Annotated in this window: 45 protein-coding genes, 4 tRNA genes and 1 pseudogene (1 of these 50 running past the window's edge); 42 read left to right on the forward strand and 8 right to left on the reverse strand. The window is 34.6% G+C overall.

What is annotated here, in order from left to right; genetic code table 11:
* Nucleotides 1–539 precede the first annotated feature (539 nt).
* From gyrA to dnaA, 6 genes are all read right to left on the reverse strand, one after another.
* A complete protein-coding gene (gene gyrA, locus COI44_RS20220; protein ID WP_179887205.1) occupies nucleotides 540–3,050 on the reverse strand; it encodes a DNA gyrase subunit A in 2,511 nt (836 codons plus the stop codon).
* Between the two features lie 66 nt (nucleotides 3,051–3,116).
* The gene (gyrB, locus tag COI44_RS20225; RefSeq protein ID WP_098429596.1) at nucleotides 3,117–5,036 is read right to left on the reverse strand and encodes a DNA topoisomerase (ATP-hydrolyzing) subunit B; all 1,920 of its coding nucleotides are present in this window, start codon (nucleotides 5,034–5,036) and stop codon (nucleotides 3,117–3,119) included.
* 98 nt (nucleotides 5,037–5,134) lie between these two features.
* Nucleotides 5,135–6,256: a DNA replication/repair protein RecF gene (gene recF, locus COI44_RS20230; RefSeq protein ID WP_098429556.1), complete on the reverse strand. Its 1,122-nt coding sequence runs from the start codon at nucleotides 6,254–6,256 to the stop codon at nucleotides 5,135–5,137.
* A 17-nt stretch (nucleotides 6,257–6,273) separates the two neighbouring features.
* On the reverse strand, nucleotides 6,274–6,492 hold the full coding sequence (yaaA, locus tag COI44_RS20235) for a S4 domain-containing protein YaaA (RefSeq protein WP_098429557.1): 219 nt from the start codon (nucleotides 6,490–6,492) through the stop codon (nucleotides 6,274–6,276).
* Nucleotides 6,493–6,710: 218 nt separating this feature from the next.
* Nucleotides 6,711–7,856 carry a DNA polymerase III subunit beta gene (gene dnaN, locus COI44_RS20240; protein WP_098429558.1) on the reverse strand — a complete coding sequence of 382 codons (1,146 nt, stop codon included), beginning with the start codon at nucleotides 7,854–7,856 and terminating at the stop codon, nucleotides 6,711–6,713.
* A 156-nt stretch (nucleotides 7,857–8,012) separates the two neighbouring features.
* The gene (gene dnaA, locus COI44_RS20245; RefSeq protein WP_098429559.1) at nucleotides 8,013–9,359 is read right to left on the reverse strand and encodes a chromosomal replication initiator protein DnaA; all 1,347 of its coding nucleotides are present in this window, start codon (nucleotides 9,357–9,359) and stop codon (nucleotides 8,013–8,015) included.
* 745 nt (nucleotides 9,360–10,104) lie between these two features.
* Between dnaA and rpmH the strand changes: the two genes are divergently transcribed.
* The 10 genes from rpmH (at nucleotide 10,105) to COI44_RS20295 (ending at nucleotide 19,058) form a co-directional block, all read left to right on the forward strand.
* Nucleotides 10,105–10,239: a 50S ribosomal protein L34 gene (gene rpmH / locus COI44_RS20250; RefSeq protein WP_056467137.1), complete on the forward strand. Its 135-nt coding sequence runs from the start codon at nucleotides 10,105–10,107 to the stop codon at nucleotides 10,237–10,239.
* 141 nt (nucleotides 10,240–10,380) lie between these two features.
* Nucleotides 10,381–10,761: a ribonuclease P protein component gene (rnpA, locus tag COI44_RS20255; RefSeq protein ID WP_098429560.1), complete on the forward strand. Its 381-nt coding sequence runs from the start codon at nucleotides 10,381–10,383 to the stop codon at nucleotides 10,759–10,761.
* Nucleotides 10,762–10,800: 39 nt separating this feature from the next.
* Nucleotides 10,801–11,586, forward strand: a complete 786-nt coding sequence (gene spoIIIJ, locus COI44_RS20260) for a YidC family membrane integrase SpoIIIJ (protein ID WP_069033639.1) — start codon at nucleotides 10,801–10,803, stop codon at nucleotides 11,584–11,586.
* Nucleotides 11,583–12,221, forward strand: a complete 639-nt coding sequence (gene jag / locus COI44_RS20265) for an RNA-binding cell elongation regulator Jag/EloR (protein WP_098429561.1) — start codon at nucleotides 11,583–11,585, stop codon at nucleotides 12,219–12,221. The genes spoIIIJ and jag overlap by 4 nt, the downstream gene beginning before the upstream one ends.
* A 166-nt stretch (nucleotides 12,222–12,387) precedes the next feature.
* Nucleotides 12,388–13,764: a tRNA uridine-5-carboxymethylaminomethyl(34) synthesis GTPase MnmE gene (gene mnmE / locus COI44_RS20270; RefSeq protein WP_098429562.1), complete on the forward strand. Its 1,377-nt coding sequence runs from the start codon at nucleotides 12,388–12,390 to the stop codon at nucleotides 13,762–13,764.
* A 20-nt stretch (nucleotides 13,765–13,784) separates the two neighbouring features.
* The gene (gene mnmG, locus COI44_RS20275; protein WP_098429563.1) at nucleotides 13,785–15,671 is read left to right on the forward strand and encodes a tRNA uridine-5-carboxymethylaminomethyl(34) synthesis enzyme MnmG; all 1,887 of its coding nucleotides are present in this window, start codon (nucleotides 13,785–13,787) and stop codon (nucleotides 15,669–15,671) included.
* 21 nt (nucleotides 15,672–15,692) lie between these two features.
* Nucleotides 15,693–16,412 (forward strand): 16S rRNA (guanine(527)-N(7))-methyltransferase RsmG, encoded by a 720-nt coding sequence (rsmG, locus tag COI44_RS20280; RefSeq protein WP_098429564.1) that lies wholly within the window; start codon nucleotides 15,693–15,695, stop codon nucleotides 16,410–16,412.
* An 85-nt stretch (nucleotides 16,413–16,497) separates the two neighbouring features.
* On the forward strand, nucleotides 16,498–17,340 hold the full coding sequence (gene noc / locus COI44_RS20285; RefSeq protein WP_098429565.1) for a nucleoid occlusion protein: 843 nt from the start codon (nucleotides 16,498–16,500) through the stop codon (nucleotides 17,338–17,340).
* A 127-nt stretch (nucleotides 17,341–17,467) separates the two neighbouring features.
* Complete coding sequence (locus COI44_RS20290) at nucleotides 17,468–18,229, forward strand: ParA family protein (protein ID WP_025568951.1); 762 nt, start codon at nucleotides 17,468–17,470, stop codon at nucleotides 18,227–18,229.
* The gene (locus tag COI44_RS20295) at nucleotides 18,222–19,058 is read left to right on the forward strand and encodes a ParB/RepB/Spo0J family partition protein (protein ID WP_098429566.1); all 837 of its coding nucleotides are present in this window, start codon (nucleotides 18,222–18,224) and stop codon (nucleotides 19,056–19,058) included. Before COI44_RS20290 ends, COI44_RS20295 begins: the two co-directional genes overlap by 8 nt.
* A 103-nt stretch (nucleotides 19,059–19,161) precedes the next feature.
* Here the strand turns inward: COI44_RS20295 and yyaC are convergent, their stop codons facing one another.
* The gene (gene yyaC, locus COI44_RS20300) at nucleotides 19,162–19,749 is read right to left on the reverse strand and encodes a spore protease YyaC (protein ID WP_049813552.1); all 588 of its coding nucleotides are present in this window, start codon (nucleotides 19,747–19,749) and stop codon (nucleotides 19,162–19,164) included.
* A gap of 191 nt (nucleotides 19,750–19,940) precedes the next feature.
* Between yyaC and COI44_RS20305 the strand changes: the two genes are divergently transcribed.
* The 22 genes from COI44_RS20305 to rlmH all read left to right on the forward strand — a co-directional run bounded on the left by COI44_RS20305 (nucleotide 19,941) and on the right by rlmH (nucleotide 37,340).
* Nucleotides 19,941–20,837, forward strand: coding sequence for a mechanosensitive ion channel family protein (locus tag COI44_RS20305; protein ID WP_098429567.1), 897 nt, complete (start codon nucleotides 19,941–19,943; stop codon nucleotides 20,835–20,837).
* Nucleotides 20,838–20,874: 37 nt separating this feature from the next.
* Nucleotides 20,875–21,072, forward strand: coding sequence for a DUF951 domain-containing protein (locus COI44_RS20310; RefSeq protein ID WP_098429568.1), 198 nt, complete (start codon nucleotides 20,875–20,877; stop codon nucleotides 21,070–21,072).
* A gap of 163 nt (nucleotides 21,073–21,235) precedes the next feature.
* Nucleotides 21,236–22,336 carry a redox-regulated ATPase YchF gene (gene ychF / locus COI44_RS20315; protein WP_098429569.1) on the forward strand — a complete coding sequence of 367 codons (1,101 nt, stop codon included), beginning with the start codon at nucleotides 21,236–21,238 and terminating at the stop codon, nucleotides 22,334–22,336.
* A 130-nt stretch (nucleotides 22,337–22,466) separates the two neighbouring features.
* Nucleotides 22,467–22,757: a 30S ribosomal protein S6 gene (gene rpsF / locus COI44_RS20320; protein ID WP_025568958.1), complete on the forward strand. Its 291-nt coding sequence runs from the start codon at nucleotides 22,467–22,469 to the stop codon at nucleotides 22,755–22,757.
* A gap of 34 nt (nucleotides 22,758–22,791) precedes the next feature.
* Nucleotides 22,792–23,277: a single-stranded DNA-binding protein gene (ssb, locus tag COI44_RS20325; RefSeq protein WP_025568959.1), complete on the forward strand. Its 486-nt coding sequence runs from the start codon at nucleotides 22,792–22,794 to the stop codon at nucleotides 23,275–23,277.
* 81 nt (nucleotides 23,278–23,358) lie between these two features.
* Nucleotides 23,359–23,592 carry a 30S ribosomal protein S18 gene (gene rpsR / locus COI44_RS20330; protein WP_056467298.1) on the forward strand — a complete coding sequence of 78 codons (234 nt, stop codon included), beginning with the start codon at nucleotides 23,359–23,361 and terminating at the stop codon, nucleotides 23,590–23,592.
* 132 nt (nucleotides 23,593–23,724) lie between these two features.
* Entirely contained in the window at nucleotides 23,725–24,651 is a 927-nt protein-coding gene (locus tag COI44_RS20335; protein ID WP_176522539.1) for a YybS family protein, read from the forward strand.
* A 94-nt stretch (nucleotides 24,652–24,745) separates the two neighbouring features.
* A complete protein-coding gene (locus COI44_RS20340; protein ID WP_098429570.1) occupies nucleotides 24,746–26,722 on the forward strand; it encodes a DHH family phosphoesterase in 1,977 nt (658 codons plus the stop codon).
* Nucleotides 26,719–27,162 carry a 50S ribosomal protein L9 gene (rplI, locus tag COI44_RS20345; protein WP_098429571.1) on the forward strand — a complete coding sequence of 148 codons (444 nt, stop codon included), beginning with the start codon at nucleotides 26,719–26,721 and terminating at the stop codon, nucleotides 27,160–27,162. Before COI44_RS20340 ends, rplI begins: the two co-directional genes overlap by 4 nt.
* 27 nt (nucleotides 27,163–27,189) lie before the next feature.
* The gene (dnaB, locus tag COI44_RS20350) at nucleotides 27,190–28,548 is read left to right on the forward strand and encodes a replicative DNA helicase (protein ID WP_056467182.1); all 1,359 of its coding nucleotides are present in this window, start codon (nucleotides 27,190–27,192) and stop codon (nucleotides 28,546–28,548) included.
* A 275-nt stretch (nucleotides 28,549–28,823) separates the two neighbouring features.
* Nucleotides 28,824–30,113, forward strand: coding sequence for an adenylosuccinate synthase (locus COI44_RS20355; RefSeq protein WP_098429572.1), 1,290 nt, complete (start codon nucleotides 28,824–28,826; stop codon nucleotides 30,111–30,113).
* A gap of 138 nt (nucleotides 30,114–30,251) precedes the next feature.
* Nucleotides 30,252–30,324, forward strand: a tRNA-Lys gene (locus COI44_RS20360).
* A gap of 19 nt (nucleotides 30,325–30,343) precedes the next feature.
* Nucleotides 30,344–30,415 (forward strand) — tRNA-Glu (locus COI44_RS20365).
* Nucleotides 30,416–30,438: 23 nt separating this feature from the next.
* A tRNA-Asp gene (locus COI44_RS20370) sits at nucleotides 30,439–30,514 on the forward strand.
* 6 nt (nucleotides 30,515–30,520) lie between these two features.
* Nucleotides 30,521–30,593, forward strand: a tRNA-Phe gene (locus COI44_RS20375).
* A 337-nt stretch (nucleotides 30,594–30,930) separates the two neighbouring features.
* Nucleotides 30,931–31,635 (forward strand): response regulator YycF, encoded by a 705-nt coding sequence (gene yycF / locus COI44_RS20380; protein WP_088012660.1) that lies wholly within the window; start codon nucleotides 30,931–30,933, stop codon nucleotides 31,633–31,635.
* Nucleotides 31,635–33,470, forward strand: a complete 1,836-nt coding sequence (gene walK, locus COI44_RS20385; protein ID WP_098429573.1) for a cell wall metabolism sensor histidine kinase WalK — start codon at nucleotides 31,635–31,637, stop codon at nucleotides 33,468–33,470. Before yycF ends, walK begins: the two co-directional genes overlap by 1 nt.
* Nucleotides 33,467–34,822: a YycH family regulatory protein gene (locus COI44_RS20390; protein WP_098429574.1), complete on the forward strand. Its 1,356-nt coding sequence runs from the start codon at nucleotides 33,467–33,469 to the stop codon at nucleotides 34,820–34,822. The genes walK and COI44_RS20390 overlap by 4 nt, the downstream gene beginning before the upstream one ends.
* Nucleotides 34,809–35,606, forward strand: a complete 798-nt coding sequence (locus tag COI44_RS20395; protein ID WP_098429575.1) for a two-component system regulatory protein YycI — start codon at nucleotides 34,809–34,811, stop codon at nucleotides 35,604–35,606. Before COI44_RS20390 ends, COI44_RS20395 begins: the two co-directional genes overlap by 14 nt.
* 2 nt (nucleotides 35,607–35,608) lie before the next feature.
* Nucleotides 35,609–36,403 carry an MBL fold metallo-hydrolase gene (locus COI44_RS20400; protein WP_098233308.1) on the forward strand — a complete coding sequence of 265 codons (795 nt, stop codon included), beginning with the start codon at nucleotides 35,609–35,611 and terminating at the stop codon, nucleotides 36,401–36,403.
* Nucleotides 36,404–36,609: 206 nt separating this feature from the next.
* On the forward strand, nucleotides 36,610–36,801 hold the full coding sequence (locus COI44_RS20405) for a CxxH/CxxC protein (protein ID WP_483295496.1): 192 nt from the start codon (nucleotides 36,610–36,612) through the stop codon (nucleotides 36,799–36,801).
* A 59-nt stretch (nucleotides 36,802–36,860) separates the two neighbouring features.
* Nucleotides 36,861–37,340: a 23S rRNA (pseudouridine(1915)-N(3))-methyltransferase RlmH gene (gene rlmH, locus COI44_RS20410; protein WP_098429576.1), complete on the forward strand. Its 480-nt coding sequence runs from the start codon at nucleotides 36,861–36,863 to the stop codon at nucleotides 37,338–37,340.
* 118 nt (nucleotides 37,341–37,458) lie between these two features.
* Here rlmH and COI44_RS20415 read toward each other — a convergent pair whose 3' ends face one another.
* Nucleotides 37,459–38,946: a DNA/RNA non-specific endonuclease gene (locus tag COI44_RS20415; protein ID WP_179887206.1), complete on the reverse strand. Its 1,488-nt coding sequence runs from the start codon at nucleotides 38,944–38,946 to the stop codon at nucleotides 37,459–37,461.
* A gap of 108 nt (nucleotides 38,947–39,054) precedes the next feature.
* Between COI44_RS20415 and COI44_RS24740 the strand changes: the two are divergent.
* From COI44_RS24740 to gatY, 10 genes and pseudogenes are all read left to right on the forward strand, one after another.
* A pseudogene (locus tag COI44_RS24740) lies at nucleotides 39,055–39,953 on the forward strand (WD40/YVTN/BNR-like repeat-containing protein); the annotation flags it as partial.
* A gap of 443 nt (nucleotides 39,954–40,396) precedes the next feature.
* Nucleotides 40,397–48,442 (forward strand): S8 family serine peptidase, encoded by an 8,046-nt coding sequence (locus COI44_RS20425; protein ID WP_098429579.1) that lies wholly within the window; start codon nucleotides 40,397–40,399, stop codon nucleotides 48,440–48,442.
* 602 nt (nucleotides 48,443–49,044) lie between these two features.
* Nucleotides 49,045–50,544: a malate:quinone oxidoreductase gene (locus tag COI44_RS20430; protein ID WP_098429580.1), complete on the forward strand. Its 1,500-nt coding sequence runs from the start codon at nucleotides 49,045–49,047 to the stop codon at nucleotides 50,542–50,544.
* A gap of 410 nt (nucleotides 50,545–50,954) precedes the next feature.
* Nucleotides 50,955–52,205: an ABC transporter substrate-binding protein gene (locus COI44_RS20435; RefSeq protein WP_098429581.1), complete on the forward strand. Its 1,251-nt coding sequence runs from the start codon at nucleotides 50,955–50,957 to the stop codon at nucleotides 52,203–52,205.
* Between the two features lie 84 nt (nucleotides 52,206–52,289).
* Nucleotides 52,290–53,228 (forward strand): carbohydrate ABC transporter permease, encoded by a 939-nt coding sequence (locus COI44_RS20440; RefSeq protein ID WP_179887210.1) that lies wholly within the window; start codon nucleotides 52,290–52,292, stop codon nucleotides 53,226–53,228.
* 89 nt (nucleotides 53,229–53,317) lie between these two features.
* The gene (locus COI44_RS20445; protein ID WP_098429598.1) at nucleotides 53,318–54,076 is read left to right on the forward strand and encodes a carbohydrate ABC transporter permease; all 759 of its coding nucleotides are present in this window, start codon (nucleotides 53,318–53,320) and stop codon (nucleotides 54,074–54,076) included.
* Nucleotides 54,077–54,103: 27 nt separating this feature from the next.
* Nucleotides 54,104–55,369, forward strand: coding sequence for a Gfo/Idh/MocA family protein (locus tag COI44_RS20450; RefSeq protein ID WP_098429583.1), 1,266 nt, complete (start codon nucleotides 54,104–54,106; stop codon nucleotides 55,367–55,369).
* 100 nt (nucleotides 55,370–55,469) lie between these two features.
* A complete protein-coding gene (locus tag COI44_RS20455; protein ID WP_098429584.1) occupies nucleotides 55,470–56,189 on the forward strand; it encodes a GntR family transcriptional regulator in 720 nt (239 codons plus the stop codon).
* A 152-nt stretch (nucleotides 56,190–56,341) separates the two neighbouring features.
* Nucleotides 56,342–57,553, forward strand: a complete 1,212-nt coding sequence (locus tag COI44_RS20460; RefSeq protein WP_098429585.1) for an SIS domain-containing protein — start codon at nucleotides 56,342–56,344, stop codon at nucleotides 57,551–57,553.
* Nucleotides 57,550–57,671, forward strand: partial view of a tagatose-bisphosphate aldolase subunit GatY gene (gatY, locus tag COI44_RS20465; RefSeq protein WP_098429586.1) — the start only. The gene runs 730 nt beyond the window's last position; 122 of the gene's 852 nt are visible here — the first part of the coding sequence; its start codon is at nucleotides 57,550–57,552; its stop codon lies off the right edge, out of view. Before COI44_RS20460 ends, gatY begins: the two co-directional genes overlap by 4 nt.

Here is a 57,671-nt window from a genome sequence, read left to right on the forward strand (position 1 = left end):
TTTCAAAGTTCATTTTGTCGTCCGTATCTCTTGGCGACTTCTATATAATAACAAATCTAACAACCTTGGTCAATAGTTTTTATAATATAATTTCAAAAAAAAATAAAACATTACACTTCATTAAAATTCCCTTCAACTCAAGCATTTATCCTCCTATCTAAATTAGTACATAATGGTGATATACTAATCAAAATCGTAATAATAAAACCATAATCTAATAGTAGAAAGTATTTTCGGTGCTTACTCCATTTAACCGGATTGTGTTGTAGTTAACTTAAAACATTAATAATGTATCATAAGTGAAAATACCAACCAATTTGAATAGCCCAAAAATGATCTGATTAATGCTAATCTTCATTAAGGCGACGGCTATTTTGAAATCTATTTTTTGTTTTTTAAATTAGATGAACGCTCAAGCACTCATTTTGTATATGAAAGGATCAATACTTCTTCCACCCGATTCTCTATGATTAACACATCAGTATACAATAAAAAAAAGAGAGAACATACTCGTTCCCTCTTTACTAGTCACTGCTATATTATTCTTCTGTTGTTTCAATCTCATCTTCGTTTTCAAGAGTCGTTAATTCAGCTTCATTTTCAGCTTCTTCATCAATTTCCTCTTCTTCTTTCGCAGCAATTGCTACAGTCGCAACATGACCTTCTTGATCAAGTTTTATTAATTTAACACCTTGGGTAACTCGACCTAAACGTGAAATTTGCTCAATTGGCATACGGATCATTACACCAGACTCAGTAATTAACATTAAATCTTGTTCGTCACTTACACATTTTAATGAAATCATCTTACCGTTTTTATCTGTGACATTAAGCGTTTTTAAACCTTTACCACCACGGCTTTGAATTCGATATTCTTCCTGTGCAGTTCGCTTACCATAACCTAGTTCAGTAACAACAAGAATATCTAAGTGTTCTTCAACAACTTCCATTCCAACAACATAATCATCATCAGAAAGTGTAATTGCTTTAACACCCGTTGCCGTTCTTCCCATTGATCTAACATCATCTTCATTAAAACGAATCATCATACCTTTTGAAGTACCGACCACAATATCTTTTGTTCCGTCAGTTAGACGTACTGATATTACGTCATCATCTTCTTTTAAATTTATTGCAATTAATCCGTTGGTACGAATGTTTGCAAAGGCAGATAAAGGTACACGTTTTGCTATTCCTTGTTTTGTTGTAAAGAATAAGTACCAATCCTCTAGAAATTCACTTACTGGAATAATAGCGTTAATATTTTCATCTCGGTCAATTTCTAGTAAGTTTACGATTGGTAATCCTTTAGCTGTACGACTATACTCTGGAATCTCGTAACCTTTTGAACGGTATACTTTTCCCTTATTCGTAAAGAATAAAATTGTATCATGTGTTGAAGGGGTTAGTAAGTGTTCTAAGAAGTCGTCATTATTAGTACCCATTCCTTGAATACCACGTCCACCTCTACGTTGAGATCGGTAAGTAGAAACTGGAAGACGTTTAATATATCCATTATGAGTTAAACTTACAATGATATTCTCCACTGGTATTAAGTCTTCATCTTCAATGATTTCAACTCCACCAGGAACAATTGCTGTTCTTCGTTTATCATTATACTGCTCTTTTAGCTGAGTTAATTCTTCTCGAATAATTTCAAGAACTCTTTCCTCATCCGCAAGAATTGCTCTTAATTCTGCAATCAACTTGATTAACTCTTGGTATTCTTCTTCGATTTTTTCGCGCTCTAATCCAGTTAAACGTTGTAACCTCATATCTAAAATTGCTTGAGCTTGCTTTTCAGATAAATTAAATGTTTCCATTAAGCCGTTTTTAGCGATTTCTCCTGTTTGAGAAGCTCTAATTAAGCTAATTACAGCATCTAAATGGTCTAAAGCAACCTTCAAACCTTCTAAAATGTGTGCACGCGCTTCTGCTTTTTCTAACTCAAACCGTGTTCTGCGTTTAATAACAATAATTTGATGGTCTAAATAGTGTTTTAAACAGCTTTTTAGAGATAAAACTTTTGGTTCACCATTTACAAGTGCTAATAAATTAATACCAAAACTTGTTTGAAGAGCAGTTTGTTTATATAGATTATTTAAAAGTACATTTGCGTTCGCGTCTCTTCTAACTTCAATGACAATACGCATACCATTTCGATCAGATTCATCGCGTAAATCAGTAATACCTTCTATTTTCTTATCTCGAACTAGTTCAGCAATTCGTTCAACAAGCTTAGCTTTATTTACTTGATAAGGTAACTCTGTAACAATAATTGTTTGTCTACCATTTGCTTTTTCTTCAATTTCAACTTTTGCCCTAATAACAATAGAGCCTTTACCAGTTTCATAGGCCTTACGGATACCACTTTTACCTAGAATCATACCCGATGTAGGAAAATCTGGTCCTTGAATATATTCCATTAATTCTTGAGTAGTGATTTCTGGTTCTTTACTTAATGCAAGAACACCATCAATTACTTCACCTAATTGGTGCGGAGGAATATTCGTTGCCATACCAACCGCTATTCCCGTTGCTCCGTTTACTAACAAGTTAGGGAAACGTGCAGGAAGAACGATTGGCTCTCTTTCTGAACCATCATAGTTATCTTGGAAATCAATCGTGTTTTTATTAATATCACGAATCAATTCCATCGAAATTTTAGACATCCTAGCCTCTGTATAACGCATCGCCGCCGCCGCGTCACCATCAACTGATCCAAAATTTCCATGGCCATCTACTAACATATATCTGAAGTTAAAGTCCTGAGCCATACGTACCATTGTTTCATATACAGCAGAGTCACCATGTGGGTGATACTTACCGATTACTTCACCAACGATACGCGCTGACTTTTTATAAGCTTTATCAGCTGTCATACCTAAATCATTCATTGCATATAAAATTCTTCTATGAACTGGCTTAAGGCCGTCTCGTACATCTGGTAACGCTCGAGAAACAATTACACTCATTGCATAATCTAGGAAGGAATTACGCATTTCATGACTTATATTTATTTCTTTAATTTGTTGATTTTCACTCAACATCGGCACCTCCCTTTAGTTTCCGTATCTACCTGAGAAAAGGAGCATATAGCTCCTTACAAATACTTGTTAAATATCTAAATTCTTTACATACTTAGCGTTATCTTGAATAAAGTTACGTCTTGGCTCTACTTTTTCACCCATTAATGTTTCAAACGTTTCATCCGCTTCGATCGCATCTTGAAGGTTAACTTGTAGTAACGTTCTCGTTTCTGGATTCATTGTAGTTTCCCATAACTGTTCAGGGTTCATTTCACCTAGACCTTTATATCGTTGGATAACAGGTTTTGGTACTGCATTTAAAGTCGACATAATCTCATCCATTTGTCGATCATTATAAGCATATTGTATTTTCTTCCCTTGCTGGATCTTATATAAAGGTGGTTGAGCAATATAAATATAACCACTTTCAATGATTTGACGCATATAACGATATAAGAACGTTAACAATAAAGTACGGATGTGGGCACCATCTACATCAGCATCCGTCATCAATATAATTTTATGATATCGTGCTTTCTCGATATCGAAATCATCACCGATTCCAGTACCAAAAGCAGTGATCATTGAACGAACCTCGTTATTTGATAAAATTTTATCAAGTCGAGCCTTTTCAACATTAATAATTTTCCCACGTAAAGGAAGAATTGCTTGGAAGTGACGGTCTCGTCCTTGTTTAGCACTTCCACCCGCTGAATCACCCTCAACGATATAAATTTCGCTGATAGAAGAATCTTTTGAAGAGCAATCAGCTAATTTCCCAGGTAAACTTGATACTTCTAAAGCACTTTTTCTTCTCGTTAATTCACGAGCCTTTTTTGCAGCAACACGAGCCCTAGCAGCCATTAAACCTTTTTCAACTATTTTTTTAGCTTCTGTCGGATTCTCTAATAAAAACTTTTCAAGTTTCTCTCCAAAAATTTGCTCTGTAATTGTACGAACTTCACTATTACCCAACTTAGTTTTTGTTTGTCCCTCGAACTGTGGATCTGGATGTTTAATAGAAACGATCGCCGTTAATCCTTCACGTACATCCTCACCCGATAAATTGCTATCTTGATCCTTAATTAGACCATTCTTACGACCATAATCATTAATAACGCGAGTTAAAGCAGTTTTGAACCCAACCTCGTGCGTACCACCTTCGTGTGTATTAATGTTATTCGTGAATGAGTAAATATTACTTGTATAGCTTTCGTTATATTGAAGTGCAATTTCTACACTAATTCCATCTTTTTCACCAATTACAAAAATTGGTTCGTCATGTATTACTTCTTTAGAACGATTTAAATGTTCAACGTATGATTTAATTCCACCTTCGTAATGGAATTCTTTATTTTGTTTGTTTTCTCTACGGTCTTCGATTGTTAAGCGAATACCTCTATTAAGGAACGCTAATTCTCTTAAACGGTTTGCTAATATATCAAATTCATAAACTGTCGTTTCAGTGAAAATTTCAGTATCAGGTTTAAAATGAGTAATCGTTCCGGTAACATCTGTTTCACCAACGATACTCATATCTGCAACAGGTATACCTTTAGCAAACTGTTGATAATAAATAGTACCTTCACGATGAACGTGAACTTCTAGCAAAGTAGATAACGCATTTACTACTGAAGCACCTACACCATGTAATCCACCAGATACTTTGTATCCTCCGCCGCCAAATTTACCACCAGCGTGAAGTACTGTCATAATTACTTCTAAAGCAGGTCTACCCATTTTTTCATGGATACCTACTGGAATTCCACGGCCATTATCCTTAACTGTAATACTATTATCTTCTTCAATTATTACGTTAATCTCATCACAGTATCCAGCCAATGCCTCATCTATACTGTTATCAACGATTTCCCATACTAAGTGATGTAATCCTTTTCCGCTCGTAGAACCGATATACATACCCGGTCTTTTACGTACGGCTTCTAAACCTTCAAGAACTTGTATCTGGTTTTCATCATAATTATGTTCTTGCATCTTTTGATCCATTGTCATGAACACTCACCTACTTTTTTTATTTTACATAAAAGAATTAGTAAATTTCAGCTATGCTTATTAGGCGGCGTAGTAGAAATTTCATAAGTTATTTATCGAGAAGTACTTATAATTGTTCCATGTGAAACATTTATAATATTAGCTTGTTTTATTGTTTCGTGCTGAATTCCGTCGACACTTGTTGTTGTGACAAAAGTCTGTACTTTATTTTGAATTGCATTTAATAAATGTGTTTGACGATAGTCATCTAGCTCTGAAAGAACATCATCTAATAAAAGTATAGGATATTCTCCAACTTCCTCTTTAATCAGTTCAATTTCTGCTAGTTTTAATGAAAGAGCTGTTGTCCGCTGCTGTCCTTGCGATCCAAAAGTTTGAACGTTTTTGTCATTTACCATAAAAACCAAATCATCTCTATGCGGACCAAGCAATGTAGTACCTCTTGATACTTCACGTTCTTTTTCAGCTTCAAAAAGTTTTATGTACTCATCTTCCATTTTCGTCAAATCTGTTAAATCTGATACATTAATGCTTGGTTTATATATAATTTCTAGTTTTTCGGTCTCTCTAGAAATTTGACTATGAATAGGCGATGCCCAATCCTGTAGTAATTTGATGAACGAAATTCGTTTTTCGATTATTTTTACGGCATGTTTTACAAGCTGAGATGTTAGGACTTCAAGCATTAAATAGTTCCGATCTCGGCTAGTTTGTAATGTTTTTAGTAGTGAATTTCGCTGTTGGAGGATTCTTAGGTACTGACTCAGTTCATGTAGGTAAACAGGCGAAACTTGTCCTAGTTCCATATCTAGGAATTTACGACGCACTTGCGGACTACCTTTTACTAAATGTAAATCTTCCGGTGCAAACATAACGACATTCATCACGCCTATATATTGACTTAACTTCATCTGTTCAAGATGGTTCAGCTTTGCTTTCTTACCTTTCTTTGAGAGGATTAGCTGTAGTGTTACTTGCTGATTTTTTTTCTGTAACGTACCCTTTATTGTACCATATTCTTCATCCCAACGTATCATTTCTTTGTCATTGCTTGTTCGATGAGACTTTGTTAAAGCTAGCACATAAATGGATTCCATTAAATTTGTTTTACCTTGAGCATTCTCACCAATAATGACATTAACATTATTTTGAAAATTTAATTCAAGTTTTTCATAATTACGATATTGTTTTAGTTGTAAATCTTTAATATACAATGGGATTCCCCCAAAACTTATGAAGTTATAATATACGAACCTTTTCCAGTTATAGAAATTGTATCATTTAACACTAATTTTTTTCCTCTTCTGTTCTCAGGTTCATTGTTCACAAAGATTTCATGCTCAGATAGAAACCATTTAGCCATTCCGCCTGTATCAATTACACCCGCAAGCTTTAAAAATTGACCTAATGTAATATAATCTGTATTTATTTTAACTTTTTCTGTTTTCATTTTTTATCACCCTCATTTATCCATTCCTTAATTGTACTAAACTTCTGTAAGAAAAAAAACACTTAACCCTTATTTTGTCTATTAACTACAAAAAGACTGACCTAAATGTACTTTGCACTCCCCAAACAAATTTGTAGAATAAATTTATTATTCATTCTACTCGTTGGAGATTGCTAGTACATTCTATTAGGTCAGCCCCTTTCGATAGAATTTACTAACTAGTATGTGCGAACTGGTAAAATTAATTGCAATGTTCTTGAATCATTTACAGTACGAATTAAAAATGGTCTCATAGCCCCTGTAAATTGAATATAAATTTCTGGGCTTTCAATTGCTTTTAATGCATCCATAACATACTTCGCACTAAAAGAGATTTTTAATTCTTCACCTTTAATATCCTCGCATACAATTTCGTCTACTACTTTACCGATTTCAGGAGAATAAGAAGAAACATTGACCACTGAGTTACCAACTGTTTCTAAGTGGACAACATTATTTCTTCCTTCCCTTGCTAATAAAGAAGCACGATCAATAGCTTGTAAGAATTCTTTCGTCATTACAGTTAGTTCCGTTTTACTTTCACTTGGAATTAACTTTGATGTATCAGGATAATTACCTTCTAATAATCGAGTAAAGAACAATAGATGTTTAGTTTTAAATAAAGCTTGATGTTCTGTTAAGACGATTTCAACTTTTTCATCATTGTCATCTAGAATTTTACTTAATTCATTTAGACTTTTCCCAGGAATTACTACACTAGATTTAAATTCACTTGTTGTAGAATTTTCGTCAATTTTAGCTTGTCTTAAAGCTAGTCGATGGCTATCTGTTGCTATACATGTTAAATCACCATTTTCGATCTTCCAGTTTACACCGGTTAAAATTGGTCTAGTTTCTGAAGTTGATACTGCAAACACAGTTTGACGAATCATAAATTTTAATAAATCTGCAGAAATAGAAATTGTTTCATGTTCTTCAATTTGAGGAAGTAGTGGATATTCCTCAGAGTCAAAACCATTTAAGCTAAATTCAGTTTTTCCAGCTCTTATTGTAGTTACATAATTATTATCAGATTCTAATTCGACAAAATCTGAAGGCAATTTTTTTACAATATCACTAAAATATCGAGCATTTAATACAATGCTTCCAGATCGCTTTACATCAACTAGTTGTTGATCATCTAATACGGTTGGTAAATACGATTCTATTGATATATCTGAATCACTACCTGTGAAAGTTAGACCTTCACTTGTAACGACTAATTTAATTCCAGTTAAGATTGGAATAGTTGTTCTTGATGAAACAGCTCTCATAACTTCTTGTACAGCTTTAACAAGATGATCTTTTTGTACAGTAAATTTCATTGTTTGTACTCCTTATATAATTTATAAAATAATATAGTAATAGTAGTAGGGCCTGTGGATTTGTGGATAACTATATTTTAGTAAAGAAAAATAAGTCTATCAACATGTGGATAGACTGTGTAAAAAAGATAGAAAGTTATGCACAGGTAAATAACTCTACTGATTTAATTTTTCATTGATTTCTTTAATTTGAGATTGCAACTGTGAGTCAGTTTCAACTAATTTTGAAATTTTTTCATGCGCATGAATAACTGTTGTATGATCTCGGCCTCCAAACTCTTCTCCTATTTTTGGTAAAGAATGGTCTGTAAGCTCTCTTGAAAGATACATTGCAATCTGTCTTGGGAAGGCTACAGATTTTGTGCGTTTCTTTGCTTTAAAATCCTCTAATTTAATACTAAAAAATTCTCCAACTGTTCGTTGAATGTCATGTATTGATACTATTTTAGGCTTCGTCGCTGTAATTAAATTCTTTAAGGCTTCAGCGGCCACACTAGCGTTTATATCCTTGTTAATTAATGATGAATAAGCGACTACACGAATAAGAGCTCCTTCTAATTCACGTATATTCGTATCAATTTGATTTGCAATATATAACATTACCTCATTTGGAATATCTAACCCCTCAGCCTTAGCTTTTTTACGTAAAATCGCAATCCTTGTTTCTAAATCTGGTGGTGTGATATCCGTAATAAGGCCCCATTCAAATCGTGAGCGAAGTCGATCTTCTAATGTAGGAATTTCTTTAGGTGGTCGGTCACTTGAGATAATGATTTGTTTACTTTCTTCATGAAGAGTATTAAAAGTATGGAAAAATTCCTCTTGCGTTTGTTCTTTTCCAGCTAAGAACTGAATATCATCTATAAGTAGTACGTCTACATTACGGTACTTATTTCTAAATTCAATTGCTTTATTATCACGAATTGAATTAATGAACTCATTTGTAAATTTTTCTGATGATAAATAAACGACTTTGGCATTTGGATTATGCTCAAGTACATAGTGTCCAATTGCGTGCATTAAGTGGGTTTTTCCTAACCCAACGCCCCCATATATAAATAATGGGTTATAGGCTTTTGCAGGCGCCTCAGCAACCGCTAATGATGCTGCATGGGCAAAACGGTTACCTGAACCAATTACGAAAGTATCAAAAGTATATTTAGGGTTTAACATACTTTGATTGAACTCTACTGGTTCCTCAAATTTTACTTTGGCTTTAACGGCCGGTATATTCATCTCTATTTCTTCTACATGATTTTGAGGAAGGATAAATTTAATTTCTAATTCCGCTCCAGTTATTTCTAAAACTGTATCCATTATCAATGATGAATACTTTGACTCAAGCCAATCACGGGCGAATTCATTTGGGGCAATAATTGTTAAAGTATCATTCTTTAAAGAAAATGCCTTTGTTGATTTTAGCCATGTTTCAAAGCTTGGTTTACTAATTTTTTTTTCTATTTCTGCTAGAACCCTGGACCACAGATCCCCTATATTCTCCAAACAGTAATCCCTCCTTACAAAGCTTGTTCAACTTTTGTACAAGCACATAAATTAAGTATTTATTTTTATTCATGTCTTTGAATATGTGTTATTTTATAAAACTGCAAAAATCCACTTTATTTGACAGTATTCACCCATGTGGATAACTTAAAAATGGTACAAGTGTAAAACCTGTCCACAAGTTATTAACATCTGTGGACAAATAAAAATAATAAACGACTTGTCCAAAGTGGAAAACAAATTAATAATATCAAAAATCTTTAGCTATTTCAATGAGTAGTTAATGTTATCCACATGCTAATCCACTTGTTTAAAAAAATTGTCCACAGAAAAAGAACTTGTGTAAAAGTTGTCAGTAACTGCTGTGGGTAAAAAATATGTAGAAAAATATTATCCACAGAGCACTTAACAATTTTAAGAAAAGGGGAAGTCATAGTTTTTTGTAGATTTTTTTATTCACTTAAAAGTGCGTTTAAAAAATCTTTCGACACCATATTTTTGCTCGGATTAATCGTTTATAAATTTGTTGGAGGGAAATGATAGGAGTAAATCGCATTTCTTTTATTAAATTGAGTGACTTTCTTTTTATTTATTTCTGACTAAAACTCGCTGGATCAACCATTCTTCACAAATTGGAAATAATTATTCATCATGATTTAACATCTTACATTGACATTAATAGTAGTTATTCTTTATAATTTATAGGACTGTCTATTACAGTAATTCCTCAGGGAGGTGTCATATAATGAAAAGAACATTTCAACCAAACAAACGTAAACGCAGCAAAGTACATGGTTTCCGTAGCCGTATGAGCACTGCAAATGGACGTAAAGTTCTAGCAGCTCGTCGTCGTAAAGGAAGAAAAGTATTATCTGCGTAGGCCACTGTCAACAGTGGTCTTTTTCACTAATAAGAAGGCCTTTTTTGCTTTTATGTCACAATTTGTAAGTAAAAAAGGCCTCATTTTTTTTAAAAAAATTGTTATGATAATTGAAGGAATCATTTGAGGTGTCAGTAGAACATGAACAAGAAAAACAGAATAAAAAAGAATGCAGATTTTAGTCGCGTTTTTCAAAAGGGATCGTCAACTGCAAATCGACAATTTGTAATCTATACATTAAAAAAAGAAGATCAAAAGCAATTTCGAATAGGATTATCTGTTAGTAAGAAGTTAGGTAATGCTGTAGAGAGAAATCATATTAAGCGGTATATAAGACAAGCTCTTACTGAATTAAGTGATGATCTTCGTGTGAATATGGATTTTGTTGTGATCGCAAGAAAGCCCTGTACTGAACTACCTTTTAATGAATTTAAAAAAAGTTTAATTCATGTGTTGAAAAGGGCGGAAGCGCTTAAAATACGTGATTCAAAACATAAATTAGATAAAAATCAAATTAAGTAATTACATATTTAAATGTAACTTCTTAAAGGAGGAACTAGTTTGAAGACTAAGAAGTACCAATTGCTAGTTACAGTTCTTTTATTAGTAGTCGTGTTAGCTGGGTGTTCGCAAACAAACCAACCGATTACATCTGAAAGTACGGGGATTTGGAATGAGTATTTCGTTTATCCACTATCATGGTTAATCACAGCTGTGTCTAAAATTTTTGGTGGAAGTTATGGAATGTCGATTATCGTCGTAACACTTTTAATCCGTTTAGCTTTACTACCGTTAATGATTAAACAAATTAAAAGTACGAAAGCGATGCAATCAATCCAGCCTGAAATGGCCAAACTTAAAGAAAAATATTCTTCTAAGGATCAAAAAACTGTCCAAAAATTAAATGAAGAAACAATGAAGTTGTACCAACAACATGGTGTAAACCCACTTTCTGGTTGTTTACCAATTTTTATTCAAATGCCAATTTTAATTGCTTTCTATCATGCGATTATGAGAACAATGGAAATTAAAGCACATGACTTCTTATGGTTCCAATTAGGACATCCGGATCCAATTTATGCTTTACCAATCATCGCTGGTATTACAACTTTCATACAACAAAAAGTATCGATGAGTACTGGTTCAATGACTGGACCTGCTGCTCAACAAATGAAAATCATGCTTTATGTTATGCCAATCATGATTTTAATATTTGCTGTTAGACTTCCATCTGCTTTAGCTTTATATTGGGTAGTTGGTAATACATTTATGATTCTTCAAACATTATTTGTTAATAGAGGTAATACTACCGTTAAAAATAACAATGTAGGAGGGGCTAGTAAGTGAGAGAAGTAACTGCTACTGGTCAAACAATCGAACAAGCAGTTCAAATAGCACTTCAGCAACTTAGTTCAACAGAAGAAGACGTAGAAATTACAGTAATCGAAGACGGCAAAAAAGGATTTTTAGGATTTGGTGCTAAACCTGCTAAAGTATTAGTTGTTAAAAAGAAGACTTTAATCGAAAAAGCATACGACTACCTTTTAAATATTGTTAAAAGTCTTGATGAAACTGTAGATGTAAATTTCGAATTGCAAGGAACTAAAGAACAAACCTTCTTATTTACAGTAAAGGGTGATAAGGTTGCCCTTATTATTGGAAAAAGAGGTAATACTTTAAATGCTCTTCAATTCTTAGTTCAAACATTTGTAAATCGTCATTCAAAACAATTGGTTCATGTTGTCGTTGACGCAGAGAATTATCGATTAAAACGTAAGGAATCGCTAGAAATTCTTGCAAAAAAGACTGCTAAAACAGTTTTAAAAACAAGAAAGGCGATCTCTTTAGAGCCAATGCCTTCTTTCGAAAGAAAAATTATACATCATATACTGACAGATATGCCGAATATCTCTACAAAGTCTGTAGGCCAAGATCCGCATCGTCAATTAGTTATAGATTTAAAGAAACCAATTAAGGGATAAGCCTTAATTGGTTTTTTAATGTTCTTCATTCAAGTCATTTAAGTTTACTTGTACTTTCGTACGGTTATAATATAAAAACATTCAATTATAAAATTCTTTATGCTATGCTATAGATTTAGAAGTAACATGTTAACTTATGTTTAACATGCTCCGAGGTGATTTTTTGATGGAATTCGATACAATTACAGCCATATCGACACCAAAAGGCGAAGGTGCAATTGCCATCGTTCGATTAAGTGGCGATGAAGCTGTTCAAATAGCGAATAAATTATTTAAAGAAAAAGATTTAAATATAGTAGATTCACACACAATTCATTACGGACATTTAGTCGACCCAAGTTCCGGTAATATTGTTGAGGAAGTTATGGTTTCGATCTTAAGAGCACCAAAAACGTTTACACGTGAAGATGTTGTCGAAATAAATTGTCATGGTGGAATTTTTTCGGTTAACAAAGTACTTGAATTAGTACTATCACAAGGGGCTAGATTAGCGGAGCCTGGTGAATTTACAAAAAGAGCATTTCTTAATGGACGAATCGACCTATCTCAGGCAGAAGCAGTAATGGATTTAATTCGTTCAAAGACTGACAGGGCAATGGCGATAGCAATGAATCAAGTAGAAGGTCGATTGTCTAAGTTAGTTAATAGCTTAAGACAAACATTACTTGAGATTTTAGCTCATATTGAAGTAAATATTGATTACCCTGAATATGATGATGTTGAAGAAATGACCAATATTGTTTTAATTGAAAAAGCAAAAACAGTTCGAGTTGAAATACAAAAACTGCTAGAAACATCAAAACAAGGTAAAATTTTACGTGAAGGACTATCTACTGTCATTATAGGTAGACCTAATGTTGGGAAATCGTCTCTTTTAAACACACTTGTCCAGGAAAGCAAAGCAATTGTTACTGATATTCCAGGTACAACGCGTGATGTTATTGAAGAATACGTAAATGTAAGAGGTGTGCCATTACGTCTAATTGATACAGCCGGTATTCGTGAAACTAAGGATGTTGTAGAAGCAATCGGTGTTGAAAGATCTAAAAAAGTATTGAATTTGGCTGACTTAGTTTTATTTGTTTTAAATAATAATGAGCAATTAAGTGAAGAAGACCGTAAATTATTTGCCGAAATGAGCGGTAAAGACGTAATTGTGATCATTAACAAAACAGATTTGTCACAAAAGCTCGACATGAATGAAGTAAAGGTATTAGTTGGTAATGCTACAATTGTTACAACTTCCTTAAAAGAAGAAAAAGGAATTGATGATTTAGAAAAAGCAATAGCCAACTTATACTTTGAAGGGCAAATTGAGGCACAAGATTTAACTTATTTATCTAATGCTAGGCATATTGCGCTATTAAAGCAATCAGAACAGACAATCAATGACGCAATTGAAGCTATGCAAAATGGTATGCCGATTGATTTAGTACAAATTGACTTAACAAGAGCATGGGAATTGTTAGGTGAAATTGTTGGAGATACAGTTCAGGAAAGTTTAATCAACCAGCTATTTTCCCAATTCTGTTTAGGAAAATAAAATGGTTAGGAGGAGAAAAGATGAGTTTTGAAGCAGGCAATTATGATGTAATCGTTATTGGAGCTGGTCATGCTGGATGTGAAGCCGGTTTGTCATCTGCTCGAATGGGTGCAAAAACATTAATGTTGACAATAAATCTCGATATGGTCGCATTTATGCCTTGTAACCCATCAGTAGGTGGTCCTGCCAAGGGGATTGTTGTACGTGAAATTGACGCACTTGGCGGTGAAATGGGTCGAAATATCGATAAAACACATATTCAAATGAGAATGTTAAATACAGGTAAAGGTCCGGCAGTACGCGCATTGCGTGCCCAAGCGGATAAATTTGCTTATCAACACGAATTAAAGAAAACCATTGAAAATACAGAGAATCTAACACTAAAGCAAGGATTAGTAGAAAGATTAATTGTAGAAGATGGACAATGCACAGGTGTAATTACACAAACAGGTGCAATTTATCGTTCAAAAACAGTTGTCATTACAACTGGTACTTTCTTACGCGGAGAAATTATTGTAGGAGAATTAAAGTACTCAAGTGGTCCTAATAACCAACAACCAGCAATTAAGCTTTCTGAGCACTTAGAGGAATTAGGAATAGAACTTGTTCGCTTTAAAACAGGTACGCCTCCTCGTGTAAATAGTCATAGTATTGATTATTCAAAAACAGAAATACAACCTGGCGATGATGTACCCCGTGCATTTTCATTCGAAACAGAACCAGTTGAAACAGAACAAATTCCTTGCTGGTTAACTTACACAAGTGAAACTACACATCAAATCATCGACGATAACTTACATCGTTCGCCGATGTACTCTGGTATGATTAAAGGTACTGGGCCACGTTATTGTCCTTCTATTGAGGATAAAGTTGTCCGATTTAATGATAAACCAAGACATCAAATTTTCTTAGAGCCAGAAGGAAGAAATACTCAAGAAGTTTATGTACAAGGATTATCAACTAGTTTACCTGAAGATGTACAGGAAAAGATGCTGCGTTCGATTGCAGGTCTTGAAAATGTTCAAATGATGAGAACTGGATATGCAATTGAATATGATGCGATTGTACCTACTCAATTAAGGCCAACATTGGAACTTAAGCAAATTAACAATCTGTATACTGCTGGTCAAATTAACGGAACTTCGGGTTATGAAGAAGCAGCTGGTCAAGGTTTAATCGCAGGAATTAACGCTGCATGTCGTTCACTAGAGAAAGAAGAGTTAATTTTAGATCGCTCTGAAGCTTACATTGGTGTTTTAATAGATGACCTAGTAACTAAAGGGACAAATGAACCATACCGTCTTCTTACTTCTAGAGCAGAATATCGATTATTACTACGTCACGATAATGCCGATTTACGTTTAACTAAAATCGGTCAAAGACTTGGTTTAATAAATGATGAAAGATATGCAGAGTTTGAACAAAAGAAAATGTTAATTGAAGAAGAAATAGAGCGTTTAAAAGCAACTCAATTAAGACCGACAAAAGAAGTACAGGAATTGATTGCAAAAAATGGTGGTAGCGAACTGAAAGATGGCATTCGTGCAGCAGATCTTTTACGTCGTCCTGAAATGCTTTATGAGCATATCCATCTTCTTGCCCCATCTGAAAAAGACTTACATTCAGATGTTAAAGAACAAGTTGAAATACAAATTAAGTATGAAGGTTATATTGAAAAATCATTAAATCAAGTAGAACGTATGAAAAGAATGGATTTAAAGAAAATCCCTGAAAATATCGATTATCAAGCTATTCACGGCCTTGCTACTGAGGCAAGACAAAAGCTTGAGCAAGTGCGTCCTCTATCAGTAGGTCAAGCTTCTCGTATATCTGGTGTTAATCCAGCAGATATTTCGATTCTACTTGTTTATTTAGAACAAGGAAAAATTGCAAGAATATCGAACTAATAATAGATAGGGGTATTACTAGTGAATAAAGAACAATTTATCGCTGCTCTTAAAGATAAAGGAATCCATTTGTCTGATTTTCAATTAAAACAATTTGATATATATTTCCACACATTAGTTGAGTGGAATAATAAAATGAACTTAACTGCTATTACAGAAGAAACCGAAGTATATTTAAAGCATTTTTATGATTCAATTAGCGCTGCCTTTTATTTCGATTTCGCTAATGAAATTACTTTATGTGATATTGGTGCAGGAGCGGGCTTCCCCTCTATCCCAATTAAAATATGTTTCCCTTCTATCAATTTAACGATCGTAGACTCCCTTCAAAAGAGGATTACATTTCTAAACCATTTAGCGAAGGAATTACAATTAGAGAATGTATCATTTATTCATGATCGAGCAGAAACTTTTGCTAAAAGAACTGGTATGAGAGAATCTTTCGATGTTGTAACTGCTAGAGCAGTTGCTAGAATGTCTGTATTAACTGAATTATGCTTACCACTTGTTAAACAAAATGGCTACTTTGTTGCACTTAAAGGTGCTGCTGGTCAAGAAGAGTTGGATAAAGCAAATTATGCTATAAAAACACTTGGTGGAGAAGTTAAATCAATTAATCACTTCACTCTCCCAGGCGAAGACAGTGATCGAAATATTGTTATAGTAGAAAAGAAACGGAAAACGCCAACTAAGTACCCTCGCAAACCGGGTACCCCTGGTAAAGAACCATTAGAGGTTTAATATGATAAACTAACAAATGTTTCACGTGAAACATTTGTTATGTTTATTCTATTGTGAACGAAATTCTAAAAGGGTGGGAATCACATTGAAAAGCACATTATCTAGGTTATTTGGCTTATCTGAAAAAGAAATTAATGAAGATTCGGTTTCGAGTAATGAAGTTATTCGCCAAATTCCAGTAAAGGACATTGTACCGAATCAGTATCAGCCTAGAACTTTCTTTGATGATGAAAAAATTAAAGAACTAGCGCTAACGATTCGAACTCATGGTATTATTCAACCAATTGTTGTTAGGGAAATTAGACCAAACTTTTATGAAATAATTGCCGGGGAAAGAAGATTCAGAGCTGTTTCATCTTTAGGCTGGGATACAATTCCTGCAATTGTGAAAACGTTTAACGATACAGAGACTGCCTCCGTCGCTCTGATTGAAAATTTACAACGTGAAGAACTATCTCCTTTTGAAGAAGCCGTAGCTTACCAAAAACTAATTGATTTACATAACTTAACTCAAGAGGCTCTAGCTCAGCGATTAGGTAAAGGTCAATCGACTGTTGCAAATAAACTGAGATTGTTGAAACTTCCTGGGGAAATACAACAAGCATTATTGGATAAGTCGATTACAGAACGTCATGCACGAGCACTTATTCCATTAAAGCTACCTCAACTACAAATTACTCTTCTTCATGAAATAATTGAAAAGCAATTAAATGTTAAACAAACAGAAGAACGAGTAGTTACATTACTTACTGAGAAAAAACCAAAGGCTAAACGTAAATTTAAGGCCATTAGTAAGGACATTAGAATTGCGATGAATACGATCCGTGAGTCTTTACAAATGGTTACTAAAACAGGCATGAATATTGATAGTCAAGAAGAAGAAAATGATGATTATTACCAAATAACAATTAAAATTCCAAAAAAATAAACATTAAATTCACCTCTTTTCAGTGGTGAATTTTTTTGTTCATTTTTAAATCTAGACACAACGATGAATCTATTCATGGTAAAATAGAAAATAAGAATTGTTTGTTGTGGAAGGAGTAGATTACATAGTGGTTAAAGTAATCTCTATAGCTAATCAAAAAGGTGGTGTTGGTAAGACTACAACATCAGTAAATTTAAGTGCTTGTTTAGCTCACTTAGGAAAAAAAGTATTACTAGTCGATATAGATCCTCAAGGTAATGCAACTAGTGGTATTGGAATTGAAAAGGCTGATGTAAATCAGTGTGTTTACAATGTATTAGTTGATGATGTTGAGGCGAAAAATGTCATTTTAAACACTGCTATTCCAAATTTTGATATTATTCCAGCAACAATTCAACTTGCTGGAGCAGAAATTGAATTAGTACCTACTATTTCTAGAGAAGTAAGATTAAAACGTGCTTTAGATACAGTAAAAGGTAACTATGATTATATTTTAATAGATTGTCCTCCATCATTAGGATTATTAACTTTAAACTCACTAACTGCATCTGATTCGATTATTATTCCAGTTCAGTGTGAGTATTACGCACTTGAAGGTTTAAGTCAGCTATTAAGTACTGTACGTTTAGTACAAAAACATTTAAATAAAAATTTAGCAATTGAAGGCGTATTGTTAACAATGCTAGATGCCCGTACAAATTTAGGGCTCCAGGTTATAGAAGAAGTAAAAAAATATTTTCAAGATCGCGTCTATAAATCAATTATTCCAAGAAATGTACGCTTAAGTGAAGCACCAAGTCATGGTAAACCGATCATTACATATGATCCAAAGTCAAGAGGTGCAGAAGTATATCTCGATCTAGCAAAGGAAGTGATTGATAATGGCTAAAGGTTTAGGTAAAGGTATTGGAGCATTTTTTCAAGATATCAATCAGCAAGAAGAGTTAGTTCAGGAAATTGATCTTAAAGAACTTAGACCTAACCCATACCAACCTCGTAAAGTATTTGATGAGACTGCAATGTTAGAATTAACTCAGTCAGTGATTGAACATGGAATTCTTCAACCAATCATTGCTAGAAAAAGCATAAAAGGTTTCCAAATCGTTGCTGGAGAAAGACGCTATCGCGCTGCAAAAAGTGCAGGTTTAAATACAGTTCCAGTTATTGTGAGAGACCTTACTGAAGAGCAAATGATGGAGTTAGCTGTATTAGAAAATTTACAGCGAGATGATTTAAATCCTCTTGAAGAAGCAGAAGCATATCAAACTTTAATTGAACAATTACACTTAACACAAGAACAACTGGCAAAGAAACTTGGAAAAAGTCGTCCACATATTGCTAACTATTTAAGAATTTTAACTTTACCTAATTCTGTTCAAAAAATGGTCGAAGAAGGCATGCTCTCAATGGGACACGGAAGAGCACTTTTAGGACTAAAACGAAAAGGGTTAATTGAGGCTACCGCACTAAAAGTAATTGAAAAAAACCTAAGTGTCCGTGAGGTTGAAACGTTAGTCAATGATCTAAATGAAAATGTTTCACGTGAAACATCAAAGAAAACGCCAGCTAAAAACATATTTTTTAGTGAGTATGAGGATCTTTTACAAGAAAAGTTCGGAACTTCAGTTAAAATTAAATCGGCTAAAGATAAAGGGAAAATAGAAATCCAATTCTTTAACAAAGAGGACTTGGAGAGAATTCTTTCAATTATAAAATGAGTTACTCATAGGGAATATTAAATGTGTTGGCTTCCAATGCAGTTAATACTCCCTTTTTGTTTTTAACTGACTTTTTTAAATTGTAAGTTAGGAAACTATTACGTTAAAAATCTAATTGGCACGTAAATTTTCTTTCAGTTTCTTTAATTGAATTTGCAATAAACTTAGCCATTTTCATTACTAGGCTTAATCTAGTATTTTGTAGAACGTAGAATTCCATAAACCCACTAACATTTACAACCCCGGTTAAATTAATTTCGCCAACTAAAGGTAATTCTTTTTTCATTGCCGCACCGGGTTTTAACGGACCATTGGATAAACGTACGCTACCAATACTTTTTACTCTGCCTAAACATGCATCTACAGCAATGATAAATGGATTGTTATACTTGCCTTTAATTCTTTCAAGTTGTTCTGAAAGATTTAACGCATGAATTGGCTCATCAAGAGTACCATAATAATGAAACCTACTTAAGTTTAATTCTCCTAACATGGTTCCAACTAAAGGACCCAAAGAGTCTCCCGTAGAACGGTCAGTTCCAATACATACAAAAACAATTTCTTTAGTGTGTACACTTGGAAGCGACTTACATAAACGATCTGCAAATCTGTTAATAGCGTTTTCGTCATCTAAAAATACAGAATAATCATCCTTAAATAGGTTACGCAAAGGATTTGCTGAAAATTGCATAATATCGCCTACTTTTCATTTAAGAGAGTAGTATTAGTTTATGCAAAATTTAAACAATTTATACTTTCGTCAAGCGATCTTCGTTATTAAATTAAACTATTATTACATTTGTACATATTTGTAGTTTTAAAATGATAATTCGTTTAGTATAACGTTTGAAGTCACTTGAAAATAGATAGGGGGAAAACAGTATGAATAATGCAGCAGATAAAATAGAAAATGCTGAAAAATTAATAAAAAAAAGCATGCTAACTCCGGAACAATGGGACACAATTTTAAATTCATCAATAAAGATAGCTCTAATTATTATCGTTTCAGTATTGGCTGTAAAACTCGGAAGAAAGTTAATCCGTAATCTCTTAAAGGTTAATGCTAGAGGACCGTTACAAGTATCAGAAAGAAGATCAGTAACACTTATTAAATTAATGGAAAATGTACTTGCATATGTAATTTTCTTTATTGCCGCTTTGACGATTCTCCCGATATTTGGTGTGGAAATAAAAGGACTTTTAGTTGGAGCAGGAATTGGTGGCGTAGCAATTGGATTTGGTGCACAAAGCTTAGTAAAAGATATCATTTCTGGATTTTTTATTTTGTTTGAAGATCAGTTTTCAGTTGGTGACTACATTAGAGTTCAAACTTTCGAGGGAACAGTACTATCAATTGGTTTAAAAACAACTAAAATTAGAAGCGGAACTGGTGAGCTCCATATTATCCAAAATGGAATGATTACTGAAGTAACCAATTTTTCATTACATAATGCTGTAGCAATGGTCGATGTTAGTATTTCATATGAGGGCGATATTGAACATGCGCAAAATGTAATTGAAGAGCATTTAGAAACTATGCCAGCTAGATATGAAGAAATGGTAAAACCTCCAGAGTTTCTTGGGATACAAAACTTAGGACCATCTGAAGTAACATTACGAATCTCTTCAGAAGTTAGAGCAATGACACAGTTTAAAATCTCTAGAGCAATTCGAAAAGAAATTAAGGAAGTACTTGAAAGAAATAACATAGAAATTTCGTATCCAAAGATGGTATTATATAAACAACCAGACACTAAAAATGAAAATGCGAATGTATAGTTTGTATGCTACTATTTTAAGGAAGTGAAGTTTTCACATGGAAGAAAAAGAATTTAATCTAAATGATATAGTAGAAATGAAAAAACCTCATCCTTGTGGAGTGAACAGATGGAAGATTATTCGAATGGGTATGGACATTCGATTAAAATGTGAGGGATGTGAGCATAGCGTTTTAATACCTCGCAGAGAGTTCTCACGAAAATTAAAAAAGGTTTTAGTACGATCTGAAGAGTAGGACGTTTTTTAAATCAATGGGTATCTAGTAGAGCGATTTGAAGGATCGCTCGTATTAGATACCTTTCGTATGTTTAGAATTAATATTCAGATTTTCTTGTTATTTTTTTTTGAAATCAATATAATTGTGAAAGATTAACTAAGTTCGTATAGGAGTGGAAAATATGCCATTAACAGCAGGAATCGTAGGATTACCAAACGTAGGAAAGTCGACATTATTTAATGCAATTACACAAGCGGGTGCTGAATCAGCAAACTATCCGTTTTGTACAATTGATCCAAACGTAGGTGTGGTAGAAGTACCTGATTACCGTTTAGTAAAATTAACTGAATTAGTTCAACCTAAAAAAACTGTTCCAACAACTTTTGAATTTACTGATATTGCAGGAATCGTTAAAGGTGCAAGTAAAGGTGAAGGATTAGGAAATAAGTTTTTATCTCATATTCGTGAAGTGGATGCAATTTGCCAAGTAGTACGTTGCTTTGCAGATGATAATATTACTCACGTATCTGGAAAAGTAGATCCAATTGCAGATATTGAAACAATTAACTTAGAACTAATTCTTGCAGACTTAGAATCAGTTGAAAAACGTATTGATCGTGTAGCTAAATTAGCGAAACAAAAAGATAAAGATGCATCGTATGAACATGAAATTTTAGTAAAATTAAGAGAAGCATTTGAAAGTGACAAGCCAGCTCGTTCAGTAGAGTTTACGGAAGAGCAAATGAAAGTAGTAAAAGGTTTACATTTATTAACGACTAAGCCAATGCTTTACATTACTAATGTTGGCGAAGAAGACATCGCAGATGCTTCATCAAACGAATACGTTGAAAAAGTAAGAGAATTTGCAGCTAAAGAAGGTTCTCAAGTAATTGTAATTAGTGCTAAAATTGAAGAAGAAATTGCTGAGTTAGATGATGAAGAGAAACGTACATTTCTTCAAGAACTTGGAATTGAAGAATCAGGTTTAGATCAACTAATTCGTGCAGCTTATTCTTTATTAGGATTGGCAACTTATTTCACTGCAGGTGTACAAGAAGTAAGAGCTTGGACATTTAAAAAAGGTATGAAAGCTCCACAATGTGCTGGCGTAATTCATACTGACTTCGAACGCGGTTTTATCCGTGCAGAAACAGTTTCTTTTGAGGATTTAGCGACTTATGGTAACATGACAGCATCAAAAGAAGCAGGTAAAGTACGTCTTGAAGGTAAAGAGTATATCGTACAAGATGGAGATGTAATGCATTTCCGATTTAATGTTTAATGAAAATAGCAACGGAATTATTGATTTGCTATCTAAAAAAAACTATGCTATAATTTTAACTCGTGAGTGATTAATTAAATTGCTCCTTGCCCTTAATTGGGCCGTTAGACCAAAAGGAGGTGACATTGTGATGAATAAATACGAAATCATGTACATCGTTCGTCCAAACATGGAAGACGAAGCACAAAAAGCATTAGTTGAGCGTTTCAACGGCGTTTTAACTGAACAAGGTGCTGAAATCACAAACGTTAAAGAGTGGGGTAAACGTCGTTTAGCTTATGAAATTAACGATTTCCGTGATGGACACTACATGCTTGTAAATGTTTCTGCTAAGCCAGAAGCTGTACAAGAATTCGATCGTTTAGCGAAAATCAGCGAAGATATCATCCGCCACATCGTTATTCGTGAAGAAGAAAAATAATATTTTTTAAATGCTTTAGGGAGGTAGGAATCAGATGATCAATCGTGTTGTACTTGTAGGTCGCTTAACAAAGGATCCGGACTTACGTTATACGCCAAGTGGGGTTGCCGTTGCAACATTTACTCTAGCGGTGAATCGTACCTACTCAAATCAGCAAGGCGAAAGAGAAGCAGATTTTATTAACTGCGTTATCTGGAGAAAGCCTGCTGAAAACGTGGCAAACTTCTTGAAAAAAGGAAGCTTAGCTGGCGTTGAGGGGCGTATTCAAACTAGAAGTTTTGATGGTCAAGATGGTAAGAGAGTATATGTAACTGAAGTTGTAGCTGACTCTGTTCAATTCTTAGAACCAAGAAATGCATCAGGTAACCAAGGTGGTTCATTCGGTATGAATCAACAAAATCAAGGTTTTAACGCTGGAAATCCTTTCGAAGCACCATCTCAAAAGCCTAGCTTTAATGATGATCCATTTGGTGGGACAAGCAAAACAATTGATATTACTGATGATGATCTTCCTTTCTAAATAATAAAAACAGTGTAATGTTGAACGGTTAGCATTACTAAAAAACTAAATTTTAAGTAGAGGAGGGAAATAACAATGGCAATGGGTGGACGCAAAGGTGGACGCGCTAAACGTCGTAAAGTTTGTTACTTTACTTCAAACGGCATCACTACAATCGACTTCAAAGATACTGAGTTATTAAAACGTTTCGTTTCTGAGCGTGGTAAAATTTTACCTCGTCGTGTAACTGGTACTTCTGCGAAATACCAACGTAAATTAACGATTGCAATCAAACGCTCTCGTCAAATGGCTTTATTACCATACGTAGCTGAATAAGCTAAGTAATAAAAAGTACAGCATTCTCGTGCTGTACTTTTTTTGTATTTATGAAAAAATAAGTTTTATGGTAAAATAAGAAATAGTATGCTTATCGTGAAATAAGTAGGGGTAGTTGAAAGGAGCTTTATTTTGAAATCGACTCGATTTATTACCGAGGGTGCAGTACTATTAGCTATTTACTCAGTACTACTGTTAATATTTAGATTTGTACCGTTTCTCTCAATTTTTATGGCATTCCTTATGCCGCTGCCGTTTATTATTCTAAGTATTAAATACTCAATTAAAGAATCACTTTTACTTTGCTGTGTGGCGCTGGGATTAACAATTGTGATTACCTCATTTAATTTACTTCCAGTTACTTTAATGTACTCAACAGTTGGTATAGCATTTGGTTATCTTTTGAAAAATGAGCGAAGTAAAGGCGAGATTTTACTTACTAGTACTTTTTTATATTTAATACATACAGTACTATCGTACATACTATTCAAAGCTGTTTTTCATATTGATTTCGTTAAAGAGAATATAGACTTGGCAACGGAAGCTATAGAAAAAAGTAAGGAACTTAGTGCCAGCCTTGGTACAAATGCCAATGAAAAGGCATTAGATAGTCTTACAAATGCTATTAAATTAATCCCTACATTAATTCCTTCATTACTGTTAATGGTTAGTTTTATACTTGCTTTTTTAACCCAACTAGTAACTTTTCCATTAATAAGAAGATTAGGTTATAAAACGCCAAAATTTAAGCCATTTAGAGAGTTTAGACTCCCAGTAGGATTCATGTGGTTCTTTTTAATTGTAATGCTTTTTTCATTCTTCAATTTGAAACAAAGTAGTTTCCTCAGTACAGCAGTGATTAACTTAACTTATGTACTTCAAATTTTACTGCTCGTTCAAGGTTACGCATCGATCTTTTATTTTAGTTACTTAAAACATTTTTCTAAAGCGGTACCAATTATTATATTGATCGCAAGTTTTATCATTCAACCATTAATTTATATTGTTTTACTAATTGGAATTGTCTCAATTGGAATATTTAATAGAAGAAAAATTTAAACTTAAAAACATGTATTTGTTACTAATTTGTTGTGAAAAAGTGAATAAACTTTAATATGTAAGTTAGATTTTATTTGGCTTAGGGGTTGAACATATGCAAGATTTTCATAAGAAACAGATGTTTCTTATACCCGTCTATCTTTTAACTGCTCTTTCAGTGTTTCTGATCGGAACTGTGGTCTATATTCAACCTAAAATAGGGATAGTTTTTATCGTTATCTTTTTATGCGTTATTTTTCTAGTTGTAAAGTTAGAAATTAAGTATCGCTACGTTTTAGATATGTATATAGAATCAGTTATGACGAGAGTGAAAAATTTAAGTAACGAAGCAATTACAGAAATGCCAATTGGAGTATTACTTTATGATAGAGAGTACCATATTGAATGGGGCAATCAATATATTTTAAATATTTTAGACGATCGTTCATTAATTGGTAAACACATATATGATCTATCTGAAGGATTAATGGCTTTAATTTCGAAAAAAGAGAAAAAAGAAGATGTATTGATTATAAGTAAAAGAACATATCGGGTAGTTATTAAAAGGGAAGAGCGATACATTTACTTATTTGATGTGACAGAACAAGCACAACTAGAGAAGTTATACGAAGATCAAAGAACAGTAATCGGAATTATTTTACTAGATAATTACGATGAAATGACACAAGGCTTAGATGACCAGGAGCGTTCTAGTGTAAATGGTGCAGTAACAACAATGTTAAATAGTTGGGCTAATAGCCATGGTATGTTCTTAAAACGTGTTTCATCCGATCGATATAGTGTAGTTTTAAATGAAGGAATTCTGGCAGCATTAGAAAATAATAAATTCTCTATATTAGACCAAGTAAGGGAAGAAACTACAAAGCGTAATTTACCTCTTACACTAAGCGTCGGTGTCGGAGTAGGTAGTTTGAATTTAACGGAACTTGGCCAACTTGCTCAATCTGGTTTAGATTTAGCGCTAGGACGCGGGGGAGATCAAGTAACTGTTAAAAACATTAATGGTAAAGTAAAGTTTTTTGGTGGAAAAACAAACCCTGTAGAAAAGAGAACGAGGGTTAGAGCGAGGGTAATCTCGCATGCATTAAGAGATTTAATGAAGAGTAGTACCAATGTTATGATAATGGGTCATAAGTTACCTGACATGGATGCTCTTGGTTCAGCAGTTGGTATCTTAAAAATGGTAATGCATAATGAAGTGGATGGTTATGTAGTAATCGATAAAGATGAAGTAGATAAAAGTGTTAATCGTTTGATGAGGGAAATGTCTAAAAATGAACAATTTATGTCTTGTTTTATTTCACCTGAAAAAGCAAAAGAACTTATTTCTGAAGATACATTAATAATCGTAGTAGATACCCATAGACCAACAATGGTTGAAGAAGAATCACTTTTAAATGAAACAGATAAAATTGTTGTTATAGACCATCATCGAAGAGGAGAGGACTTCATTAAGGATGCAATTCTCGTTTATATGGAGCCATATGCTTCATCTACTGCAGAATTAGTAACTGAGTTATTAGAGTACCAACCTAAGAAAATAAAATTAAGCATGCTTGAGGCAACAGCCTTACTTGCAGGTATTATTGTTGATACAAAGAGTTTTACTTTCCGAACAGGAGCAAGAACTTTTGACGCAGCTTCATACTTGCGTTCGAATGGCGCAGATACGATTCTCGTTCAAAATTTACTAAAACAAGATATGAATGAATATATTCGCAAAGCAGAATTGATAGAGGAAGCCTATATGTACAAAGAGGGCTTTGCGGTTAGCTTTGGAAAAGACAATGTAAGCTATGATCAAGTTTTAATCGCAAAGGCTGCAGATACATTATTAACGATGACTGATGTCATTGCATCTTTTGTTATTGCGAAAAGGTCAGATAATGTTGTTAGCATCAGCAGTCGTTCATTAGGGAATATAAATGTTCAATTAATAATGGAAGAGCTTGGTGGTGGCGGTCACTTAACAAATGCTGCTGCACAAATTGAATCTTCTTCAATCAGAGAAATTGAACAACATTTATTGAGAATAATCGATGAATATATTGAAGGGAGAACAAACAAATGAAAGTAATTTTCTTAAAAGATGTAAAAGGAAAAGGTAAAAAAGGAGAAACTAAAAATATCGCAGATGGCTATGCAAGTTTCTTAATCAAAAACGGAGATGCTATTGAAGCTACCGCAGGTAATATGAAAACGCTTGAAGCGAAAAAAAATAAAGAATTAAAAGATGCACAAATCGAATTAGAAAATTGTAAAAAGCTAAAAGAAACAATTGAAACTTTAACAGTAGAACTAAAAGCTAAGTCAGGTGAGGGAGGCCGTCTATTCGGATCAATCACAAGCAAGCAAATTGCAGATGAGCTTAATAAAGTGCATGGTATTAAACTAGATAAGCGTAAATTCGAAATGAATGACGCAATTAGAGCACTAGGTGTAACAAATATTAAAGTAAAATTACATCCTGAAGTAAGTGCAACTTTAAAAGTACACGTTAAAGAACAATAAGAAAAACAAGCATCTGGAGGACTAGAAATGAGTGATTTGCTAAATGATCGTACTCCACCACAGAATATAGAAGCTGAACAGGCTGTATTAGGGGCGATACTGTTAGACTCAGAGGCGCTAATATCAACTTCAGAACGGCTTTTACCAGATGACTTTTATCGAGCTGCCCATCAAAAAATATTTGAAGCGATGCTAAAGATTGCTTCAAGGAATGAGCCTCTAGATGTTATCACGCTTACTTCTGAACTAGCTAATCAAGGAGTATTAGAAGAAGTAGGAGGAGTATCATACTTAAATGATTTGCTGGCTTCAGTACCAACGGCATCTAACGTTGAGTACTATGCAAAGAGCGTTGAAGAAAAATCTACTTTAAGAAGATTAATTAGAACCGCGACAAATATTGTAACGGAAAGCTATGCGCCAGATACTCCAGTAGATGTTGTATTAAACGAGGCTGAAAAAAGTATTTTAAAAGTAGCTCAGCGCACAAACGTTTCTGGTTTTCAAAGTATCAAAGATGTAGTATTTACTACATTTAGTAAAATTGAGACCCTATTTAATCAACGCGGCGAAATCACCGGTGTACCGACAGGGTTTACCGATTTAGATCGAATGACAGCGGGATTTCAGCCGAATGACTTAATTATAGTAGCCGCTCGTCCTTCAGTAGGTAAAACGGCATTTGCATTGAATATCGCACAGAACGTAGCAACTAAAACAGATGAAAACGTAGCAATTTTCAGTCTTGAGATGGGATCAGATCAGCTTGTTATGCGTATGCTATGTGCGGAAGGAAATATTAACGCACAGGCATTGCGTACAGGTAATCTTGAACAAGAGGACTGGAATAAGCTTACGATGGCTGCTAGTAGCCTAGCTGGTACAGGCATATATATCGATGACACACCTGGAATTAGAGTAAATGACATACGTGCAAAGTGTAGAAGGCTGAAGCAAGAGCATGGCTTAGGAATGATCCTAATTGATTATCTGCAACTTATTCAAGGTAACGGCAAAAGTGGAGAAAATCGTCAACAAGAAGTATCTGAAATTTCAAGATCTCTTAAAGGACTTGCAAGGGAATTAAAAGTACCTCTAATAGCCTTATCTCAGCTATCACGTAGCGTTGAGTCAAGACAGGATAAACGTCCAATGATGTCTGATATCCGTGAATCAGGAAGTATTGAGCAAGATGCGGATATTGTTGCGTTCTTATACCGAGACGATTACTATGATAAAGAATCAGAGAATAAAAATATTATTGAAATCATTATTGCTAAACAAAGGAATGGTCCAGTAGGTACTGTTTCATTAGCATTCGTAAAAGAATATAACAAGTTCGTAAACTTAGAACGAAGGTTTGATGAGCAAGCACCAGGTGCCTAAAAATAGTTTGGAATCAGACAGTCGCAAATATGTTCAATTGTCAGATTGCTATTACTTGGGATGCCATCTGAAAAATAATCACATAGTTAATCTATGTGATTATTTTTTTTTGTTAGGGCAAACTATTTTTATCAAATTCTTTAGTTTGTATTTACGAACAAATAAAACTTAGAACAGAATTATTCAAAGAGATTTATTGACAAATTCCGTAAGTTTGGTATACTAGTTTTGGTTTTAGTTCGGAAATAGCGTATTTTAATCGGAGGTGCAGTACATTGTCATCAGTAGTAGTAGTTGGTTCTCAATGGGGAGACGAAGGAAAAGGAAAAATTACTGACTTTTTATCACAACAGGCAGAAGTAGTTGCTAGATATCAAGGTGGTAACAATGCAGGTCATACAATCGTATTTAATGGTGTAAAGTACAAACTTCATTTAATTCCATCAGGTATTTTCTTCTCAGATAAAATTTGTGTTATTGGAAATGGTATGGTTGTAGATCCTAAAGCTTTAGTTCAAGAGCTAGCATACCTACATGATAAAGGTGTTTCAACTGACAACTTACGTATTAGTAATCGTGCTCATGTTATCTTACCTTATCATTTAAAACAAGATGAGTTAGAAGAAGAGCGTAAAGGTGATAATAAGATTGGTACTACTAAAAAAGGTATTGGACCAGCTTATATGGACAAAGCTGCTCGTGTGGGAATCCGTATGGCAGACCTTTTAGATAAAGAAGAGTTTTACGAAAAATTAAAACGTAATCTTGAAGAGAAAAATAATTTATTTGAAAAAATGTATGATTCAAATTCATTAAATATCGAAGAGATTTTTGAAGAATATTATGAGTTCGGACAACAAATTAAAAAATATGTGTGTGATACTTCTGTTGTATTAAATGATGCAATTGATGGTGGAAAGCGCGTATTATTTGAAGGCGCACAAGGCGTAATGCTAGATATCGACCAAGGTACATACCCATTCGTTACTTCTTCTAACCCAGTTGCAGGTGGAGTAACAATTGGATCTGGTGTTGGTCCAACAAAAATTAATCATGTTGTTGGTGTATGTAAAGCTTACACTACTCGTGTTGGTGAAGGTGCATTCCCAACTGAGCTTTTCGACGAAATTGGAAATACAATTCGTGAAGTAGGTCGTGAGTACGGTACAACTACTGGAAGAGCAAGACGTGTAGGTTGGTTTGATAGTGTAGTAGTTCGCCACGCTCGTCGTGTTAGTGGTATTACTGATTTATCACTTAACTCAATTGACGTATTAACAGGTCTAGAGACTGTTAAGATTTGCGTTGCTTATAAATTCCGTGGAGAAACAATTACTGAGTTCCCTGCTAGTTTAAAACAACTTGCAGAATGTGAGCCAGTTTATGAAGAACTTCCAGGTTGGACAGAAGATATCACAGGAGTAAAAACTCTTAATGAACTGCCAGTTAATGCAAGACATTATGTAGAACGTGTGTCTCAATTAGTAGGTATTCCATTATCTGTATTCTCAGTTGGTCCAGACCGTAACCAAACAAATATCGTACGTAACGTTTACGGAGCTTAATATAATAAAAAGCCCTTAAATAAAAATTTAGGGGCTTTTATTATTTTTTTAAAAAAACTATTGCAAAATTATTAGAAAGTATGATAAGATAAATCTTGTCGTCATAACTAGTATATAGTTTATGAAGTTAATCATTGTGAGCCATTAGCTCAGTAGGTAGAGCATCTGACTTTTAATCAGAGGGTCGAAGGTTCGAATCCTTCATGGCTCATCTTTTCTTAAATTAATGTGGCCCGTTGGTCAAGCGGTTAAGACACCGCCCTTTCACGGCGGTAACACGGGTTCGAGTCCCGTACGGGTCATCCTTTTTTAATAAAATTATCTTGGTCCCGTGGTGTAGCGGTTAACATGCCTGCCTGTCACGCAGGAGATCGCCGGTTCGATCCCGGTCGGGACCGCCATATAATGGCTCGGTAGCTCAGTCGGTAGAGCAGAGGACTGAAAATCCTCGTGTCGGCGGTTCGATTCCGTCCCGAGCCATCATAAAAACTACTGTATATACAGTAGTTTTTTATTTTATATCAACCTTATAAAAATAGAATAAAACAGTTCGATTTTACAAAAAATCCTACTTAATTTAAAATAGAAGTAAGTGGAGTAGACCTCTAGCAACAAGCTAGAGGTTTTTTTCAAAAATCTAGTGTTTATATACAAAAAGAATAACACGTAAGAACGTAGTCGTATTATATTTAGATTGATAGTCCACAAAACGAAATTGCTATGATAAGTTTATTTGTTGCCTAATTTAATATTGAATTGCAAAAGATATGTATAGAATTGACGGTAGCAAAAACTGACTAGAAAAGGAGTGCGGGGAATGAATAAAAAAATATTAATAGTCGATGATGAAAAACCAATTGCTGATATATTGAAGTTTAATTTAGAAAAAGAAGGTTTTGAAATTGTTTGCGCGTATGATGGAGAGGAAGCATTACAAAAAGTAGATGAGTTTCTTCCTGATCTAGTTTTATTAGATATTATGTTACCAATTAGAGATGGTTTAGAAGTTTGTAGAGAAATAAGAAAGAACCATGAAATGCCGATCATTATGATTACAGCAAAAGATTCTGAATTAGATAAAGTACTAGGTTTAGAAATGGGAGCAGATGACTACGTAACAAAACCATTTAGTACACGTGAGTTGCTTGCCAGAGTAAAAGCAAATTTACGTAGACACCAAACAGGAACTACATCTGAAAAAGAAGAGTCAGTTGAAGTTATTATTGGCTCCCTTGTTATTAATCCAAATGCTTATATCGTAACAAAACGTGGCGAGAAGATCGAATTAACTCACCGCGAATTTGAATTACTATATTACTTAGCAAAGCATATCGGACAAGTTATGACGAGAGAACATTTACTTCAAACTGTTTGGGGTTATGATTACTTTGGTGATGTACGAACTGTCGATGTAACAATTCGAAGACTTCGTGAAAAAATTGAGGACAATCCAAGTTATCCGCTTTTCATTGTAACAAGAAGAGGAGTAGGATATTACCTGCGTGATCCGGAGCAAGATTAATGGCAGCTTATAATAAAGTTGGTTTGTTTAAATCAATTGTATTTAAATTTGTACTTGTTTATATTTTACTCATCTTGGTAGCTATGCAAATTATTAGCGTTTATTTTTCAAGAGAGCTTGAAAAGCAACTCGTAAATAGTTTTACAGTTGCGATAAACGAACGCGCTAAGCTACTAGCTTATAATATAAAAATTGAGTATGAAAAAAAGAAAACTCTGGACGATCCAGAGGTAAAAGCTAATATTCAAAAAATAGTTTCTGACTTTGGAAAGAATATTGGAATATCAGATGTAAGAGTTATTAACCAAAATAGTGAAGTCATTGCTACTTCGGATTCTAGTAATCGGTCTATTGTTGGTAAAAGGACTACTGATATTTTAGTTAAAAGAGCACTTTTAGTAGGTACTAGAACTGAGAAAGTATTAATTGATCCTAAAAATGGACATCGAATGAAAACTATTGTTATCCCAGTAATGGAAGGTGACGAAATAGTTTCTGCCATTTACACGAGTGCTTCAATGGAAAGCACTTATGAAAGAATGGAATTAATTAACCGTATTTTTTCAACTGGTACACTTATAGCAGTCGCGATTACATCCATTTTAGGGATACTATTGGCTAAAGCAATTACGAAGCCAATCTCCGAAATAAGAAGACAGGCCCAAGAAATGGCGAAAGGAAACTTCTCTCGCAAATTAAAGGCCTATAGTGAAGATGAGATTGGTGAATTAACGATATCATTTAATAATCTATCACGTAATTTACAGCAAGCCAGAGCTTCAACGGATGGAGAAAGAAGAAAGCTTCAATCAGTACTAGAGCATATGTCAGATGGGGTTATTGCAACTGACCGTAGAGGGAAAATTATTCTTTTAAACGATCCAGCTGAAACGATGCTTAATGTTTCACGTGAAACAGTATTAAATAAATCAATCCTAGAGGTATTGGGAATCGAAAAGATTAATACTTTAGATGATTTATACGATGAGCCAGATTCAATTATGTTAGATTATAGTGATAATAAGAGACCAATGATTATACGAGCTAGCTTTTCAACTATACAAAAAGAGTCTGGTAAAGTTAATGGTCTGATCGCCGTACTCTATGATGTAACTGAGCAGGAAAAAATAGAGCAAGAACGTAGAGATTTTGTTTCAAATGTTTCGCATGAATTAAGAACACCGTTAACAACGATGAGAAGTTATTTAGAAGCATTGTCAGATGGAGCTTGGGAGAATAAAGAAATTGCACCTAAGTTTTTACAAGTAACTCAAGATGAAACAGAACGAATGATTCGATTAGTAAATGACTTATTACAATTATCTAAGTTAGATAGTACAGAATATCGTTTAATGAAAGATTGGGTTAACTTTACAGAATTATTTAATCGTATAATTGATCGACATGAAATGAGTAAGTCTCAAGAAGTATCGTTCAAACGGGAGTTTATAAGTAAGACAAGATTTGTATTTATAGATGAAGATAAAATTACACAAGTGTTAGATAATATTATTTCAAATGCATTAAAGTATTCACCAGAAGGTGGGACTGTAACTTATCGTATTAAGGAATCTAGAGATCAAATATTAGTTAGTATTACTGACGAAGGTATGGGAATTCCAAAAGAAAATCTATCAAAGATATTTGATCGTTTCTATCGGGTAGATAAAGCTAGATCGAGACAAGTTGGGGGAACTGGCCTAGGGCTTGCTTTGGCAAAAGAAATGATTTACGCGCACGATGGTCATATATGGGCTAAAAGTGAAGAAGGAAAAGGTACAACAGTCTATTTCACACTTCCAGTGGCTGATGACCAAGAGGATGAGTGGGAATGAGAAGAGAACATATAAAATCAGTTATATTAACTACTCTTGTTATAGTAAGCTTGGTTCTTTCATATAGCTTATGGTCATATCAACCAACATACGATGTACTTCAAAATCAAGACTATGTCCAAAAAGTTTCGATTGGTGCAAAAAGAGACTTTAAGGACATAGTAATTCCGAATTTATTAGTTGTTCATGAATCAAATAAAAATTATGAAACAACTAAACAGAGTAATATATCACCAATTTATAGATCATTGCAGAAATCCGAAATCACAAATTTTGAAAACCTGACAAATAAAACGTCTGAAGTTGCCTACCAATCAATAACAAAAGGAAAAAATAAATTAGAAATTATTTTTCCAACTGTAGTGCCTGTAGAAACATTAGGTAAAGTTCTTAATCTAGATGCAAAACGATTACAAAATGTTTTATTCGACAGAATAATCATCAATTTATCTACTAAACAGGATACTTCAGCAAGGATCTATTTTTCAAATGAAGCACAAAATATTCTCTATGGAGCAACCTTTGATAACTCTTCAATTATTGCTTCAGTTGAAAAGATAAGAGACAATTACGAAAACTTTACTGAAAGCTTAAGATACAAGTTAGATTCAGGTAAAATAATTTATTTACCTAAAAAACCAATCAAATTAACAACGATGGAGTTTCTTACATCGGATATAGATGTTGATAAATTAAAAGATGCAATATTTAGTGATCCATCAAATGTCCGAAGAGAAAGTACTGATTCAGGAGATACATTCACAGACGGTACTAGATTAATGTCAGTTTCACCATTAAACCGTTCGATTGCATTTGTTAACCCGACAACACCTGAAAACAATAATAACCAAAGTCCTAATTTATTAGTCCAAAGAAGTGTTGATTTTATTAATGCTCATGGTGGCTGGACTGATGGATATATATTATCTGGTGTTAAACCTGAAAATAATGAAGTTTCATTTAGACTTTTTGTAAATAATTTACCTGTGTATAATAATTCAACAATTACGACGGGCTGGGGAGTAGATGATATAGAAACCTTTAAACGTCCATTGTATAAATTTACTAGAATCCAGGTGGACAAGAAGGAAAGTGAAATGGAATTAATGGCTGGTCCTCAAATTATGGAGATCATATCTAATAATAAATCTATTAATAAATCCCTTATTAAGGATATTAGCTTAGGGTACGAGACTATATTTGATGAAGATAAATCAACAATCAATCAGCCGTACTATAATAGAGCAATCCAATTAAAACCTGTTTGGATTATAAATTACGATGACACATATAAGAAGATTGATCAAGATTTGCTAAGTAGAACTGGGGTGAATATTGTTGGATTGGAGTAGGATCAAAACAATATTTATTTTAACTTTCTTAGTACTAGATTTATTTTTAGCGATTCAATATTATCAAAAGCGAAGTAGCGATCAATTTGATACGATGGCAGAATCGAGTATTGAGGAGCAATTAAAGGAAAATGATATCACATATGTGACATTACCTAAAAATTCTTTAAAGGAATCTTATATATCGGGTAATAGTAAGGATTTCTCGAAGAAAACTATTGCTGATAGAAAAGGACAGAATATACAAATCTACAAAGATGTATTACAAAGTCAATTGAAAAAACCAGTTCCAATTGCAGAGACAAATAAAATACTCTTCTTAGAAAATTTTGTGAAGGAGTATGTTTGGAACGGTGGTAACTATCGTTATTGTCAAATAGATCCAACGTCAAAAACGATATACTTCTGTCAAACCTATAAAGATCGCCTAATTTATAATATCGAAAGCTCAGTAGTTGAAATAAAGTATAACGATAAAAATGAGATTTACGGGTATCGCCAAAGATATTTAGAAAACTTAAAAGAAATGATCGATAAAAAGAATGTGCAAGAAGCTTTACCGGCAATTAAAGCCATTGAAAATTTATTTGTGAAAGATGAATTAAAACCGAGTGATCGAATTACAAAAGTTGATTTTGGCTATTATACAGTAATCCCGTTATCGAATGGAGTTAAATTCATAGCACCAGCGTGGCATATAATTGTCAATGAACAGCAGGATTACTTTGTTAATGCTATTGAGGGACAAATAATTAAGATCGATAAAGAACAATGGAGTGAATAGCGATGAGTCTGCATTTTAGTGTACTTGCAAGTGGAAGTACCGGAAATGCGTTATACGTTGGGACGGAGAAAACTAAGCTTTTAGTTGATACAGGACTAAGTGGTAAAGCGATGGAGTCTTTATTTAAAGAAATCAACAGGGATATAAAAGAAGTTTCCGGCATTCTAGTCACGCATGAGCATAGTGATCATATTAAAGGACTTGGTGTTCTAGCCAGAAGATATCAAATCCCAATTTACGCGAATGAAAAAACATGGAAAGCAATGAACCATTTAATCGGAGAAATTCCAACAGAGCAAAAGTTCATTTTTAACATGGAAACGACGATTCAGTTTGGGGATATTGAAGTTGAATCATTTGGTGTATCACATGATGCAGCTGAACCAATGTTTTACGTATTTCATCATAATGAGAAAAAATTTGTTACAATTACCGATACAGGCTATGTAAGTGACCGAATGAAGGGGATCATTTCTAACGCTGATATGTACATTTTTGAAAGTAACCATGACGTCGAAATGCTACGCATGGGAAGATATCCATGGAGTATTAAACGCCGTATTTTAAGCGATGTTGGTCACGTATCAAATGAGGATGCTGCACTAGCTATGTCAGATGTAATTGGAGATAAAACAAAACGTATTTATCTTGCCCATTTAAGCCAAGATAATAATATGAAAGAGCTTGCCAGAATGTCTGTTACACAAACATTAGAGGGAAAAGGATTTGAAGTTGGGATGCAATTTGAAATTCATGATACGGACCCTCAAAAACCAACAGATATAGTGTATGTATAAAACAAAGCGTATACTTAAGGGGAGAGTTTACTTTCTCCTCTTTTTTTTACGTTAAAAAATTATAAATTGGGCAGCAGGTAGTAGTACTCGACGTAGTCGCCAATTTTAGGAATTAAGTATAAGTGCAACTACGCCTCTGACTTCGCCTAAAAGGCTCGTCAATCGACGAGTTTTCTTTATGTGCTAAAAAAAGGAGCTGTGTATAAGTGGAAAAAATAATTTTAAGCTGTGATGAGCATATAGAATGGGCTCTTGACGATTTTGTGGATAAGTATAGTGAACCCCCCCTGTTGAATAAAGTCGAAAAAACGCATAATATATCCACAACCTGTGAATATTGTCAAAATGATGCCATATATATTGTATCGAACATAGATTCCCCCACTAAATGTGGATAGAAATTGTGGGTATGTGGATAACTTTTGTGTATAACTTGTTTGTAAAGTGAGGATATAGTGTGAATATCTCAATTGTCAGTGTTGGAAAGTTAAAAGAGAAGTATTTAAAGATGGGGATCGATGAATACATAAAACGATTATCTAGTTATGCAAAAATGGATATAATCGAAGTCCCAGATGAAAAGGCACCAGAGAATTTAAGCGATGCAGACATGCTAATCGTAAAGGAAAAAGAAGGCGAAAGAATTTTAAGTAAAATAGCAGAAGACGCTTATGTAATTGCATTAGCAATTAAGGGGAAGGAACATACGTCTGAATCACTAGCTAAAAAAATAGATCAACTTGCCACATATGGAAACAGCAAAGTAGCATTTGTAATTGGTGGGTCATTAGGTCTAAGTGATGCGGTGATGAAAAGAGCGGATGATACATTGTCATTTTCAAAAATGACTTTTCCACATCAATTAATGAAATTGGTTTTAGTCGAGCAAATCTATCGCTCATTTAGAATTAATAGGAATGAGCCATATCATAAATAGTTTATTTTAAAATAGAAAAGGGAATGTGCTACCAAGAGTTTTTTGGATCACATTCCCTTTTCTATGTATTTAGTCTAATTTTCCATCATAAGTGAAGAAACTATTATCTTATCTAGACTTAATTTGTAGGACCATTGTCAACGCTAGCTTCTACGGCACTTTGAACGTTAGCCGGCACCGAGGATAGGAAGTCATAACCAGTCATAGACTCAATTGAATCTACACTTACTCTATAGTAGCTCCAAGGGTGACTAGAAGTTGTTTGATCATTCGGTAGCACTACAGCTATTACCCTCGTAGAAGCTGTAACTCGACTTAAATCATTATTCCCATTAGGTAATACAACGACCACTTTCCAGGTTTTTGCTGGTACGACAACGCCATTCCCAACAGTAGTCTTATATCCATTAGACCCAGCGCCCCCGGATCCATAGCCTCCAGATATTACATATAATTCGTTTCCAGCTGATACAAGTGAACGACTATACTCCTCTAAATTAGCCCAAGTAATTTCGTTGTTATTTGGAGCTTGAGGAATCATATTGCTCATTAGAAAAGTTGCTGAATTATTAGCAACAGTAGATGTACGGTCAGCAGATGGGCACATGTGACCTCGGTCAAATCCGCTTCCTGAAAATTCACTAGCAGTAACTTGATACCACCCTGATGGCAATGTAGTATCGGCACGGAAGTCATCCTGACGAGCCACACTTCCAAGGTCAGATGAACCTACGTGCCAACTAACCCAGTTAGGCTCGTGTTTGCTATTGTTGTAAGATAAATCGTACTGAGGTTTAACCATCAAATAATTATTAGAATTAGATATATTATTTGTAGCATCACTTGGATTTCCCAATCCGATATGATCATTATCAGTGCCCGTTTTTGTATTTGTTGAAGGTTCCGCCGTAGAAGACGAATTTTGAGGAACTAGACTGCTCGTAATCACAAAGTCATTAGCATTATTATTCGTGTCCCAACCATTCCCTTGGCCTTGGGCAGTTCCACCATTGTTGTCCTTACGTTCTATACTTGTCGTAGCAGAAAGAGTACCTACTGGTGTAGTTTCAGAATCATTTGCAGAGCCGAAACCAACAAAATCTACCACATTAGAATTTGTCGAACCTGATACCGCTGTAGTAACTTTTGCTAGTGCAACTTTTCCGCTGCTTGCACTTAAATTTATTGTACCTGTAACATCTGCAGCTGGTAGATCAACAGTTCCGCCACCACCACTTGCTTCTTTAATTAAATAATACTGATGTGACCCAATACTACCTGTCAAATTTGTAATGCTACTGAATATACCAGTTGAAGAAGCATATTGGATAGACCACCCAGAAAGACTAACACTTGAATCTGTAGGATTATAAAGTTCAATATAATCATTTTTGTAGGAAGTACCACTATTACCTCCTCCACCGTAAACTTCGCTGATAACAACATGAGTTCCAATAGCAGCCTGTGCGGGTTTCGTAAATAAGTTTCCTAAAGCACTACTAAAAAAAACTAAACTAGAACAAACGAGGTAGGCTGTCTTTCTTTTTAAATTTTTCTTATTTTTTTCAGAAAATATTGTGTTTTGTACCATTCGACTTTCTAACATAAAATAAAAACCTCCTACTAAGTTTTGAAAAAACATTGACAGAGTAATTGAAACAACCCAAAAATAAGAACTTGATCCATTCATCGTGTATGCTTGGGGGGAAATAAAATAACTTATGATAAAAACAAGTCATAAAATATTACCGTATATTTACACGGGTATGCCGCGCCTAATTATAATGACGACAAACTGTTAGACCCTTTAATTGAAACTACTAATGTGATTCCAATTAAAAAAGCAGTTAGCAAATGGAATGAAAGTCAGTATGGATTGATCTATTACGGTAAAAGAAATTGGAGCTACAATACAAATGGAATCATTAATATCGATAAGGATGGAAAAGAATATAGTCCGGAAACAGCTAGTACTGAAATAATTGGCTATACAGTATCCTTATTTGTCCCTGGAGTGGATAAAGAAATTACACCTGCTAGATATAACTTAATAGGTAATCCAAAATGGAGCAAACCATCTACTACCCCAAACCAAGCTACTTCAGAAGATAAGAAAAACGAGCAAACTAATACAAAAGAACAGTTTTTTCTATCTAAAGTAATTGGTTATAAACTAAATGTTGCGGATAAAGCACTAGGAAGCACATTTTATTCATTAAGCAAAACGACTGATGGTGGAAATACATGGACTATTATTAATAATGACCCATACAGCGGAACAGTTGGAGGTGCTTCGGGAATTGTCTTTTTGGATGACAAACTCGGATTTTTAGGAGCAGTAAATCCTTCCGGTAATGAAGGAGCATTATACCGCACAGACGATGGGGCAAAACTTTCAAAAAAATAAACTATACAACTCACGAAGTAAAGTTAAATAATGAACAGACTATAAAACCTTTTGACACACCAAGTATGCCATTTATGATGGGCGGAGTTTTAAGTATGTTGGTTGGTCAAGGTTCAGATGGGGATTATAACGGGAATAGTAGCGAACTTTATCAATCAAAGAATAAAGGGCAAACTTGGAAATTTGTCCAGGAAATAAAAAAATAGATTGAATTAGAATGTAGAAAGATCTCTCAAAAAATTGAGAGATCTTTTTTATGTTCTTAACTTGCGAGTAGAGATAGAATCACAAGGGAAAAAGCTGAAAAGGATTACTAATTTAATCCAAAAAATGTAAATCTATAAAATTTGTAGATTGACAATTCACAAATTCCCCCAAATCCATTCATATAAAATACTTATATAAAACAATAACAACAGGAAGATTACTCCAAATTTTTAACAAAATCTGACAAAGTTCTTTCTGCACTTTATGCTAAATTTCCCCAATTTACTGTCTATAATACCCCACTTATAATGAAGAATGGCAATTAATTTGTCATAAAATTTTAAAAACTATTAAAATTCAGTCATCAAAGGAGGAGAAATGGTTAGGGGGGAATAGAGCTTTTGCTCTATCTATTAAAGTAAAGAAGGGAAATGAGAAAGGTATGAGTCATCGTAAAATGAAAAAGATGGTCATGTCAACGTTTCTTGCAACTTCCACACTGCTAGGATACACAGTTCAGGCGTTTGCCATGACAGGTGGAACAACTGCAAATGATAGTAAAGCTGTCCAATCTGACAGTAATAGCAAACTTGACTTGACTCAAACGCAACAATTACAGAATTTATACTTGGAGAAACTTAAGTTTAATCCAAAACTTCTAGATTCATCGGATCAATTAGACTTAATTGTCCAATTTGATGTAGATCCAGCTCCAATTCAAATGCTAAATCAACAAAAAAATGAATCATCTGGCAAAATTGCCGTTAATAAGGAAAGTTCAACAGCGATTACACTTGAAAGTGCTCAGCAAAATGTTAATGAAACTCATAGCAATTTTAAGTCTTTTGTTAGTGGTATATCTAAATCATTAAAAAGTGCTGGTGAGACTAGCCCAATTAAAATAGGAAGAGAATATACACAGGTATTTAACGGATTAGCTGTAAAAATACCAAAACAAGCACTCAATGATCTATTGGCTTTACCATACGTTAAGAGTGTTTATCAAAATGTTAAATATGCTCCAATACCGGCTTCACAAAATATTGATGTTCCTGATAGTGTTACAGGTGACGGTAAGGTTTCCTCTCAAAAATCAAGTCCAAATTTACTGCCTAATACACGCTCGGAACGTAGTACCACACAAGCAACTAATGGTACTACTAGTAGCCCTACTATATCAGGAAATTCAGTCGAACCTAAGTCTGGTACTGTCACAACTCCAGGCCCAGAAGGCCCACAATCTGGTGAAACAGCTGTTCTCGATTGGATGAAAATCCACGACCTTCAAAATGAAAATATTACAGGAAAAGGCGTAAAAGTTGGCGTTATTGATACAGGTCTTGACTATCACCACCCAGATCTTGCGGGTGAGTATCAAGGTGGTAAAGATTTTGTAGACAATGATAACGATCCGATGGAAACTGTTTATTCTGACTGGCTTGCTGCAAAGAATGCAAATGACGCTCTTCCACCAAACCAACAAGATCCAAACTTCCCGACAGATTATCATAATTATATTACTTCTCATGGGACACATGTAGCAGGTACAATTGCAGGTCAATCAAGAAATAGTTCTCCGTATGCACTTAGAGGTGTAGCGCCAGAAGTGCAATTATATGCTTACCGAGTTTTAGGTCCTCATGGTGGTACGGATGAAGCTGTTATCGGAGGAATTGAACAATCGTATAAAGATGGTTGTCAAGTAATTAACCTATCACTAGGTGCAGAATATAATGATTCGTTATCTCCGAATTCAGTAGCAATCAACAATATTACTGACCTTGGTGTTACGGCTGTTGTAGCTGCTGGTAACGCTGGTCCAGGCGCTGGTACATTGGGAACACCGGCTGCAGCTGCAAAAGCAATAACGGTAGGAGCGATTGCTGCACCAAAACAAGTTCCAACTTTTGACATACATTCTTATGGAACGTCAGAGACAGAGTCATTTGCTATTACAAATACTCGCTTAATTGGGAAAGATTTTTCAGAATCAAATACAAAGCTTAGCGGATCAACTCAGTACGACCTTGTAGATGCTGGATACGGTACACCTGCTTGGTATGATAATCTTCGTAACAAAAATATAAGCGTTAAAGATAAAGTTGTACTTGTAAAACGCGGTGCAGCCTCCATTAATTTGCTAATGATGTATGCAGCGAATGAACATGCTAAAGCAATGATTTTATGGAACCCATCAGATATCCCAGACCTATTATTTGATGACCAAGGCTATTACCCATTTTATTTTGGATCAGCAGGTGGTTCTGTTTACACTTTGCAAATAGGCATGAATGATGGAACAAAATTCTATAATGCTTTTAAAGACGGTATGATTAAGAAAATCTCTATTTCCAATGCTGGTAATTTTGAAATGCCAGGGAATTCACTTGCTAGCTTTAGTTCTACTGGTCCTGTTACAGGTTCGTTAGCAATTAAACCCGACGTTGTTGCGCCAGGTGTCGACATTTTCTCAACAGCTCCTTATGATATTTGGGAGCCAGATAATAAAGGTGATTATTCATATGATTATCAAACAATGTCAGGTACATCAATGGCTACGCCTCATGTTGCTGGTATGGCAGCATTGATCTTGTCAGCACATCCTAACTACAAGCCTGAAGATGTTAAGGCAGCGTTGATGCAAACTGCTGACCCTATTGACAAACAACAAAGCGTATTCCAAATCGGTTCTGGTAAGACAGACCCATATCAAGCCGTACATTCAGATATGCAATTTAAAGTAAAGGACTTTGTTCAGTCACGTACATCAACTGATGATTCATCTAGTTCAAATATAGTTACCATTGCAAACACTACAGCTTCTTTTTCGTTTGGCTATACAGCACGTTCAGAAGATGGTTCCGTTTCAAAAACTGGTGATTTATACATTACCAATAATGGTACTGCTGCCAAAACTTTCGACTCATCGAGCGCTTTCTTCAAGGATGCTTTCTTAACAGATGGAAAAGACGGTGAGGCAGAGGGAGCGAAAATTAGTATAAGTGATGTAGTTTCGCCTACAACGGAATTAAAATCAGTCACTGTTCCTGCAGGCAAAACGGTTCATCTTACAGTAAAATTCATTGCTCCTGATTCAACTGCAAGTGGATATTATGAGGCATATATAAACTTTGTTAACCCGGATCGTGCGAATGAAACGTACCGCATTCCTCTTGCAATTAATGTTCAAAATAGAGGTGTTGATTTCAGGGTTCAGAGAAAAGCAATAACGCTTTCTGGAAAGAAAAACTTTAATCCTAATACGTATGCAGTAATCCCAACATCATGGGCAGAACTTAGAATAAAAAGTCAAGTTGACCCTTCCTATGGAATTAGAATTTATGTGATGGATTTAGCCAGCAAAAATTATATTGGTTATATTACCACTATTAACCCAGCTAGTCTTAGTCAAGGTAATTTAACGTATGTACCTTTTTTGACGAACGGATTTTACTATCCTTATAGTGCACCTATTTCCAAGGATGACCCTAACCTAGCTGTAAAACTTACACAACCAATGCAAACACAAAAGACAGTTGATGAAGGTGGATACAATATACAACTTAGAGCATTAGATGCTTCTACAGGTAAGCTTTATGAACAAAACAGTACTGTTTATGTTGATAATACACCTCCAACATTACAAATGGATAAAGGCAGTGAACCAGGCATTTATGAAATTGATGCTGATGGCCCTACAACAGACGGCGCACTGAAATGGTTCTCAGGAAAAACTTACGACTCAAACGTTGATTATATGAAGAACGTTGGTAAAGAAACAGCAGTTCCTGCACCACCAAATTATGACACTGATACGAAAGTTAGCCAATCATTAGGTCAAATCGATGGTATGCTTGGAGATTCAAATTCTGCTCCTTATGTCAATTACTTCTTAAAACCTAATGATGACGGAACATTTAAGTTTGGAATATCTAAAGAGGACCTTGTAAATACGAGTGCCGACAATATGAAGGAAAATTATGGGGTTATGTTCAGATTTTATTCAGAAGATTACTCCTTCGCAGGTAATATGGATACTACAGCAAAATATTATTACTTTGTAAAAAAAGGAAATGAATATGTAGTTAATAGATACTCACGTCTGGATTCACCAGGATCGACAACATTAAATGGAGTTGACCCAGTTTTCCTTGCTGACAAAACATTAGTTTCGAATGGTGATAACTTTAAATCAACGCTATCAGTCAAATATCCTAAAAATCTCGTTGGTGGTAAATTCTGGGTAGACAAACTTGACTATGCAGAATTAACAGATGTTGACTTTAGTGATCAATATAAAGCATTTTTAGCATCTAAAGGAATTACTACTGAGAAAAGTTGGATCCATCAAGATTACGATATAAATGGTGATTATATCTTCAGTTTCAATCTTCCTCAAGCTGTTCAAGCGCAAGGTGTATTGAATACAGAGGATACTATGAGTGGTGGAGTTGCACAGGAAATGCCTCTTATTGATTTAAAACATAAAGTAACGAACGATGCCGGACTAGATACAATGTACCCTCAATGGTCTGCTCTTGTACCGGAAATTACAACGTATAAAGATGGCAAGAACGGAACTGATCGTGTCCCTACTTTCCAAGATAAATTCGTTTATGTTAGGGGCGGAGCATTTATTAGCGGTACTGTTAAACCAGAAGGCTTCCAAAATTATACGACATCGAGTGTATATGGAAGAACTACCCCGATAACAGCTGATGGATCAGGTATCGAGATAAAATTTGAAGATCCTAATACAGGTGGTGTTTCTAAATCAATACCAGTTGCACAAGATCCAACTGGCGCTGCTTCTAGTTTAAATCAGGGAATCGTTCAATCGGGCTTATTTACAACAAGTCTTCCTATGCCAGCAGGTACTAAGCCATACAATGTTACAATGAAAATACCAGGACACTTCACTTACTATGGAAATTTAACAATGACAAGCTCAGGACAATTTGGCTATTCAGCAGGAGGAACTTATTCTGTTAATGGTACAGTTATGCTTGCGGGTGACATAAATGGTGATGATGTAATTGATATGAAAGACATTGAGGCAGAATGTACTGCATACAATGCTTATGTTACAACACCATCAACTTATACAAGGGCAGCTGACTTTAACTTTGATGGCTCAATTGATTATTCTGATTTTGAATATATCATCAAAAATATCGGTAAATATAATACAACTGCTCCGAATGCAGAAACATTAGCTGGAAAAATTGCAACGACTACAAGTAAGAATATTACTTTAACAGGATTTAATACAATACCAAGTGGTTCGGATCTAACTGCATTTAACACCGTTATTAAACCTGTACCATATATTAAAACAAGTGACAGCAATGCTTTTGTTAATTACGGTAAAGTAAATCCATTCCAATTGTTCTCTATTAGTTATAAAACACCAGACGCAAATGGAGCTACTACAATTGCACAAATTGATGATACGGCTTGGAGAAATGCGGTGGATGGGCCTGGAGGGCAAATCTTAATTGATGGTATTGATCGTAAGTCATCTACGAATATCTATAATGGTGTATCAACGAATTCAATTATTGACAAGGTTGTTTCTAACAAAGGCCAATATGAATTTGATCCTACATTATTCGCAAAATCTGGTGTTCACACGATCGTGTTCAAAGCTCCAGGCTATATGGATCGATTTATGAAATTTAAAATGCAAGATGGTGTTGGTAATAGTTTTACACTAACTGCACCAAATAATGTTAATACAATTGGTAAAGCACTAACGTTTAGTCGCCCAGACACGACTGGTTCAACAGCTGTACATTATCGTGATATTTGGCAGCCTAATATTACTTCAATCACTTTGACTGATCCGAAGGGTAATGTTGCAAAAGTCTTCAAAGGGGATGAACTTGCTGGACTATTTAATCAAGTGACACCAGCAAATGCAACAATCTTTAACTTTACAATCCCAGCTGGAGTTTTCTCAACACCATCGATTCCGAGTGGAACAGGAGGATTTAATGATTGGAAGATTGAGATTGCAGCTGATAATTTCGCTACTTATTCATTCTCACAAAGAATTAATGCGTTCTCTGCACCAACAATGACAGCTGAACCAAATCGATACTTTAATGATAGCAATTCAAATCCAATTTCGATTGGAGTTGGAACTACTAATGATACACAAGCTTGGAGAGATGCGATTACAGCTATTCAAGTTGGTGGCATTACAATTAATAGAGCAGATTTTGAAACGAATAATATTACAGTAGGAGCTCCTGGAACACCAATCAAGATTGATAAATCACTAATTACAGCACCAGGAAGCATAGCAATTAGTGTTATTGCAACAAATTATCAAACAGTGACAGTTAATCAAGCTTTCTATAAACAAGGAGTAACACTTACTAGTCCAACAGGTACTATTTATGCTGGGAAGGACTTAGCAATGACGTTTAATCCAGGTATAACTGCTTCGGATTGGATATCTGCAGTGAAATCTGGAGGGGATATTAAGTTTGGTACTTCATCTTCACCATCAATAAAAACAAGAGTGATTATTGACGAAGCTGCGGGAACACTGACTATTCCATTTGATTTGGTGAGAACGAATGGTGGAGCAGCTGTTTCAAAGAGTTTAATCGTTACAGCTCCGGGTTATGCTGACGTTAACTTAAATACTACCGTTACACCTCAAACTGCACCTGCTATTACACTTTCTGCACCGGCAGGAACACCGCAGTTTGGTGATAAACTAACTTATTCAATTAACGGTTCGGATAATCCACTGTGGAGAAGCTCGATTTTACTTGCAGCAACATCAGATCAAACGACAGATAATGGTGATGTTACAATTCAATTATCATCAACTACATCAGTAAAACCTTATGTAACAACATCTGTATCAAATGGTACAGGATTTGTATCAATTGATGGAAATGCAACACAATCGAATACAGCAGCAGGTAACAAAACAGTTAAGTTCATATCACCATACTTTACACCAATTACAATTGCGCAACCATTTAATCAAAGAACAGCACCAACGCCTGTTTTGACGCCAAATGGTGTAGGTAAACAAGTGATTATGACTGTACCTAAAAATGATGAAAACATGAGATGGGCAAATGCTACAAAAGCAGTTACAGGTGATATTACAGTAGGAGGCGTATCTGTTAAATCGGATGCGACAATCTCTTCAGATGAAAGCAAAATTACAATTACGTTGCCAGGCACTGCATTCCCAGCAACAGGAAATGTTGATGTTAAATTCAAAGCGTATTGTTATCCAGATACAACAGTAACTCAAGTAGTTAAGAACAACCCGCCAGTGTTTGCTTCAAAAATTGCATATATTCAAGAAGATACACCGATTACTGTTACTCACGATCAGGATTCAGCGTGGATTACAGCGAATCCAGTTGTTTCATTAAATGGTAAAGTAGTTGATCCAAGCAAGTATACACTTACTGCTAAAGACATTATATTTACTGATAGATCATTATTCAAAGATCTAGGTAACTATGAGTTTACTGTTACAGCACCTGGTTATATTGACACTGCTATTACAGTAATCATAAGTGATGATTTGTCACATATGATTACGGCGACATCGGACAGCAATGGTAACATTGATCCGGACGGAGTAATTTCGTTGAAACATGGATCTAATCAAACGTACAAAATCACACCGAATACCGGTTTTGAGATTGGAAGCGTTAAGGTCGACGGACAAGAAGTAACAGTAACAAACGGAGAGTACACATTTACAAACGTAACGAAGAATCATTCAATTGATGTGACATTTAAACAAATCGTTCATATCATTACGGCAACAGCTGGAACTAACGGAACGATTAGTCCGAATGGCAGAATTACTGCGAATTACGGAACAAGCCAAATGTTTACAATCACACCTTATGATGGTTTTGAGGTTGCAACGTTTAAAGTAGACGGTGTGGATGCACAATTAACAAACAATACGTACACGTTTACGAATGTAACAAAAGATCATACGATTAATGTAACGTTTAAACAAATCGTACACACAATCTCAGCAGCAGCTGGAAGCAACGGTACGATTAGTCCGAGCGGCAATGTATCTGTAAACCATGGAAAAAATCAAACGTTTACGATTACACCGAATAAAGGCTATGAGGTTGCTACATTTACTGTTGATGGTGTGAATGCAAATCTTACAAACAACTCTTACGTATTTACAAACGTAACAAAAGACCACACGATTAACGTAACGTTCAAGAAAATCGTTTACACAATCGTAGCATCAGCTGAAGGCAATGGAACGATTAGTCCGAGTGGTGTACTTTCAGTAGATGAAGGAGCAAATCAAACATTCAAAATTACACCTGATAAGGGTAGTTATGAGGTTGAATCGTTTAAAGTAGACGGAGTAGAAACAAAGTTAACAAATAATACGTACACGTTTACGAATATAACAAAGAATCATACAATTAGTGTAACGTTCAAACATAAAGGAAGCAGTGGAAAGTAATAGGAACATTTAAGAAAAAATAAGTGACGTTATATAGTAGAAAATATATTTTTTCAAATGAGGAATTAAAGGGCTCATTTTGAGTCGCACTAGGCTGTCGGGACCTTCTCGACAGTCTCTTTTTTGTGTATAAATCATTTAAGTCGGGGTAAATTTAAACTAAAATTTGCTTCAATTAAATAATTTTAAAATAATAAGCAAATCTTTCCTTCAGATATTTTATATTGTTCACGAGACAAAGTTAAAATAAGAGCTTACTATATAAAGGTAGGGTTCACTAAATAAAAGCGAGCTAGAATTTTATTTTTCTAAAATAAGGACCTTAATGATAGATTTTTAACTTTTGTACATTGTTTAAATAGTTTATAATTATCAGATAAAGAAAAAAATTTTTTAAGGCAGTTAATAATAGAAATATACTATTAATTGGATATAATTAAATAGTGATATACTATTATTAAAATGTAGTTTAAATGTGTTATACTATTAATAAGATATAATTGAGACAGAAAAGGTGTGTTCCTAGGTGGTGCCTTGCTTTTTGTGACACCTAAGCAGGAAAACCTACTTTTTTGCAAAAAAAGGGGAAAAGGAAGGTTATTATGAGCAACAGACAAACTAGAACAGACATTATCTTAATTGGTGCCGGAGTCATGAGTGCTACTTTGGGATCATTACTAAAAGAATTAGCACCGGAAATGGAAATTAAAGTATTTGAGAAATTAGAAAAAGCAGGAGAAGAAAGCTCTAATGAGTGGAATAATGCAGGTACGGGACATGCTGCATTATGTGAGCTTAACTATACATCAGAAAAAGCTGATGGATCAATTGATATTAGCAAAGCAATAAAAATTAATGAACAGTTTCAACTTTCAAGACAATTTTGGTCATATCTTGTAAACAACAACTTGATTGGTAATCCACAAGACTTTATCAAGCCAATTCCTCATATGAGTTTAGTGCAAGGTAAAGAAAACGTGGAATTTTTGAACAAACGATTTGAAGCGCTTTCTAAAAATCCTCTATTCAAAGGGATGGAATACTCAGAAGACGCTCAAAAGTTGAAAGAATGGATCCCGCTAATCATGGAAGGACGCACATCTAATGAACCAATAGCGGCAACAAAAATAGACTCAGGAACGGACGTAAACTTTGGCGCTTTAACGCGTATGATGTTTGAGCACTTAGAGAGTAAAAATGTAGAGATAAACTATAGACATAGTGTTGAAGACATTAAACGCACTAGTGATGGCGGGTGGGAAGTAAAAGTATATAATATGAGCACTGGTAACATCGATTCCCACATTGCAAAATTCGTGTTTATCGGTAGTGGGGGAGCTAGTCTGCCATTACTGCAAAAAACTGGTATCCCAGAGTCAAAACATATTGGTGGGTTCCCTGTAAGTGGACTATTCTTAGTTTGTAAAAATCCAGAGATTGCCAAGCAGCACCATGCGAAAGTATATGGAAAAGCTAAAGTCGGTGCACCACCAATGTCTGTTCCGCATCTTGATACAAGATATATCGATAACCAAAAGTCGTTATTATTTGGACCGTTTGCAGGCTTTTCACCAAAGTTCTTAAAAACAGGTTCAAATATGGATCTAATTAGTTCTGTAAAACCAAATAACGTTATGACTATGTTAGCAGCAGGCGTAAAAGAGATGTCGTTAACTAAATATTTAATCCAACAAGTCTTATTATCCAATGAAAAGCGTATGGAAGAATTACGTGAATTTATTCCAAATGCTAAGAGTGAAGATTGGGATATCGTAGTTGCTGGTCAACGTGTACAAGTTATTAAAGACACGCCAGCTGGAAAAGGAACGCTTCAATTCGGTACGGAAGTAGTTAGTGCAGCTGATGGATCGATTGCGGCATTACTTGGAGCATCTCCAGGTGCTTCGACAGCTGTTCACGTAATGCTTGAAGTTTTAGAGAAATGCTTCCCCGGGCATATGATGGAGTGGGCTCCTAAAATTAGAGAGATGATCCCTTCATTTGGTTTATCTCTAGAAGAACATACAGAGCTTTTAGAAGAAATTCAAGCTTCAACTTCAAATACGCTTGGATTAAACGAAAAAGAGCTAGCTTATAGTTAATTTTTTTCAATTAACATTAATTTAAAGAACCTTCAATTGAAATTGGATTGAAGGTTCTTTTTGATTTGATAGGAAATAGGAGATTATGACTAAATAACGAAGATCATGATGAATCATGTCGATTTAAATTTTTTGAAAAATTGAAAAAAAGTGTTCATGATTTAAAAAAGAGGTGATATACTACATACAACTGGTAATGACATCATTACTAAATGGTTTTTTGAAAGTGAAATAGGGGTGATGAAATTTATATATTAGGAAATTAAACATTTTTTGTAAGCCTTTTCAAATTAACTGGTAATAACATCATGACAACATGTTCATGGAGCACAATATTCCGAAACATGTTACTTAGAGCAACTACTGGGTTAAAAGGCTATTAAACTTTTAAGAGAAAGAAGGGGAATGGGATGAAAAAGTGGCTTGTTTTGCTACTAACCTTGGCTTTAGGCTTACTAGGATTAGCTGGGTGTGGCAGCAGTGACACATCGGGGGATGCAAAAGATGGAAAGGTTGAAATTACTTACGGTTTTTGGGATAAGAAGCAAGTTCCCGCAGTTGATGAAATTATAAAATTATTTAATGAAAAGAACCCTAATATTAAAGTGAAAACAGAGCTTACTCCATATGCACAGTATTTCCAAAAGTTAGAAACAGCTGCAACTGGAGGAGCGTTACCGGACGTTTTATGGATGAATGGTCCACATATAGTCCAATATGCGGAAGGTAAAGTAATTGTCCCACTTAGTGACTTAGCATCAAAGGACAACTATAGCCTAGACAATTATCCTAAGTCATTGGTCGATCTTTATACAGTAGATGGAAAGCTTTATGGTATTCCAAAAGACTTTGATACAACTGGACTTTGGTATAATAAAAAGATTTTTGATGAAGCAGGTATACCTTACCCAGATAATACTTGGGATTGGAATAAGTTAAAAGAAGTAGCCAAGAAGCTGACAAATAAAGATAAAGGAGTTTATGGTTTTGCAGCTTTAATGGGTAACCAAGGCGGATACTATGACTTCATTTGGCAAAATGGTGGACATATTATTTCCGATGATGGAAAGTCAGTCGGATTTGATCAACCTGAGGCAATTGAAGCACTTAAATATAACATTAGTTTTATAAAAGAGGGTCTGTCTCCTACACAAGCTCAAATGACGGAAACAGCACCATCAGAGTTATTCTCTTCTGGAAAAATTGCAATGATGTTTGATGGACCTTGGATGGTTCCGGAATATAAGAAAAATCCAGATTTAAATGTAGCTGTCGTACCTAAAGGAAAACAGCGTGCAGTTTCCATACATGGATTAGCAAACGTTATTGCGGCAAATACAAAACATAAAGATGCTGCTTGGAAGTTTGTTCAATTCCTAGGTTCAAAAGAAGCAGCAGAAGTATATGCGAAAACTGGTACTGTAATCCCTGCTTATAATGGTACACAAGATGCTTGGTTAAAAGCTGTTCCAAATTTAAATCTTCAAGCCTTTATTGATGGAGTGGACTATTCAGTTCCATTACCAAGTGTGAAAAATACAGGCGAAATATGGCAGTATGAAACAGATATCTTGAAAAAGGCATGGAGTAATGAAGAAAGTGTTGAAGATGCTGCAAAAGAATTAACGAAAAAGGCAGACGAGGCACTAGCTAAGAACTAAAAAAATGAAGAGAAGAAGCTTTCTAAAGCCTAAAATTACTTCTTCTCTTTATTTCCCTTAAAAGGAGTGAATACAGTGAAAGAAATGCCTCTACAAGTTGAAGTGAAATCAAAAAGTAAATTAAAAATACCAAGCTTATCAAAGACAAGAAAACGATCAGATTATTTTTGGGCGTATTGTATGATTGCACCAACAATGATTGGTTTAACGATTTTCTATTTGTGGCCAATCATTCAAACGATTTACTTCAGTTTTACAGAATGGGGAGCTTTTGGACAATATGAATGGACAGGATTAGACAATTATAGACGAATGCTAGAAGATTCTAACCTATTACAGTCGTTTAAAAACACCGGCATTTATATCGTTTTTACAGTTCCGATTGGTATTTTTTTATCGATTCTTATAGCAGTTCTCTTAAACCAAAAAATTAAGGGCAAATCTGTTTATCGAACCTTGTATTTTTTACCTGTTATTACCATGCCGGCAGCAATCGCTATGGTTTGGAGATGGTTATATAATTCTGATTATGGGCTCCTAAATTATCTTTTATCCATCTTTGGAATAAAAGGTCCACAATGGGTAAGTGATCCAAAAATTGCACTGTATTCAATTATTGTAGTAGCAATTTGGAGTGGACTTGGTTACAACATGGTTATTTTTCTTTCAGGACTACAAGGGATTCCAAGATCATATTACGAAGCAGCGGAGATAGATGGTGCAGGGCCAGTCAAGGTCTTCTTTAAAATAACACTACCGTTACTTTCCCCGGTTATATTCTTCGTAACAATCATGTCCTTTATTGGAGCATTCCAAGTGTTTGATTTAATTTTTATGATGATTGGGAAAAGCAGTACAGCACTCGAAAATACCCAATCAATTGTGTACTTATTTTATCAGCATGCATTCGTGTTAAATGATAAAGGTTATGCTGCTGCAATTGCGGTTTTACTATTAGTCATTATTTTAATCATTACAGCGATTCAAATGGTTTTACAAAAGAAATGGGTTCATTATGATTGAAGGAGGAGTAGCCATTGGAAAAAGCAAGATACCAGTTCAACAGTAAAACAATCTTAATTCATTTAATCCTAATTGTCGGCGCCTTGGCGATGGTCTTCCCTTTTATATGGATGTTACTAACTTCATTAAAAACTTATGCTGAGTCGATTCAAGTTCCTCCTGTTATTGTTCCAAAGCATTTCCAGTGGGTGAATTATAAAGATGTTTTTGATTTATTACCATTCTTTAAATTCATGTTTAATACGCTAATCATTACAGTGATTCGCACAATTGGACAATTATTATTATGTTCTTTAGCTGCTTACGCTTTTGCAAGAATTGAATTTCCAGGAAGAAATATTCTTTTTTTAATTGCATTATCGGTTTTAATGGTACCTGGGCAAGTCTTTTTATTGCCACAATATATGATCATGGTGAAATTAGGCTGGTTAAACACTTTACAAGCGGTAGTCGTTCCAGGTTTATTTAGCGCATTTGGTACATTCCTTTTAAGACAATTTTTTATGGGGTTACCAAAGGAGTTAGAAGAAGCTGCTAGATTAGATGGCTGTAATCATTTCCAAATTTATTGGAAAATCATGCTTCCTTTAGCAAAGCCAGGTTTAGTTGCTTTAGGTATATTTACAACGCTATGGAGCTGGAATGAATTAATGTGGCCAATGATTGTTAACAGCTCACCAGAATCAATGACGTTGTCTGTCGGTTTGTCATCATTACAAGGACAATATTTAACCAACTATCCAGTTTTAATGGCAGGATCATTTTTAGCCATTTTGCCAATGCTTATTTTATTTATGATTTTACAAAAACAATTTATTGAAGGAATTGCAGTTACGGGAAGTAAATAAAAATCTTACAAAGCTTGGAGGAAACTAATTATGAAAGCAGCTTTAATAGGAGCGGGAAGTAGAGGATTTTACGCATACGGTTCATACGCTTTACAGTATCCACATGAAATTCAATTCATTGCAGTAGCTGAGCCAAATAAAGAAAAAAGAGAAAAGTTTGCGGAAGCTCACAATATCCCTGAGAATATGAGATTTGCAGACTGGACTGAGCTATTAGAAAAAGAACAGCTATGTGAGGCGTTATTAATTTGTAGTCCAGACCGGAATCATTATAAGCCCGTTATGAAGGCTATTGAAAAAGGATACAGTATTTTATTAGAAAAACCGATGTCACCAGAACCAATTGAGACGTTAGAAATAGCTGAAGCGGCAGAAAAGCATAATACATTATTAACAGTTTGTCATGTTATGAGATATGCGCCATTTTATCAAGCATTAAAAGAAGTTGTTGATCGAAAAGTAATCGGCGACATCATATCAATCCAGTGGAACGAGAATGTAGGTTACTTTCACCAAGCTCATAGTTTTGTACGTGGCAACTGGCGGAATTCGTCTGAATCTAGTTCAATGCTCTTACAAAAAAGCTGCCACGATATGGATATGCTTGCGTGGCTGATTGGTACAGAGTGCAAGAGTGTATCTTCATATGGAAGTTTAACTTACTTTAAAAAAGAAAACGCACCAGAAGGTTCAACACATCGCTGTTTGGATGGTTGTAAGGTAGAAAAGGAATGTCCTTATTCAGCAGCAAAATGGTATTTACATGACCGTGATGTTTGGCCAGCAAATGTTATTTCAGCAAGTTCAAGTCTTGATAGTAGACTAAAGGCAATTCAAGAGGGACCATATGGTCGTTGCGTATATCACTGTGACAATGATGTTGTGGACCATCAAGTAGTTAATTTATTATTTGAAAATGACGTAACAGTTGCATTTACTATGACGGCATTTACAAATGAAACATTCCGTAACTTTAAAATTATGGGAACAAAAGGTGAAATAGTTGGAAATGATGCTAAAAATGAAATTGAAGTTAATTATTTTTCAGGTAAGAAGGAATTAATTAATCCATCAACAGTAGATGGTGGTCATATGGGAGCCGATACAAGTATTATGGCTGATTTCATTCAACGCGTTACTAAGAAGGACAAAGGTAGCTTAACATCAGCTATCGTATCAGCTAAAAGTCATATGATCGCTTATGCTGCAGAAGAGTCAAGAGTTTCAGGAACAATGGTTTCACTAGATGACTATGAGAAAAATTTAAGAATGACAGAAGAGAGAGTTTTGTAGAAAATTCTGTTGCGACATAATGTGGTATCTTTTTCAATATTATGTATAATAGATGTATATTTAACTGGTTATGACAAAGATACCACTAAAGGAGCTAATCATGGTAGAAAAGGATTCCCGACTTCCTCTTTATTATCAATTAATGGATATTTTATTAGAAAAAATCGAATCAGGCGAACTTGCTGAAAACGATCAGCTACCATCTGAACGAGAATTATGTGACACGTATCAAGTTAGCCGTACAACGGTAAGGCAGACGATGCAAGAGCTAGAAAAACAAGGCTATATATATAAAGTTCATGGTAAGGGGACATATGTTTCTCCAAGAACGTATAACCAAAGTCTTGTAAAATTTTATAGTTTTACAGAAGAAATGAAAAAGGCAGGGAAAATCCCAACGACAACGGTCGTTTCTTTTGAAAAAATCAATTGTGACAGTAAAGTAGCAAAGGTCATGGATCTATCGGTAGAAGAAGAGATATTTAAGATTGTTCGATTAAGACTTGCAGATCAAGAACCGATGTTATACGAAACCTCATATGTACCCGTAAAGGATTTTAAAAATCTTTCGAGTGAAGAATTGCAACATACGCCGATGTATGAAATCTTCAGAACTCAATATAATGTGAATATTTCTAGCGCTTTAGAAAGCTTTATGGCTGTTAGTGCAAATAAAGTGGAGTCAGAAATGCTAAACATAATCGAAGGTGCACCATGTCTAATGCTTAAACGAGTTACTTATGATCAAAGTAAAGTAATTGAGTATACAATTTCTATTGCAAGAGGGGATAAATTTACTTATACAGTAGAGTTGAAATAGACACTTCAAACTAAGTCACAAATACTCGCTTGCAATCAGTCTGAAAACCAGCTTTTAAGGGTTTTTTCTACACACTAAAAATAGGTACAGAAGTATCTATTTATTCTAACTGGTAATGATGACATTAACAGTTGAAATAGGAGGAAGTAAATATGGAGCTATTAAAATCAAGTGAAAATGAAAGAATGAATGTTGGCGCGAGCCATACAGCAAAAGAAATAGCCCAGCAACCTAGATTATGGAACGAAACAAAGGATATTCTTTTATTTAATAGAGACCGAATTCTTACATTTTTAAAGGGCATTGAAAAGAAACACGATCAGTTACGAATTATTTTAACTGGTGCGGGTACATCTGCATTTGTTGGTGACACAGTTCTTCCCTATTTAAAACAAATCGTTAACAACAAAAAAATAGTAGTAGAGAGTATTGCTACGACAAATATTGTGTCAAATCCATATTCTTATTTAAGCAAGGACCTTCCAACAATCATGATTTCATTTGCTCGTTCAGGAAATAGTCCAGAGAGTTTGGCTGCTATTCATTTAGGAGAACAAGTTATAGATGATTTTTATGGAATTGTTTTTACATGTAACCAAGACGGACTACTGGCTCAAAAGAAGAAAAATGATCATAATCATTTGGTCATCCATATGCCAGAAGAAGCAAATGACCAAGGATTTGCAATGACGAGTAGTTTTACGACTATGCTTTTCTCAGCTTTACTACTTTTCAATATTGATGAGATTCATACGTGGGAGAAGAAAGTTGAAGAACTTATACATGCTGGTCATTCAATTATTAGCGGGAGCGAACAAAGTATTAAACAACTGGCGAATTCGTCTTTTCAAAAAGTTGTTTATTTAGGTTCAGGGGTTTTTGAAGGATTGGCAAGAGAAGCATCATTAAAATTATTGGAGTTAACAGGCGGGACAATTCCTTCTACTTTTGATACTTCATTAGGTTTTAGACACGGCCCTAAGTCCATTTTAGATAAAGATACCGTTGTATTTGTGTTTTTATCTTGCAACCCTTACACAAGACAGTACGATCTCGACATTTTAGAAGAGATTTACAAAGAAACCAATCGAGGGAAAGTAGTAGCAATTTCATCTTTAAAGGATCAGGTTGCTGAAGAATATAGTGATCTTTTCTTTTACGTGGATCTTCTTAAAATTAGTGAAGATATTTTTCTAACTTTCCCTTTTATCTTATACGCGCAAACTTTTGCTATGTATAAATCGATTAATCTCGGCTTTTCTCCAGATAACCCTTCTCCATTAGGAGTAGTTAACAGAGTTGTTAAAGGAGTTACGATTTACCCTTTTACAAATGAGATGAAGAATGGAGGAGATTTATCTTGATTACATCAAGAAGTACGATTCTTTTAGAGGCACAATCAAAAGGCTATGCAGTTCCGGCATTTAATATTCATAACTTAGAAACAATGAAAACAGTTTTGGAAACAGCTCAGGAGCTACG

The sequence above is a fragment of the Bacillus sp. AFS088145 genome, assembly GCF_002564465.1.
GTDB lineage: Bacteria > Bacillota > Bacilli > Bacillales > Bacillaceae_G > Gottfriedia.

Bases quoted from the DNA above. Each gene is read 5' to 3' on its own strand.
- COI44_RS20390 (WP_098429574.1), top strand. From the start codon at position 33,467: ATGAGAAGAGAACATATAAAATCAGTTATATTAACTACTCTTGTTATA.
- mnmG (WP_098429563.1), top strand. From the start codon at position 13,785: ATGAGTTTTGAAGCAGGCAATTATGATGTAATCGTTATTGGAGCTGGT.
- rpsF (WP_025568958.1), top strand. From the start codon at position 22,467: ATGAATAAATACGAAATCATGTACATCGTTCGTCCAAACATGGAAGAC.
- rpsR (WP_056467298.1), top strand. From the start codon at position 23,359: ATGGGTGGACGCAAAGGTGGACGCGCTAAACGTCGTAAAGTTTGTTAC.
- COI44_RS20440 (WP_179887210.1), top strand. From the start codon at position 52,290: ATGCCTCTACAAGTTGAAGTGAAATCAAAAAGTAAATTAAAAATACCA.
- COI44_RS20435 (WP_098429581.1), top strand. From the start codon at position 50,955: ATGAAAAAGTGGCTTGTTTTGCTACTAACCTTGGCTTTAGGCTTACTA.
- COI44_RS20305 (WP_098429567.1), top strand. From the start codon at position 19,941: ATGAATAATGCAGCAGATAAAATAGAAAATGCTGAAAAATTAATAAAA.
- COI44_RS20445 (WP_098429598.1), top strand. From the start codon at position 53,318: ATGGTCTTCCCTTTTATATGGATGTTACTAACTTCATTAAAAACTTAT.
- COI44_RS20310 (WP_098429568.1), top strand. From the start codon at position 20,875: ATGGAAGAAAAAGAATTTAATCTAAATGATATAGTAGAAATGAAAAAA.
- rplI (WP_098429571.1), top strand. From the start codon at position 26,719: ATGAAAGTAATTTTCTTAAAAGATGTAAAAGGAAAAGGTAAAAAAGGA.
- yaaA (WP_098429557.1), bottom strand. From the start codon at position 6,492: ATGAAAACAGAAAAAGTTAAAATAAATACAGATTATATTACATTAGGT.
- yyaC (WP_049813552.1), bottom strand. From the start codon at position 19,749: ATGCAATTTTCAGCAAATCCTTTGCGTAACCTATTTAAGGATGATTAT.
- gyrA (WP_179887205.1), bottom strand. From the start codon at position 3,050: ATGTTGAGTGAAAATCAACAAATTAAAGAAATAAATATAAGTCATGAA.
- walK (WP_098429573.1), top strand. From the start codon at position 31,635: ATGGCAGCTTATAATAAAGTTGGTTTGTTTAAATCAATTGTATTTAAA.
- COI44_RS20430 (WP_098429580.1), top strand. From the start codon at position 49,045: ATGAGCAACAGACAAACTAGAACAGACATTATCTTAATTGGTGCCGGA.
- COI44_RS20415 (WP_179887206.1), bottom strand. From the start codon at position 38,946: ATGTTAGAAAGTCGAATGGTACAAAACACAATATTTTCTGAAAAAAAT.
- dnaB (WP_056467182.1), top strand. From the start codon at position 27,190: ATGAGTGATTTGCTAAATGATCGTACTCCACCACAGAATATAGAAGCT.
- COI44_RS20295 (WP_098429566.1), top strand. From the start codon at position 18,222: ATGGCTAAAGGTTTAGGTAAAGGTATTGGAGCATTTTTTCAAGATATC.
- COI44_RS20425 (WP_098429579.1), top strand. From the start codon at position 40,397: ATGAGTCATCGTAAAATGAAAAAGATGGTCATGTCAACGTTTCTTGCA.
- mnmE (WP_098429562.1), top strand. From the start codon at position 12,388: ATGGAATTCGATACAATTACAGCCATATCGACACCAAAAGGCGAAGGT.
- rnpA (WP_098429560.1), top strand. From the start codon at position 10,381: ATGAACAAGAAAAACAGAATAAAAAAGAATGCAGATTTTAGTCGCGTT.
- COI44_RS20340 (WP_098429570.1), top strand. From the start codon at position 24,746: ATGCAAGATTTTCATAAGAAACAGATGTTTCTTATACCCGTCTATCTT.
- COI44_RS20460 (WP_098429585.1), top strand. From the start codon at position 56,342: ATGGAGCTATTAAAATCAAGTGAAAATGAAAGAATGAATGTTGGCGCG.
- COI44_RS20400 (WP_098233308.1), top strand. From the start codon at position 35,609: ATGAGTCTGCATTTTAGTGTACTTGCAAGTGGAAGTACCGGAAATGCG.
- ychF (WP_098429569.1), top strand. From the start codon at position 21,236: ATGCCATTAACAGCAGGAATCGTAGGATTACCAAACGTAGGAAAGTCG.
- COI44_RS20455 (WP_098429584.1), top strand. From the start codon at position 55,470: ATGGTAGAAAAGGATTCCCGACTTCCTCTTTATTATCAATTAATGGAT.
- rpmH (WP_056467137.1), top strand. From the start codon at position 10,105: ATGAAAAGAACATTTCAACCAAACAAACGTAAACGCAGCAAAGTACAT.
- gyrB (WP_098429596.1), bottom strand. From the start codon at position 5,036: ATGGATCAAAAGATGCAAGAACATAATTATGATGAAAACCAGATACAA.
- dnaN (WP_098429558.1), bottom strand. From the start codon at position 7,856: ATGAAATTTACTGTACAAAAAGATCATCTTGTTAAAGCTGTACAAGAA.
- yycF (WP_088012660.1), top strand. From the start codon at position 30,931: ATGAATAAAAAAATATTAATAGTCGATGATGAAAAACCAATTGCTGAT.
- ssb (WP_025568959.1), top strand. From the start codon at position 22,792: ATGATCAATCGTGTTGTACTTGTAGGTCGCTTAACAAAGGATCCGGAC.